Annotated in this window: 56 protein-coding genes (1 of these 56 running past the window's edge); 13 read left to right on the top strand and 43 right to left on the bottom strand. The window is 32.1% G+C overall.

Annotated features, from left to right (window positions below):
- The 3 genes from ybaK to norA all read right to left on the bottom strand — a co-directional run.
- Positions 1-463, bottom strand: partial view of a Cys-tRNA(Pro) deacylase gene (gene ybaK / locus F1592_RS05845; protein ID WP_053017225.1) — the 5' portion only. The gene continues 17 nt to the left of window position 1, outside the view; only the first 463 of its 480 coding nucleotides appear in the window; it begins with the start codon at positions 461-463; its stop codon lies beyond the left edge, outside the window.
- 96 nt (positions 464-559) lie between these two features.
- A complete protein-coding gene (locus tag F1592_RS05840; protein ID WP_011276458.1) occupies positions 560-1045 on the bottom strand; it encodes a hypothetical protein in 486 nt (161 codons plus the stop codon).
- Between the two features lie 260 nt (positions 1046-1305).
- On the bottom strand, positions 1306-2478 hold the full coding sequence (gene norA / locus F1592_RS05835) for a multidrug efflux MFS transporter NorA (RefSeq protein ID WP_149809654.1): 1173 nt from the start codon (positions 2476-2478) through the stop codon (positions 1306-1308).
- A 239-nt stretch (positions 2479-2717) separates the two neighbouring features.
- Here norA and F1592_RS05830 point away from each other — a divergent pair, with 239 nt between their 5' ends.
- The 3 genes from F1592_RS05830 (at position 2718) to F1592_RS05820 (ending at position 4261) form a co-directional block, all read left to right on the top strand.
- On the top strand, positions 2718-3137 hold the full coding sequence (locus F1592_RS05830; RefSeq protein ID WP_053017224.1) for a PPC domain-containing DNA-binding protein: 420 nt from the start codon (positions 2718-2720) through the stop codon (positions 3135-3137).
- A 231-nt stretch (positions 3138-3368) separates the two neighbouring features.
- Entirely contained in the window at positions 3369-3986 is a 618-nt protein-coding gene (locus F1592_RS05825) for a DUF1361 domain-containing protein (RefSeq protein WP_037536452.1), read from the top strand.
- The gene (locus tag F1592_RS05820) at positions 3983-4261 is read left to right on the top strand and encodes a hypothetical protein (RefSeq protein WP_053017223.1); all 279 of its coding nucleotides are present in this window, start codon (positions 3983-3985) and stop codon (positions 4259-4261) included. Before F1592_RS05825 ends, F1592_RS05820 begins: the two co-directional genes overlap by 4 nt.
- A gap of 302 nt (positions 4262-4563) precedes the next feature.
- Here the strand turns inward: F1592_RS05820 and F1592_RS05815 are convergent, their stop codons facing one another.
- The 4 genes from F1592_RS05815 to F1592_RS05800 form a co-directional block, all read right to left on the bottom strand.
- The gene (locus tag F1592_RS05815; RefSeq protein ID WP_053017222.1) at positions 4564-5937 is read right to left on the bottom strand and encodes a cryptochrome/photolyase family protein; all 1374 of its coding nucleotides are present in this window, start codon (positions 5935-5937) and stop codon (positions 4564-4566) included.
- 98 nt (positions 5938-6035) lie between these two features.
- Positions 6036-7601: an SLC13 family permease gene (locus F1592_RS05810; protein WP_016930918.1), complete on the bottom strand. Its 1566-nt coding sequence runs from the start codon at positions 7599-7601 to the stop codon at positions 6036-6038.
- 175 nt (positions 7602-7776) lie between these two features.
- Entirely contained in the window at positions 7777-8073 is a 297-nt protein-coding gene (locus F1592_RS05805; protein ID WP_037536459.1) for a hypothetical protein, read from the bottom strand.
- 73 nt (positions 8074-8146) lie between these two features.
- Positions 8147-9076 (bottom strand): CobW family GTP-binding protein, encoded by a 930-nt coding sequence (locus F1592_RS05800; protein WP_037536462.1) that lies wholly within the window; start codon positions 9074-9076, stop codon positions 8147-8149.
- A gap of 223 nt (positions 9077-9299) precedes the next feature.
- On the opposite strand from F1592_RS05800, the gene mgrA reads away from it, so the two are divergent.
- Entirely contained in the window at positions 9300-9737 is a 438-nt protein-coding gene (gene mgrA / locus F1592_RS05795) for a global transcriptional regulator MgrA (protein WP_037536464.1), read from the top strand.
- A gap of 148 nt (positions 9738-9885) precedes the next feature.
- On the opposite strand, the gene F1592_RS05790 is transcribed toward mgrA, so the two are convergent.
- Positions 9886-11547 (bottom strand): amino acid ABC transporter ATP-binding/permease protein, encoded by a 1662-nt coding sequence (locus tag F1592_RS05790; protein WP_053017221.1) that lies wholly within the window; start codon positions 11545-11547, stop codon positions 9886-9888.
- A complete protein-coding gene (locus F1592_RS05785) occupies positions 11544-13175 on the bottom strand; it encodes an ABC transporter ATP-binding protein/permease (RefSeq protein ID WP_107610046.1) in 1632 nt (543 codons plus the stop codon). Before F1592_RS05785 ends, F1592_RS05790 begins: the two co-directional genes overlap by 4 nt.
- Positions 13176-13478: 303 nt before the next feature.
- Here F1592_RS05785 and F1592_RS05780 point away from each other — a divergent pair, with 303 nt between their 5' ends.
- The 4 genes from F1592_RS05780 to F1592_RS05765 all read left to right on the top strand — a co-directional run bounded on the left by F1592_RS05780 (position 13479) and on the right by F1592_RS05765 (position 16273).
- Positions 13479-14354 carry an undecaprenyl-diphosphate phosphatase gene (locus F1592_RS05780; protein WP_037536471.1) on the top strand — a complete coding sequence of 292 codons (876 nt, stop codon included), beginning with the start codon at positions 13479-13481 and terminating at the stop codon, positions 14352-14354.
- A 213-nt stretch (positions 14355-14567) separates the two neighbouring features.
- Complete coding sequence (locus F1592_RS05775; RefSeq protein ID WP_011276471.1) at positions 14568-15242, top strand: hypothetical protein; 675 nt, start codon at positions 14568-14570, stop codon at positions 15240-15242.
- A 6-nt stretch (positions 15243-15248) separates the two neighbouring features.
- Positions 15249-15695, top strand: coding sequence for a YaiI/YqxD family protein (locus F1592_RS05770; RefSeq protein WP_037536472.1), 447 nt, complete (start codon positions 15249-15251; stop codon positions 15693-15695).
- A gap of 11 nt (positions 15696-15706) precedes the next feature.
- Entirely contained in the window at positions 15707-16273 is a 567-nt protein-coding gene (locus F1592_RS05765) for an LOG family protein (RefSeq protein WP_011276473.1), read from the top strand.
- Positions 16274-16363: 90 nt separating this feature from the next.
- Here the strand turns inward: F1592_RS05765 and F1592_RS05760 are convergent, their stop codons facing one another.
- The 4 genes from F1592_RS05760 to F1592_RS05745 form a co-directional block, all read right to left on the bottom strand.
- Positions 16364-16909, bottom strand: a complete 546-nt coding sequence (locus tag F1592_RS05760) for a GNAT family N-acetyltransferase (protein ID WP_037548391.1) — start codon at positions 16907-16909, stop codon at positions 16364-16366.
- 101 nt (positions 16910-17010) lie between these two features.
- Positions 17011-17307 carry a hypothetical protein gene (locus F1592_RS05755; protein ID WP_037536478.1) on the bottom strand — a complete coding sequence of 99 codons (297 nt, stop codon included), beginning with the start codon at positions 17305-17307 and terminating at the stop codon, positions 17011-17013.
- A gap of 180 nt (positions 17308-17487) precedes the next feature.
- Positions 17488-17976: an SA0632 family lipoprotein gene (locus F1592_RS05750; RefSeq protein ID WP_149809655.1), complete on the bottom strand. Its 489-nt coding sequence runs from the start codon at positions 17974-17976 to the stop codon at positions 17488-17490.
- 65 nt (positions 17977-18041) lie between these two features.
- The gene (locus F1592_RS05745) at positions 18042-18491 is read right to left on the bottom strand and encodes a GNAT family N-acetyltransferase (RefSeq protein ID WP_053041162.1); all 450 of its coding nucleotides are present in this window, start codon (positions 18489-18491) and stop codon (positions 18042-18044) included.
- Between the two features lie 125 nt (positions 18492-18616).
- Here F1592_RS05745 and F1592_RS05740 point away from each other — a divergent pair, with 125 nt between their 5' ends.
- Entirely contained in the window at positions 18617-19306 is a 690-nt protein-coding gene (locus tag F1592_RS05740; RefSeq protein WP_053017217.1) for a DUF1129 family protein, read from the top strand.
- A 152-nt stretch (positions 19307-19458) separates the two neighbouring features.
- Here F1592_RS05740 and F1592_RS05735 read toward each other — a convergent pair whose 3' ends face one another.
- The 4 genes from F1592_RS05735 to F1592_RS05720 form a co-directional block, all read right to left on the bottom strand.
- Positions 19459-19947: a DUF456 domain-containing protein gene (locus F1592_RS05735; protein WP_037536484.1), complete on the bottom strand. Its 489-nt coding sequence runs from the start codon at positions 19945-19947 to the stop codon at positions 19459-19461.
- Complete coding sequence (locus F1592_RS05730) at positions 19947-21167, bottom strand: MFS transporter (protein WP_053017216.1); 1221 nt, start codon at positions 21165-21167, stop codon at positions 19947-19949. Before F1592_RS05730 ends, F1592_RS05735 begins: the two co-directional genes overlap by 1 nt.
- 43 nt (positions 21168-21210) lie before the next feature.
- Positions 21211-22065: a LysR family transcriptional regulator gene (locus F1592_RS05725; RefSeq protein WP_037536488.1), complete on the bottom strand. Its 855-nt coding sequence runs from the start codon at positions 22063-22065 to the stop codon at positions 21211-21213.
- 141 nt (positions 22066-22206) lie between these two features.
- Positions 22207-22818 carry a ribonuclease FAU-1 family protein gene (locus tag F1592_RS05720; protein ID WP_016930913.1) on the bottom strand — a complete coding sequence of 204 codons (612 nt, stop codon included), beginning with the start codon at positions 22816-22818 and terminating at the stop codon, positions 22207-22209.
- A gap of 221 nt (positions 22819-23039) precedes the next feature.
- On the opposite strand from F1592_RS05720, the gene F1592_RS05715 reads away from it, so the two are divergent.
- Positions 23040-24143 (top strand): 5-methyltetrahydropteroyltriglutamate--homocysteine S-methyltransferase, encoded by a 1104-nt coding sequence (locus F1592_RS05715; protein WP_053017215.1) that lies wholly within the window; start codon positions 23040-23042, stop codon positions 24141-24143.
- 63 nt (positions 24144-24206) lie between these two features.
- Here the strand turns inward: F1592_RS05715 and F1592_RS05710 are convergent, their stop codons facing one another.
- From F1592_RS05710 to F1592_RS05690, 5 genes are all read right to left on the bottom strand, one after another.
- Complete coding sequence (locus F1592_RS05710; RefSeq protein WP_053017214.1) at positions 24207-24692, bottom strand: cupin domain-containing protein; 486 nt, start codon at positions 24690-24692, stop codon at positions 24207-24209.
- Positions 24692-25408 (bottom strand): YebC/PmpR family DNA-binding transcriptional regulator, encoded by a 717-nt coding sequence (locus F1592_RS05705; RefSeq protein ID WP_053017213.1) that lies wholly within the window; start codon positions 25406-25408, stop codon positions 24692-24694. The genes F1592_RS05710 and F1592_RS05705 overlap by 1 nt, the downstream gene beginning before the upstream one ends.
- Before the next feature lie 154 nt (positions 25409-25562).
- Positions 25563-25922: a transcriptional regulator, SarA/Rot family gene (locus tag F1592_RS05700; protein ID WP_053017212.1), complete on the bottom strand. Its 360-nt coding sequence runs from the start codon at positions 25920-25922 to the stop codon at positions 25563-25565.
- Between the two features lie 148 nt (positions 25923-26070).
- Positions 26071-28218: a helix-turn-helix transcriptional regulator gene (locus F1592_RS05695; RefSeq protein ID WP_149809656.1), complete on the bottom strand. Its 2148-nt coding sequence runs from the start codon at positions 28216-28218 to the stop codon at positions 26071-26073.
- A gap of 321 nt (positions 28219-28539) precedes the next feature.
- Complete coding sequence (locus tag F1592_RS05690; RefSeq protein WP_053017210.1) at positions 28540-29199, bottom strand: Bax inhibitor-1/YccA family protein; 660 nt, start codon at positions 29197-29199, stop codon at positions 28540-28542.
- A 499-nt stretch (positions 29200-29698) separates the two neighbouring features.
- Between F1592_RS05690 and F1592_RS05685 the strand changes: the two genes are divergently transcribed.
- The gene (locus F1592_RS05685; protein WP_053017209.1) at positions 29699-30517 is read left to right on the top strand and encodes a LysM peptidoglycan-binding domain-containing protein; all 819 of its coding nucleotides are present in this window, start codon (positions 29699-29701) and stop codon (positions 30515-30517) included.
- A gap of 201 nt (positions 30518-30718) precedes the next feature.
- Here F1592_RS05685 and F1592_RS05680 read toward each other — a convergent pair whose 3' ends face one another.
- The 7 genes from F1592_RS05680 to F1592_RS05650 form a co-directional block, all read right to left on the bottom strand.
- Complete coding sequence (locus F1592_RS05680; RefSeq protein WP_053017208.1) at positions 30719-31723, bottom strand: inorganic phosphate transporter; 1005 nt, start codon at positions 31721-31723, stop codon at positions 30719-30721.
- Positions 31724-31737: 14 nt separating this feature from the next.
- The gene (locus F1592_RS05675) at positions 31738-32355 is read right to left on the bottom strand and encodes a DUF47 domain-containing protein (protein WP_011276491.1); all 618 of its coding nucleotides are present in this window, start codon (positions 32353-32355) and stop codon (positions 31738-31740) included.
- A gap of 275 nt (positions 32356-32630) precedes the next feature.
- Positions 32631-34520 (bottom strand): ABC transporter permease, encoded by a 1890-nt coding sequence (locus tag F1592_RS05670; RefSeq protein WP_053017207.1) that lies wholly within the window; start codon positions 34518-34520, stop codon positions 32631-32633.
- Positions 34510-35271, bottom strand: a complete 762-nt coding sequence (locus F1592_RS05665; protein ID WP_053017206.1) for an ABC transporter ATP-binding protein — start codon at positions 35269-35271, stop codon at positions 34510-34512. Before F1592_RS05665 ends, F1592_RS05670 begins: the two co-directional genes overlap by 11 nt.
- 137 nt (positions 35272-35408) lie before the next feature.
- A complete protein-coding gene (locus tag F1592_RS05660; RefSeq protein ID WP_053017205.1) occupies positions 35409-36443 on the bottom strand; it encodes a HAMP domain-containing histidine kinase in 1035 nt (344 codons plus the stop codon).
- Complete coding sequence (gene graR / locus F1592_RS05655) at positions 36436-37110, bottom strand: response regulator transcription factor GraR/ApsR (protein ID WP_011276495.1); 675 nt, start codon at positions 37108-37110, stop codon at positions 36436-36438. The genes F1592_RS05660 and graR overlap by 8 nt, the downstream gene beginning before the upstream one ends.
- Positions 37111-37124: 14 nt before the next feature.
- Positions 37125-38048, bottom strand: a complete 924-nt coding sequence (locus tag F1592_RS05650; RefSeq protein ID WP_053017204.1) for an NAD(P)H-binding protein — start codon at positions 38046-38048, stop codon at positions 37125-37127.
- A 110-nt stretch (positions 38049-38158) separates the two neighbouring features.
- On the opposite strand from F1592_RS05650, the gene F1592_RS05645 reads away from it, so the two are divergent.
- The gene (locus F1592_RS05645; protein ID WP_149809657.1) at positions 38159-38665 is read left to right on the top strand and encodes a GNAT family N-acetyltransferase; all 507 of its coding nucleotides are present in this window, start codon (positions 38159-38161) and stop codon (positions 38663-38665) included.
- Positions 38666-38900: 235 nt separating this feature from the next.
- On the opposite strand, the gene F1592_RS05640 is transcribed toward F1592_RS05645, so the two are convergent.
- The 14 genes from F1592_RS05640 to F1592_RS05575 form a co-directional block, all read right to left on the bottom strand.
- On the bottom strand, positions 38901-39947 hold the full coding sequence (locus F1592_RS05640) for an alpha/beta hydrolase (protein ID WP_053017203.1): 1047 nt from the start codon (positions 39945-39947) through the stop codon (positions 38901-38903).
- A gap of 134 nt (positions 39948-40081) precedes the next feature.
- Positions 40082-41149, bottom strand: coding sequence for a YkvI family membrane protein (locus tag F1592_RS05635; protein WP_053017202.1), 1068 nt, complete (start codon positions 41147-41149; stop codon positions 40082-40084).
- Between the two features lie 587 nt (positions 41150-41736).
- On the bottom strand, positions 41737-42237 hold the full coding sequence (locus F1592_RS05630; RefSeq protein WP_053017201.1) for a hypothetical protein: 501 nt from the start codon (positions 42235-42237) through the stop codon (positions 41737-41739).
- 144 nt (positions 42238-42381) lie between these two features.
- On the bottom strand, positions 42382-42762 hold the full coding sequence (gene dhaM / locus F1592_RS05625) for a dihydroxyacetone kinase phosphoryl donor subunit DhaM (RefSeq protein WP_053017200.1): 381 nt from the start codon (positions 42760-42762) through the stop codon (positions 42382-42384).
- Positions 42759-43340: a dihydroxyacetone kinase subunit DhaL gene (gene dhaL, locus F1592_RS05620; protein ID WP_053017199.1), complete on the bottom strand. Its 582-nt coding sequence runs from the start codon at positions 43338-43340 to the stop codon at positions 42759-42761. The genes dhaM and dhaL overlap by 4 nt, the downstream gene beginning before the upstream one ends.
- 33 nt (positions 43341-43373) lie before the next feature.
- Positions 43374-44336, bottom strand: coding sequence for a dihydroxyacetone kinase subunit DhaK (gene dhaK / locus F1592_RS05615; RefSeq protein WP_053017198.1), 963 nt, complete (start codon positions 44334-44336; stop codon positions 43374-43376).
- Positions 44337-44611: 275 nt separating this feature from the next.
- Positions 44612-45628 (bottom strand): FecCD family ABC transporter permease, encoded by a 1017-nt coding sequence (locus tag F1592_RS05610; RefSeq protein WP_149809658.1) that lies wholly within the window; start codon positions 45626-45628, stop codon positions 44612-44614.
- Positions 45625-46629, bottom strand: coding sequence for a FecCD family ABC transporter permease (locus F1592_RS05605; protein ID WP_053017196.1), 1005 nt, complete (start codon positions 46627-46629; stop codon positions 45625-45627). The genes F1592_RS05610 and F1592_RS05605 overlap by 4 nt, the downstream gene beginning before the upstream one ends.
- A gap of 34 nt (positions 46630-46663) precedes the next feature.
- On the bottom strand, positions 46664-47461 hold the full coding sequence (locus F1592_RS05600; protein WP_053017195.1) for an ABC transporter ATP-binding protein: 798 nt from the start codon (positions 47459-47461) through the stop codon (positions 46664-46666).
- A 207-nt stretch (positions 47462-47668) separates the two neighbouring features.
- Entirely contained in the window at positions 47669-48502 is an 834-nt protein-coding gene (locus tag F1592_RS05595; protein ID WP_053017194.1) for a YitT family protein, read from the bottom strand.
- Between the two features lie 491 nt (positions 48503-48993).
- Positions 48994-50226 (bottom strand): NupC/NupG family nucleoside CNT transporter, encoded by a 1233-nt coding sequence (locus F1592_RS05590; RefSeq protein WP_011276509.1) that lies wholly within the window; start codon positions 50224-50226, stop codon positions 48994-48996.
- A gap of 220 nt (positions 50227-50446) precedes the next feature.
- Complete coding sequence (locus F1592_RS05585; protein ID WP_107609876.1) at positions 50447-52615, bottom strand: bifunctional glycosyltransferase/CDP-glycerol:glycerophosphate glycerophosphotransferase; 2169 nt, start codon at positions 52613-52615, stop codon at positions 50447-50449.
- Positions 52616-52634: 19 nt separating this feature from the next.
- Positions 52635-54134, bottom strand: a complete 1500-nt coding sequence (locus F1592_RS05580; protein ID WP_053017193.1) for a glycosyltransferase — start codon at positions 54132-54134, stop codon at positions 52635-52637.
- Between the two features lie 168 nt (positions 54135-54302).
- Complete coding sequence (locus F1592_RS05575) at positions 54303-56030, bottom strand: ABC transporter ATP-binding protein (protein WP_149809659.1); 1728 nt, start codon at positions 56028-56030, stop codon at positions 54303-54305.
- Between the two features lie 140 nt (positions 56031-56170).
- On the opposite strand from F1592_RS05575, the gene pbp4 reads away from it, so the two are divergent.
- Positions 56171-57463: a penicillin-binding protein PBP4 gene (pbp4, locus tag F1592_RS05570; protein WP_107609875.1), complete on the top strand. Its 1293-nt coding sequence runs from the start codon at positions 56171-56173 to the stop codon at positions 57461-57463.
- Positions 57464-57671: the final 208 nt, after the last annotated feature.

Genomic DNA, 57671 nt, shown 5'->3' with positions numbered 1-57671 from the left:
CTTCTACTTGTGCATTTGTCATTGAAACAAGATCCTGAAGTTGTAACACAATTTGAATTCCTCGTTGTCCACCGCTCACGATAATTTTTTCACGTAAAGAAGCAGATTGATCAATCGTAGTTGGAAATAAATGTTTCATGCCTACTGGAGAACAACCACCTCGTATATAACCTGTTACTTGTTTCAAATTATCTAATGGCATTAGCTGTAATTTCTTTTCATTAACGACACTTGCCGCTGCTTTCATATCTAATGACTCACTGACTGGAACTACAAATACGAAATGATCATGTTCAGCATTTTCTAATACAAGTGTTTTAAAAACATCATGGACATTTTCACCGACTAATTCTGCAACGCGTTCACCATCCATATGCCCATCTTCCACCTCAAATGTTTTGACTTCATAATCTATTTTAGCTCTGTCTAACATACGCATCGCATTTGTTTTCTTATGTTTCATACACGTTCACCTCAATTTCATCTTTATCTATAATCTTACTACGCTTTCTATGAAAAATAAAAAGAGCGCTCTTCTCTATTATAAGAAAAGGCGCGCTCATTGTGCGTTATTAGATAAGGCTTCTATTTTACCCGTTTTATTTACTGCAATATTACTACTTTGTGATTGATGGTTTGGATTCAATTGATACGTAATATCTTGATTCGTTTCACCACTACGTTCTAAATTGACCACTTTACCATATTGATGATTCGTATAATTTTGAGCAATTATTCTACATTCTTCAGAAGAATATTCATGCTTATTACTATTTGCATTGTCATGGGAAGTGGAATCTATTTTATTATAGTGTGTTTCCATTTTGCGTTCATCAGCATTTTTTTCTGATGCTTTAGCTGTGTGACTTGTAGTAATATCTAACATTTTCTCAGTTGCAGAGACACTACTCATCTTTGAAAATGTAGAAATAGTCTGATGCACTTTAGCTAAGGCATTTTGGTTTGTAGCTATAAATAATAAGAAAGCTAGACATAACGATAAAATTACAGCCACCATACCTAAAAGTATGTTTTTTAAATTCATCTCCTTACCCACATTTCTCTCTAAATTTTTATTTATCTTAACATATATAGAGAGTAAAAATAATTATGTAGACTGCAATTTAAAATAACTGTAATCTTTGTAATACTTCTATTAATAATCGACGCTATATTGTTACAATTTAACAACATAAATGTAAAAACAAGCAATGACATCGTCAATTTTTCAATTAAAAACGAATGATATCATTGCCTATTTCATTTAATATTCATATTGTCTCTTACTTATCCATTCTATGATCTTTACTTCGTTGTGTGTTTTCGACGTCTCGTTGCTTGCAGTGCTTTTTCAACAAAAATAATCACGATACCGAACAACATAACTATGATTGCCATATATAAAGGAAATTCCACGTTAACATCAAATAAAGCGCCTGCTACTAATGGACCTACAAAGTTCCCCATACTAGTAAATGTGGAGTTTAATCCACCCGCAAAACCTTGACAATTACCTGCAATGTTAGAGTAGTAGTTCGTAAGTGCTGGACGAATCAAATCGAATCCAATGAACACGATAAAACTAACAAACATGATCGTCCAATAGCTATGTGACAAGATTAATAAACCAAGTACAATCGCTGAATAGAGTAATGACCAGATAATAAAGGTTAATTCAGTCATGTATTTCATAAATTTGTCGAAGAAGAAGACTTGGAATACCGCTCCTGCTACGCCACCACCAACAATTGCGATTGAAATATCACGTGGTGTATAGTTGGCTTTCTCAGCTGTATAAAGCGAGAATAATGTTTCAAATGCTGATAGACCAAATGCCAGTACTAATGTCAAAATAATTGGCGTAATAAAGACTTTCCAGTTAATTTTTGTAAATACTTCCGGTTCAATTGAATGGAATCCTTCAGTTGTTTCTTTGCGTGGGTTATGAATTAATAATAAAGACATGATAAATGCTAATACACCTAAAGTTCCCGCAAAGTAAAATGGAGCTCGATGAGAGAATTCCGCTAAAAATCCGCCAATCCCTGGACCTAAAATAAAGCCTGAATTGATAATAGCTGACATATACCCAAAGTTCTTGGCTTTATCTTTAGCTGGTGAAATATCTGCAATCATACCAGTTACACCAGGCATTACCATCCCTGCACTAAAACCACCTAATATTCGCGAAGCGATTAATACAGGAAAATGATGACCGATAGCGAATAGAAACTCCGATATGGCAAATAGAACTAGACCAATGCAGATAATTAATTTTTTTCCAAGTTTATCAGCCATCGTACCACCGAATGGTGAAATAATCATTTGAGATAAGGCAAACACTGCTACCAATATGCCTAAGTCGCTACCTTTTAGACCTAAATCTTTCAAGTAAACGGGGAGTACAGGTATTACCAATCCGATACCTACAAAGATTAAGAAAATATTGAAGTACAATGTAAATAATTGTTTTTTCATGATGACACCTCATTTCATTTTTATTTGGTAAATTTCATCATTTCATTGAAGATCAATTTTAATCATGCTTCTGATTAAATATAAATGAGCTACGTCTAATAACATAGTTGAAAATTACATAATATTAGGACATTGTATACTATTTAACTTCTATATTACAATAGTAAGATTTAAATTCTAAGCAATAAAACTCACTGGCTAGTATAATGTAGGTAACTTATCAAATTGAGGTGACGATGATGAAATATAATAAAGATGGTCAAACGTTTCTTTTAGTGCTAGACAAAGGCGAAGATATTGTAGAAGTCCTAACACAATTTGCTGTGGAACAAGAAATGAAATTCGGTTCAGTTAGTGGTATAGGCGCATGTGACAATGTAACGTTGAATTTTTATAATTTAGACACTCAAAAATATGAAGCACGTGAAGTTAATGAAGCTTTAGAACTAACAAGTTTACTTGGCAATATTTCACATATTGACGATAAACCATTTGCGCATTTACATGGAACATTCGGAACACGTGATTTCCAAACATTGAGTGGTCATTTAACGAAAGCTGTTGTATCAGCTACGGCTGAAATAGTAATTCAAATGACTAACTTAGATGTTAATCGTACACATGATGAAGAAACTGGATTGAACTTATTAAGACCTTAATGCAATGTATAAATTAAATTAGCCCATAGATGACATATTTAGATATGCATCTATGGGTTATTATATGTATTCCTCATTTATTACATTAAAATAGCGTTTTATATCTTTAAATTTCTTTTAACTAGATAAACATAATGCTTAAATATTTGATTACCATTTAGGTAACCTTTATTATTAATCATTGACTAACTAAAATAAACTCTTATTTTTTTAAAGAAAGTAGTGTATAACATGACTTCGCGTTATATTGCCAGAATATATTTCATAATACTTTTCACATTCTCACTATTTGAAACACGTGTATTTAATTTTATGAGTTTAAACCTCTTTTTAGCTTATATACCATTTGAGTTATGTTTACTATTAAGATTATTTAAGCCAAGAAAAAAATATGAATGGCCACTATTTATAATATTTGGTTTAATTTTTGTATTGCTAGTGCCTAATACTTTTTATATGCTAACGGATTTAATTCATTTAAATCAATTTACATTTGATTTTTATGTTCAATTAAATATTATGGAATGGCTATATTTTACTTACCTATTATTAGGTGTCTTTTTAGCAATGTATTGTATGATTCTTATATTTATAAATTTGATGCATTTTACTTCAAAATTATGGCTAAATCGTACTCTAATTGTAGTACTTATGTTCTTAAATGGTTTAGGTATTTATATGGGACGTTTTTTAAGATTCCATACTGTTCATTTGATTACTGAACCTTTCACTATTATTCGTCAGGTGATTGCATCTTTAAATACACAATCCATAACATTTATTTTACTTATGGTATTACTACAAACCGTAATCGTTATATTCGTGAAAGGAGTGAGAGTGGCAAAATGATTTGGCACATTATAATTCTTCCAATTATTATTATTGCTTTACAACTCATTATTGGACATTTCTTTCATAAAAATGGTTTTAGTATGACACATAGTATTATCCTTATGTTATTACCACTTGGCATTGGTTTGTATCTCGTTCAAATTTTTTATTATGAACGCCGTTATCCTAAATGGGAAGTGCCATTAAATGTCAAACTACGATTAAAATATATGTATTTGGTTACTTTCTTAGAATACGTAGCCGTTTATATATGCTTATTTGCCTTAAAATAACACTTAAAACCTTGGTGAAGATAAGTGTTCACACACTTACGTAAGTAGTTCGAATATAGATAATGAATCGTAGTTGAGTACGGGGCCCCAGCAAAGAGATTTTCAACAAGAAATTCTACATGCTATGCAAGCTGGGGTACGGGGCCCAAGCAAAGAGATTTTCAACAAGAAAATCTACAAGCAAAGCAGGCTGGGGTAAAATAATTTTTGTAAAATATTATTTCTGCCCCACTCCCTTCCAACAAAAGTAAATTGGAGTGAGACAGCATTTAATTTGATTGCTATCTCACTCCAATTATTTTTTATATTTGTTTAAATACTGACATAACATGGTCTCTTGCTTCTTTATGATCGACTAGTGGTTTTGGATAATCCTGACCTAGTTTAATACCTTCTTGTTCTAACTCCGCTTCATGTTTAAAAGGTTCATGTAATAATTTAGGAGTAACATCATTTAATTGTGGTATAAACGTTTTAATGTACAAAGCATCTTTATCAAATCGTTCACTCTGACGACTTGGATTAAACATTCTAAAGTAAGGAACAGCATCTGTCCCTGTAGATGCAGACCATTGCCAACCATGTACATTTGATGCGGAATCAAAATCGATTAATTTTCTTCTAAAATAATCCTCACCCCATGTCCAATCAATGAACAAATCTTTCGTTAAAAACTGCGAAACAACCATTCTCATACGATTATGCATAAATCCAGTTTGATTTAGTTCAGTCATTGCTGCGTCAACTATTGGAAAACCAGTACGCCCTTCACACCAACTTTTAAATTCATCCTTATTATACTCCCATTTAATTTCACGATATTTTTCATTAAATGCCTCATGAGCTGTGTTTGGATATTGTGTCATTAACACATAATAGAACTCTCTGAACATCAATTCTCGTATAAACTGTTCAATATTATGTTCGTCCTCTTCATAACGCTCTAACAATTGAGTAACAATTTGTTTAATGTCTATTATGCCATAAGCTAAAATGATACTTAACTGACTCGTTAAGACTTCAGGCAAATATTCACGATTGGTTTCATAATTTTGTATGTCTTGATCTATGTAATCATTCCATTTTTTAATTGCTTTTGTTTCTGAAAGGCCAAACTTCGAATAATCTTGGATTAACTTTTGCTGAGATTTCACGAATAAATCTGACAAGTCCTTTAATTTATAGGCATAAGAGTCATGCTTTCTTAGTTTAGAACGATGTGCCTTATAAAAGCTGGTAAACACTTTGTATGGTTCCCCTTGTTTGTTCATCGTAGCGCTTGGTTTGAAATAGTGATTGGCACGCACTGTGGTAACTGTAATATTGTGCTTGTTGAAAGCCTTTTTTAAATGACGAATATCATAACTTTCTTGATGATAACTCATAATATCGCCAGCAACAATAACTTCACTGAGAGATTTATCCTCACAAAAATCTCCTAAATCACTATAGTCTAACAAGTAGGGTTCAATATCATACTGTCTTAAGTCATTTAGAAATGATTGCATTACACCATAATAATAATTTGCTTTCATGTCTGTGCCATCTTCTTCAAATATTTCCTGTGGAATAATGAGGTAGCATTTCTCAATATCCTCTTTATTCTGATGAATATATTCAAATAATGGATTATTATTAATTCGGAAAACGCGATTTAGTATTACACCTATAGTCATCATTTCACTCCTGTTATTAAAGGTTCATTAACTTTACCCTTTTTCCAATAATTAAAATCAGAAACTTTATGTTTCGACTTAATGAAATACCAAAGTCTTTAAACCAATCCTAACCATTTCCAATATGTCAAACTAAATATAATTACTAAGATATAGGCAATAATAGTTAGTGGTACTCCTGTCTTTAGGAAGTCTTTAACTGTGAATGTACCCGTACCATAAGCAAGCATATTTTGTGGTGCGCTAACGGGTAATAAGAAACCAAAGCTAATTACAAATTGTTGAATTAGCACAAATCCAATCGATTGATCACCTAAATGTAATGTAGCTGTAAGTGATATAAATACTGGTATAAGCGCGGAAGATAAACTTGTTGCACTCGCAAACCCAAGATGAATCAAGATATTAAATAGTGTTATAAGAGCAATAGTAGCTATGAGTGGCATATGTTGTAACCCCATAAGCCCGAAGGTTTGGTCACTCAGCCACTGTGCAGCGCCTGTTTTTAATAGTACATTCCCTAGTGAAATCCCTACTCCAAATACTATAATTGTTCCCCAAGGTATTGTTTTTTCTACACCTTTCCATGTAATAACACCAACTTTAGGTGTTAACATAATTGCCAAAGCAATTAAAGTAATTGACGCAGAGTCTATAGGATGTAGAATCTTTTCAGTAGACCAGAAGAAAAGTAATAACACAGATATAATTATCAGACGCCATTCTCTAAAAGAGACTGGTCCTAATTTATCTAATTCTTCTTTGATCAATTCTTTACCGCCTTCAATTTCTTTATGTTCAGGTGGCATCACTTTCATCATGATAAAGAATAATGCGATTGACATAAGGATAGACCATGGTGCAGCATATAAGAACCATTCTCCCCATGACACATCGTGTCCTAAGTTCTGATTAATAAAATTAGTAGCTACAATATTTTGAGCAGCCGCTGTTTTTATACCAATGTTCCAAATCGAAACGGCCTGGACTGCTGTAATAATTAAAAGTGATGCAAGTTTACTTTCTTTTGATACTTTGAATGCAGCAATCATACCTAATAAGATTGGTACAACTGCACCCGCTCTTGCAGTTGCTGAAGGAACAAAGAAAGCTAGTAAAATTGAAACTAAGATTGCACCGATAACAATATTACGTGTTTTATTACCTACAATTGATAGCACTAGTAAAGCCAAACGTTTATGTAATTGCGTCTCTTGCATCGCTGCTGCCAAAAATAATGCCGCAGCTACTAATGCAACTGCAGATGTAGAGAATCCACTAAAGGCATGCGTTAATGCATTTCCCGTGCCTAACCAATCTGCGCCAGATAATATTTTATCTCCCTCTTTTGGATTACCTAGTTTCTCTGACAGTTGTTGGACTGGACTAAATCCACAAATTAAAATGATTAAACCTAAAATCATTGTTGCTGATACTGGATACGTTACAGCTTCGGTTACCCACATAATAACGGCAAACGCTAAGATGGCAAGTGCTCCTTTTGCCATTATTGGTAACCCTGCTGGTGTTGGTAATAACAAGATAATTAATAAAATGGCAAAGCTTATAATAATCCAAATTGGCTTATAACCACTTTTACTCTTTTTTTCCTTTTTATTTTTTAATAGGTTGTTATTCTCCTGTGTAGCCTGCACTTTTTCCATAGTTACCACTCCCTTAATTTGTCAAATTCAGTATATCAAGAAAGCGCTTCATCGATGATGGAATGTGACAAAATACACAAAATATTCACTTTTCATATTATTTTAAGCATAAAAAAACTTTGTGATAACGTCTTACTGACTATCACAAAGTCTATGTCATTCTTTATAAAGTTATTTAACCAAAAATTTCACGATTCAAGCCAAACACATATAATAGCGTAAAGAATGTAGCCGCACTCAAAACAGTCAAAATTAAAGATAAAATGAGTGTTCGTTTGAAGCGATTAATAAAAGCTATGAATAAAATACCTAAATTGTATGCAAAAAAGAGTCCGAATAAAGCCATTGTCACTTTAATATTGGTATAAAATATATTAAACAGTAGTACGATAATAGCAAAAACTGTATAAGGAATCGTAATACATCTAAATTCAAAACGAATTTGCTTCGTACGTTTATCTTCGTTATTCATGGTCAAACCCTCCTATTTTTATTATAAAACATAAAAAAGTAAACGCCTATGTCATAACTGTGACAAAACGATATTATGTGAATTGAATCATATCAAGTTGATTACGTAATCTATCTGTATCCAATGACTCTCCAATGATAACGATAGTCATCGGTACGTCTTTATCGATAATGCCATAATCAGGTAAGCCCATTGCATATTGAAATTCATATGTTACTTCTGGTAGATCTCTAAACTTCACAAATCCTTTTAAGCGAAGTACACTATCTGGCAAACGCATAATAAATTGATAAAATAACTGACGGTCTATTGCTGCTGTAAATGTATACTGCATCGACTGAATCCCATGATGATGTGTATGTTTATGCTTAATTTCATTATGTTGAATCACTTTACCGTTGATTTGGTCATCATTAAATTGACTATAAGTGGTAATAATTATAGGCGCTTGTGGATTGAGTTTATTTAAATTTTCTTTAACGTCGTTAAGTGCTTCTTCACCTATTAAATCAGTTTTATTTAGTATTATCGTATCACTATAACGTAATTGTTCTTCTAATAACTGAGTTGTTGAAGGACTATAGACTTCTTTTTTAGTGAATCTTTGTGCATCTACAATACCAATAATTGTTGGTTCATGAACATTTTTTATTATTGTAGGGTCTTGGCAAGCCGAATAAATCTCAAGAGGATGCGCTAAACCAGTTGCTTCTATGAGAATATGACTCGTATCTGCTTGATCAATCAACTGTTTCAATTGGTTAACTAAATCGTTATTTAAATCACAGCATACGCAGCCATTAATTAATGAATGAATGGAAACATCATTTCCAAGTAATAAACTATCAACGTCAAATGATCCAAATTCATTCATTATAATTGTTATTTTCTCATCTTTTTTTAATAATTGCTCTATATAATGTTTTAGAAATGTAGTTTTACCACTTCCTAAAAAGCCATTTACGATTGTAATTGATATTTTTTCATTTTTATTATTTATCATTTTAAAATCTCTTTTCTTTTTAAAATTAATATGAATATGATAATATATGTATTTATTTTAGATTACACTTGATTAAAATAGAAATATCTTCTAGAATTTAAACATACTTTAATTTTAGCATGGCATTGAGACGAAGTGTGTTGCAAGTTATATTTTATACAACATAGACGAAATTTAATCCGAAACATAGAGAGACGGATAGAATGTCTGGAGGAGAACTTTAATGTCTGAACAACATAATTTGAAAGAGCAACTCTGCTTTAGTTTGTACAATGCACAAAGACAAGTTAATCGCTACTATTCAAATAAAGTCTTTAAAAAGTACAATCTTACGTACCCACAATTTTTAGTGCTAAGTATTTTATGGGATGAATCTCCTGTAAATGTTAAAAAGGTAGTTACAGAACTAGCTTTAGATACTGGTACTGTATCACCTTTATTAAAAAGAATGGAACAAGTTGACCTCATCAAACGCGAACGTTCTGAAGTTGATCAACGTGAAGTATTTATTCATCTTACTGAGAAAAGCGAAAAAATCAAACCTGAATTAAGCGATGCATCTCAAAAAGTCGCGAATGCTTCTTCTTTAAGTAATGATGAAGTACATGAACTCAATCGTCTATTAGGGAAAGTCATCGATGCTTTTACCGAGTCAAAGTAAAATGACATGCTAATACTAAGCCAATTAAAGTTATTCGTTTCGAATCAAATTACTATATATTTATCAATAACGAAAAGCCTGAGTTATCTATAACAGATACCTCAGGTTTTTCGTTTTAAGACAACGTATGCGTATATTTAAACATTGTCTAATTCATTTTTAATAAACGACTTAAATAATGGTTACCATGACTTAGTTCATCATAACTCCCTTGTTCTTTAATCTGTCCATCAATAAGAACAACTATCTTGTCGAAATATGGCAGTAATTTTAAATCATGCGTTGCAATAACCAATGTTTCAACTTGTTCATCAATCAATTGCATCACTTGTTTAGTATTATCCTCATCTAATGCAGTCGTTGGTTCATCTAATAACCATATTGAGGAACCTTTTAGAAAAAGTCGCCCTAATGCAATACGTTGCACCTCACCACCTGATAATGTGTTTCCATCTAAAGTGATTGTTTTTTCTAGATCTAGATAGCCTAAATTGAGGCTCGTTAAGACACGTTGAATGACATCATCATTTTTACTAGAGAACATATTGTAACGTAATGTACCATCAAATAATTGTTGTGATTGTAAAAGAACATTAAGCTTTTCAAAGCGAATGTCTTCATCTAGTTGTGATATGTTCTGACCATCGAGAGAAACTTGTCCTTTATCGATATCGTACAAACCACTCATAATTTGTAATAATGTACTTTTCCCTGAACCAGATGGTCCAACAATCGCTACTTTTTCCCCTTTTCCAACAGTTAAATTAATATTGGATAACGTTGGTATTTCTTGATGTTCGTAACTAAATGATACATTCCTAATATTGTATACGTTACTCTGTTTTGTTACCAATGATTGCTTAGATTGATTTACTGGATATGATAGAACATCATTTAAACTATTTAACGCTTCATCAGTATCTGCTTTGTAATATGCAAAGTTACTCATAGGCACTGTTTGTTCGAATAAAGTTAACATCATCAAAACAATACTCGTTAAATACACAACATTTAATTGCCCTTCTTTAACTTGAATAAATCCTAATGCTAAGGTAGCAAATATAGCGATCATTGCGATTATATTTAGCATATAATCATATAAAGTTAAAAATCGCGTTTCTTTCGATTGCATTTTGTCATACGATTCTAATGCATTCATTAAATCTTCACGATAGGCTTCTACATTGTTAAAACGATCTAACTCAGCATAGCCTTCTTTGTAATCGTAAAATTGGGTAATCGTAGTTTGTTGCTGTTGTGCAACTTGTTGCTTTAATTTGCCTACACGTTTAGCACTCAACCACGGTACAAGCCAAAGTGAACACAACATACTTATAATGATAACTATAGCATGCATAACACTAAAATATACCAACGTTACTGCTGCAATAATTGCTGTGAAACCAATGACAACCGGTGGATAATAGACTCTTAAATAGATGTTTTGTAAAGCTTCTACTTTGCTTATCATTTTAGTCAATAAATCAGCGGATGAATATTGACGATATAAATTAGGTACTCTAGGGATTAATTTTTCTAAAAATTGAACCCGAACATCTCGTAACATTGTAAATGTCGTTTTGTGAGATAGTAAACGCTCCCCGTATCTTGCAATCGCACGTATAAACCCGAACAACTTAACCGATACAACTAACACCATTAATGCATATAAAGGTGCGCCTAAAGCACTTTGAGTTACCATGTAACCACTTAAGAAGAACATTGCTAATGCAACGACACTCCCAATAACACCCGTCAATATTGCTAATATTAAATCTTTGTCAGGTCGAAATCGAATTTGTGGTTTCACACTAAGTCACCACCTTTTTCAAGTCTTACAGAAATCGTTTGATCATCTTCAACTAAGTAACCATCTTTTATAAATAATCGTCGCGTTGCTTGACGAATCGTTGAATCGCGATGGGCAATCATAATCATCGTTACCCCTTCAAAATGTTGTGCGATGACTTGTTGAATAACAGTTTCAGTCTCTAAATCCAGGCCAGTGGTAGGTTCATCAAAAACAACAATATCAGGATTCATTAATAACACCCTTGATAACTCAATACGACGCATTTGTCCGCCTGATAGCATTTCTCCACCTTCACCTATTCTGCTATGAATACCATTTTTTAGAGACATTACCTTTTCTTTTAGTCCAACCATCTCTAACACATGAAGAATTTGGTCGTCATCAACTTTTTTAAACATTGCTATGTTGTCTTTAATTGATGCTGAAAAAATATAAGGATTTTGACTTAGCATTCCAATTTGATTAACACATTTGTTAAAGAACACATGCCCACTCGTCGGACGTACTATTTGAGTAAGTAATTTGGCTAAAGTCGTTTTACCTGCACCACTTGGTCCAACAATCGCTACATTTTCACCCTTATCTATCTTGAGCGATATATCACGAATGGCATAAGAGGGACTATTAGGATACTGATAATTGACGTTGCGCATCTTAATAAGTGATTCTTGTTGCTCTTTTACTATTTCTTGATTAGTAAGCGGTGTGTTTTCAGAATCTAAAAATTCAAAAACTACATCACTAGCACCCTCACTTTGTTTACCCGTGTGGAAAGCTTGTCCTAAATCTTTAATAGCATTATAAAATTCAGGAGCTAATATAATTGCAATAGCTGCTGTTTTAAAATCAATATTATGAAAAACGACAAGACTTAATGCTGCTTCTAAAGCAACCAATCCAATACCAAGCATACTTATGAATTCGAGCATCAAACTCGATAAAAATGCACTCTTTAATATGCGCATCGTTAAATCTCGAAATTGTGTACTATCTTCGTATACTTGTTTTTTCGTGTGGGCTGTCTGTCTAAAAAGTTTAAGTGTAATCAGTCCCTTAGACACATTAAGAAAACGTTGGCTAAACTGATTTAGATACGTCATTTGATCTTTTGATTCATCACGTGTTTTAAGTCCAAAAATGATATAAAAAAGTGGAATAAACGGTGCTGTAACTATCATTATTAATGCAGTATTTAAATGAATAAAACACATTGCTATGATAATCATTAAAGGGATCATCATAGATTTAAAGACCTGTGGCAAATAATTTTTAAAAAACGGGGATAGTCCGTCTATTGTCTCTGTTAAAATATTAATTTGCGTTCCTGTAGCAATAGTTGATTCTTTCAAAACAACTTCTCGACGCAATTGATGTTTAACTTTGCCAGCTAACATATCACCTAATCTTAAGTTAATCATATTCAATGTTGCTCTAAGGATTAAAACGATTAAGATGATAATCAATAATGAATTTACAGAACTCAAATGATTGTAAAGCACTTGATCTAAAAAACTCGCAATACTTATATTCTGAACCACTACTGTTATTGCTAAGAACATACTTACAATTCCCATAGATAATGGAAATACTTTATATTTAAATACTAAATTCATTAGTTTTTTCACTTTATCTTCACCTAATTTATTATTATAAAAGGTTCTCAATTGTTTATCATTTAATATCTTTTAAAAAACAGTGACAATATAATGAACATAACATCTCAACCTTAAGTCCGTTGCGGTAAGTTAGTTATATCAGTAAATTAGTAAAGGTACTGCGATATATTGTATATAAAATTAATTATTAGTTATCTCATTATTATTAGCGTTGATTTGATGCGTTATGATATTATAGAAAAGTGAATTTTGACAACAATATATTTAAAGACAACAATATTTTAAATTTTTAATAAAAGAAAGAGGTTACTTATGATTATTATCGAGTTTATCAAGGGCCTTATCTTAGGTATTGTCGAAGGTTTAACTGAATTTGCTCCAGTTTCATCTACAGGTCATATGATTCTAGTGGATGATATGTGGTTAAAATCGACTGAATTTCTAGGTCCTCATTCAGCTTTTACATTTAAAGTTGTAATTCAATTAGGTTCTGTTTTTGCTGCGGCATGGGTATTCCGTGAGCGTTATTTCGAAATGTTACATATTGGCAAGTATAGAAACACTTCAATAAATGAAGAATTTCGTTCTAAACCACGTCGATTAAATTTACTACACGTATTAGTTGGTATGATTCCAGCTGGTATATTAGGTGTGTTATTCGACGATTTTATTGAAGCGCATTTATTTAGTGTTCCTACTGTAATGATTGGTTTATTCTTAGGTGCAATTTATATGATTATTGCAGACAAATATAGTAAAAAAGTTCAAAATCCTAAGTCAGTTGACCAAATCAATTATGTTCAAGCATTCGTAATTGGTATCTCTCAAGCGGTAGCAATGTGGCCTGGTTTCAGTAGATCTGGCTCTACGATTTCAACAGGCGTCTTGATGAAGTTAGATCATAAGTCTGCTTCTGACTTTACCTTCATTATGGCTGTACCTATTATGCTAGCTGCAAGTGCACTATCATTAGTTAAAAACTATCAATATATTGAACTTGCACATATTCCATTTTACTTAATTGGATTCTTGGCTGCCTTTATTGTTGGCTTGATTGCAATCAAAACATTCTTACACTTAATTAATAAAGTGAAGTTAGTACCATTTGCAATTTATCGAATCGTATTGGTAATAATTATAGCCATTCTTTACTTCGGCTTTGGAATTGGACAAGGCATTTCAGGTTAATTATAAATCAATCTAATAATGGCTTTACGCCACATAACATCGTCAAAGATTTAATCTTTGGCGATTTTTTTAGTCAATTAGCTGACTAAGACACTCTCTTAACCTACCTAGTTTTACTCAAGTTAATATAAGGGTTCTAGCTAGTTCCTTCGTTTAGTATGATGTATCATAGGGTAATGAAGATAAATAGTAAATCTAATGGAGGCAACGAGTATGGACAAAAAGAAAATCATTAAAACGGCGATTAATGTTTTACCAATCATTATTGTGCCACTAGTAGTAGAACGTAAGCGTATTAAATCTCATCCTGAGGTACAAAAAGCAACTCATGCAACGTCAAATGCAGGTCAAGCGATTGCGAATAAAGCAACAGGTGCAAAAGAGTATTTAGGAGATAAAAAACAAGAATTCGACAACAAACGTGAATTAAAGAAAATTGCAAAAGAAAATGATCCTGAATACATTCAGAAAAAGGGCGAAAAGTTAGCTAAGAAAAACTATAAAGAAGCTGACAAAATGAATAAAAAACTTCAAAAAAATATCGAACAACGTCATAAAGAAGAAGAAAAAGAGCGTGAAAAGAACGAAAAACAACGCATTAAAGACATGAAGAAAACTCAAAAATATCAAGAAAAAGTTGGTTTAACTCCTGGTAAACTTGATGATGAGACAGAGAAAAAAGGCGAAAAACTCGAGAAAGATAATAAAAAAGACGTTAATAAGCTAGATAAAAAGCTCCAAAAAAATATTGATAAACGTCATAAAGAAGAAGAGAAATTACAAAAGCAAGAAGAAAAAGCACGCATCAAAGAAATGAAAAAGTTCAAAGATCATGAAGCTGAAAGTGTTGTTACACAAAATAAAAATGAAGATAACAATAAGGCGTAACGCTTTATGACACGTGTAATCATTGATGGAGATGCTTGTCCAGTAGTTGATTCAGTAATTGAATTAACTACTGGGACAGGCATTTTTGTTACCATTTTACGCAGCTTTAGCCATTACTCAAATAAAGTGCTCCCAAGTCACGTTGAAACAATTTATATTGATGATGGACCTGATGCTGTTGACTATAAAATTGTAAAGCTAGCTAAACCAGAAGACATTGTAATAACTCAAGATTATGGACTTGCCAGTTTATTACTATCTAAAGTTAAGATTGTAATGCATCATAAAGGGCATTTGTATCGTTCAAGTAATATAGATATGTTATTACAACAACGTTATAATAATGCACAGATAAGAAAGCAAGGCGGTCGTCATAAAGGGCCTCCCCCTTTTTCAAAAGAAGATAAAAAACAATTTGAGCGTGCATTTAAATCTGTTATCAAACAACTATAGGAGGAAGAATAATGAAGCGAATTGCAGTATATTGCGGTGCTAGTAAAGGTAAAGACCCCATTTATGTTAAAGAAGCATACGAACTTGGTAAATATATGGCTGAGCAAGGCTATGAATTAGTTTTTGGTGCAGGTTCTGTAGGTATTATGGGTGCAATTCAAGATGGTGTATTAGATCACGGTGGACATGCTATTGGTGTAATGCCTAAGATGTTAGATGAAAAAGAAATCACTAGTCAAAAAGTGAGCGAACTTATTCTTGTAGATTCAATGCATGAACGCAAACAAAAAATGGCGGAACTTGCAGATGCTTTTGTAATGGCCCCTGGTGGCGCTGGATCTCTTGAGGAATTTTTCGAGACTTATAGTTGGGCGCAAATTGGCATTCATGAAAAACCAATTGCCGTTTATAATTTAAATGGTTTCTTCAATCCACTTCAACAACTTATAAATAGTATGATTGAAGAAGGATTTATTGATGAAAAATATAAACATTTAGCACCTTTATATAATTCTAAAGAAGATTTAATTAATGGGTTACTTAATTTTAAACCCCTAGGTATACGTACATACGATTAATTATAAAGCGACATATTTTGGACTATTATATTTATAAAAGTGATTATTTATCACATAATATAACCATCCAATCTCATGTCGCTTTTAATTTTATATTGATAATTGTTTATAATAACGTACTTGTCTTTTTAACATATGATATTTGCTTAACTCTGGTAATTCAAAATGGTCATATAATGTCATGCCAATTTTTTCCATTACTTTTCTAGAAGGCAAATTATTTTCTGCAGTAAAGCTATAAATAGCTTCAATCCCCTTTTCTTTGGCAAATGCTAACACAGCTGTTGCACCTTCAGTGGCAAGTCCGTTACCCCATACTTCTGGAATAAGACGCCATCCAATTTCATATAGTGGTAATTCCTCAAATGGGTATTGGCTATCTTGAGGTATATAATTAACCCCAATAAAACCAAGCCATTCGCCAGTTTCTTTAAGTTCAACTGCAAATAAGCCTATACCGTTTTCTTTAATAATGTCATCCATTTTTTTCATATCTAATTCAGAACGTCGATAACTTAATAAACTTGGAAAATAGCGTCGCACTTGAGGATTAGCATTCATCTTTTGAAATGGCAATAAATCTTCTTGCTTCCAGTCTCGTAATTTAAGTCTTTCTGTTTCTATATATGTAGCCATTTTCAACACCCCATTTTAAAGAAATACATGAGTAAAAAAGTGCGATATGGATATAGACCATAGCACACTTTATCCGTCTTTAAATTTGATTGAGTAACTAATTAACCTCTAGATATATAACTAACGAGTTCAATGTGTACTGGAATTTCTTTTAAACGATCACGTTGATTTTTAGGTGCAACAAAAGTCGCATCTACAAAGTCATTACGATGGTTAAGTTTAAATGTAGCTACAAATGTGTCGGTATCAGATTCAAAGTTTGGTAAGTGTGCAACCACACGTTTGATTTCACCAGTAGAATCAACAATTGTACGTCCAGTAATATTTTCAATTTCACGTCCTAATTCAGGTAATGTGATTTCGCGCCCTTCTAAAATGTGAAAATCTTGTTCATGCATATGTCATCTCTCCAATGTTATAGTTTATGATTAAACGTTGTATTATGTAGTTAAGCTTAATTTATAAAATGATTTAAATGTGAATTGTAAATGATTTAAATTTAGTTTACCCTACATCCGTACATGTCAAACTTGACGTATGAGGCCGGCTAAATTGCCTTCATTATTTAAGTAATTTTATTAACGACTACTTGATGATGTATCGTCTGAGCTACTTTGTTCACTTGTAGCATTTTCACCGCTATTCGATTGACCTTCTTGAGTATTACTAGATTGGTTAGATTGCTGTGAATCACTACCACCATTTGTCTTAGAAGTATTCGTTTCGTTACTTGACGTTCTATTTTCAGTGGTACTTTGGCTCTTAGACTGTTTGTATGTATCACTATCTGATGATTGATTTGAGTCACTACTATCACTTTCATCGCTTTCTGAATCATCTTTAGCTGATTCTGTCGCAACTGAATCATCCACTTCTTTTTGAAGCTTTTCACGTTGGTCGTTAAGTTTCTCTTTTTGCTTTTCTAAATCTTTCTTTTGATTTTTAAAATCATCATTTTCTTTTTGTAGTTCTTTAACATCTTTCTCTAATGATGCTCTTTCATCACTTTTACCGCAAGCAGACAACATAAGTGTCGCAGAAAGTAGAAGTATCAACCATTTTTTCATGCTTTTCTCCTTTATTACGAATGAGTAATATTATTTTAACATGAATTAAGAACCTATTCATTTGTTTACCTTAGGTCTTTACGCATTTTTACATGACTTATCGCATAACCATTCGCTTTATTGAACTCAATCATTGCATCATTTGTAGCATCAACCATACCTTCAATTGATTTAGCACCCATTTCAATCGCCCAATTTTCTAAAGCAATCTTTAGACGCTTAGCATGACCCAGTCCTCGAAAATGAGGGTCAGTGTATATCATCTCAGTGATCACTTTTTCTTGAACTGCCTCAAAATGACCCCAAATAAACGAAATTAAGCGCTGTGTGTCTTCGCTCAATTCAATTAAAATTATATCATTACTGTGCTTTAATCGTTGAATAATCATATCTTGACGTAATCCAATTGATAGATGTGTCGCGTTGTAATGTATTTCTCGCTTTTCAATATAATATTCTTGTATCTTTGCGATGGATTCAATCCATTCCATATCTTTAACAGTTAGTTTTCGCATAATGACTTCCTTTATGTTATACATTATATTCTATATTTATCTATGGTATGATTATCCATATTTAACATATAATAATCTATTATTTTTAAAAATAAAATAAGTTTAGACGTTAAGGAGCTTAGTCAATGAAATCCACTGCGAAATTAGCACGTGAAAATAATGTAAAATCATTGCGCCTAAATAATACAGATAGAGAAATCTTTGAAAATTATATGACATACATCCGCGCTGATTTACGCGTCAATCCGCATGACAGTGAGGTAATGCTAAGTCGTATATTAAAAAGATTATTAGAAGCTGAGAATGAAGGTACGTTAGCATTAGAGTTTTTCGAACATAATCCAAAAGCACATGCTAAAAAAGAAATTAAATCATTGCCTAATGAAACGTTTCAAAATATATTTAAGTATATTTTTAGGAATTTTATTTTTTTAATTGGTATTTTTTGTTTCTTTAAAGGCTTTATTGGCTTTTTTATTGGTGGAGATAATAATGAAGTTTACTTGTATACATTTCCGATTAGTGTCATAGCAGGTTTATTTATTATCTTTATGTTTATATTAGTCATATTTAAGACGGTTCAACTTCAAAGTTTCAATAATTCACATTGGGTGTGGTTATTTAATTACACTATTATCGCTTTACTGTTAGTCGCTCTATTTTATGTCTTTTTTATTCCGCAATCATTTTTAGCTTTTGGTCCTTACATTCTTATTAGTAATTGGTCATTTATTGTAATTTCAGCCATCATTACGCCAATCGCTTTTTATATACAACATCATTTTGTTAACAAGGATTCAAATACTATTTTATAGTACGTTGTCACAATGAACTAAGACTTGTAAAGTAGCATTTTATAAAAAATAAAAAGGTTAAGCATCTGTATCATACGTGTGCAATGATGTCCTCAAAAGACGAATTGAAAACTCAAAGCCACTTTGATATAAATGACTTAACCTTTTTTTAATTATCCTACTAAAAACACATCTATAAAGAACCAAATGACCATAATGAACATAATTAACGCTTGTGCAACCGAACTCGCTAAAAATGCTACTACAGATCCAATGCTTGCTTTAAGTGCCTTTCCAAAATCAAAATCTTGCACTAATTCTACAATGAGCACTGCTATAAAAGGTACGATGATAATACCGAACGGTGGAAGGACGAAGCATCCAACAATCACACCTATTAACGCTGCATACTCACCCAATTTAGAACCGCCAAAGCGATTTACAAAGTATTTATTCATTAAAAAGTCAGATACTAAAATAAATACAGTGAACAAAATCATAGCTACATAAAATATCCATGATAACCCATCTTGAGAGAATCCAAATTGATAAATTAAGAATCCTACCCATAACACAAGTACAGATGGAATAATAGGTTTAATTAAACCTACAAATGCTAAAACAAATGATAATAGTATTAATATCCATAAAACAACTTCCATTACTTAACTTTCACATCCGCTTCCGTATATTTTTGATCTTTCGTAAAGAATATCAATATCATTCCTATGAAAATAGATGTTGCTGAAACGAAGAAAACATTCTCCAATCCAACCCAATGGCTCATTGCACCACCTAATAAATTTCCTAACAACTGACCAATCACCATTGCATTCGCAAATAATGTTGAAGCATAACCTGGGAAATCAGGTAAAATATCTTGGAAATAGCTAATACCTAATCCGAGTAAGATAGCTAAAAATAGTGCTAAGAAGATTTGTCCGATCATCATAGCATAGATATTTTCAAAAACACCAATACTAAAATAGAAGGCACCACCACTAATAGCACCTATGATTAACAACGTTCGAGTAGCTAACTTAGCAGATAACATACCTAATATAACCATGAAGGGAACTTCTAAGCCGGCACATAAACTTGCTAGCGTTCCTACATATCCCTCTTGCTCCTTAAGATAATCTGTGACAAATAGCGGCATATTCATTGTGTACATCCATTGACCTATATGTAATAAAATAAATGCTATAAATGGAATAAATAGTGTTTTATCTTTAATCATATTAGGCGCAGTCTTCTCAATATTGGCTGTACCACCAACTTGCTCTTTTGCTGATAAATTTAAATCTTTATAGAAGAAGATTTGTAAAACAAGTGTGAATAATAAAATAAAGACGGTGCCACCAAAAAGTCCAGCATATCCCATAAATTGAATTAAATACGCTCCGATTAACGGACCAAATAAGAAACCAAAAGAAAACATAGAACGTAAAACAGTATTGGCAAATTTAGCATTATTTCTTGAAGATGAAACGTTAATGGATTCACGTGCAGATGCATATAATTGTGGCATTGCTGGAGCGAATAACCCTTGAAAAATAGCGTATACAATAATAAACAACCAAATATTATGAATATAAAAATAAATCGAGAAACTAATAGCCCCCATCATAAGTGCACTAATGATGAGTACTTTTCTATTAATGCTATGCGTATCTGAAAAGCGAGCGACAATAGAATTAACTGTAAATTGACTCACTGCTGCTAGGGCAAGTAGAATACCGAATTGGTTAGTTGTCATCCCTAGCTCTTTAGTCGCGAATAAGACGAAGTAAGGTACTGTGATGGCAATCCCCATACCTAAAAGCATCATATTCACAACGAATAATTTGTAGTTTTTTATATGCAACAATGCTGCAAACATTTTTCTACCTCTATTCTTTTTTTAATTACACGTGTTTCAATGATTAGCGAATAAAGTTAAGCATCAAAGTAACAAATGACTCAACTTGAGGGAGTTGTAACATGCTACTGTCATAACTCATAAACGTTGAGCGAATAAGTGGTTGATTGTCGATGTTTACCTTTTCAAATTCAAACATATTTTTATCTATATTTCTCATCATGATTTCCGGAAGAATCGTAACCCCTACACCACTTACTAACATTTCTTTGCATGTAGCAACTTGATCCACTGTTATCGTTGCGTGATAGTCTTGTCCAAGATTCTCATTATACCATTCTTTAATTTGATTAATATAGATAGGATCAGCTTGAAACTCTATGAAAGGTAATTTAGAAACCTCGCTCTTTCTTTCTTTTGGGTAGATAAAATAATGATCATCGTCAAAGAGGTGTGTATTAGTCAAGTTCATTACTTTATTTCCTCGAGTTATCATCACATGATAGTCTCTATGATTTGCTTTAATTTGTTCTGTAGAACCTACTTGAACTTGTATCTCAACATTTGGAAATTGTGAATTATATAAACTTAATACTTCTGGTAATAACGTTTGACCAATCAATGATGAACAGCCGATTGAAATGGTACCATTCACTTCTCCAATATGTGCTTGCATTTTATCAAAAAATACACGCTCTCGTTTTAACATGTCACGAGCATGCTCAATAATCATAGCACCCTCAGTGGTAGTGATTAATTGTTTCTTTGTACGGATAAATATGTCTACACCAAATGAATGCTCTATTGCTTTAAGTCGTTGTGTTACAGCTGGTTGAGAAATATATAATATTTCTGCTGCTTTACGTAACGTCTTGGTTTCATCTAATGTAATTAATAATCGATAGTCTTCTATTTTCATAGCTTCCCCCTACTAATGTTTATTCATGAACATGGCTATGAGCAACAAAAAATTTAAGACCGAAACGAAAACTATATAAACAATGCTTCACATTTACTTATCGTTCCGCTTCGCTCCTAATATTAAAGGCTTAGAGTTCCATCATTTCCCTTTATTTACATGTGGCTTATGATGTTGAATATGTTTTTTATACGTCTTATTATAATTTGGCTTTTTCAACTTACCAACCATCTTGTTATAGCAATACATAATTCGATTATTAACATCATCAAAATTTTCATTGATTTCAATCATCAATTGATGCGCAATCATATAAGCTTCATGATATTGCTTTTTAGTGATTTGTTCATTTTTTAATGCTAATTTCAAATCATTTTCATCAACGAGCTCATATTCTCCAGTTGATGGTAACACAAGCACATCCAAGAATAAATCGAGTGTTCTAGCATTGCCCTTTTGAGTAATATTCTTAATATTGATATCGAAGTAATACTCCAATGGATTTCCTTTATCATCAAACATTGCAGTAATACTATATCGTTTCTTTTCCGGCAAAATTTGCAACCATTGATAATTGTCATCAGCAACAATTATATTCTGGCCTACTACCGTCACCTCTAAAGGTTCACGAACCTTCTTCATCGTGACCAAGCCAATAATACCCTTAAATCTATTATTATTTACCTTAACTTCTATGTAATCACGTTCTAATAGGCGACGCCAGTGACGTTTATCTATATATTTAATTTTCATAAAGCCACCAACTCCTTGTCATTATTATATTAAACTAACTAATTGATGTCATCTTTGGTCGTTTTTAATTGAATTACGCACATAAACATATAAAAATTTTCAATTTTATTTTACTACAACTAATTAATTTTTAGGGAAAATTGACAAAAATACTCGTATTTGATAGTTTATGTTTATATTATCTGAAAATTCTAAATAAATTGATAAAAGAGGAACTGCTATTGACTTACAGACCTTTTAAAGCAGACCATGTTGGAAGTTTGTTACGACCTCAAAGATTAAAGGACGCTCGCGCTAAATATAATCAAAATGAAATCAGTGGTGCAGAGTTAAAACAAATAGAAGATGAGGAAATCGACCGTATAATAGAGAAGCAATTAGAAATAGGTTTACATAGTATTACTGATGGTGAATTTCGAAGAAGTTGGTGGCACTTTGATTTCTTAGAAAATCTAGATGGTGTCGAAGGTTACACTCCTGATCACGGGCTAGAATTTGAAGGGATAGAAACGCGTGCCCATAATGTAAGAGTAGTTGAAAAAGTTAGATATAATCCTAATCACCCCCATTTTGACCATTTCAAGTTCTTATACGACAGAGTTAATGGACGCGCTACCGCAAAAGTATCAATTCCGAGTCCAAACCAATTATTCCACCCTAACATATTGAATGAAGATATTTATCCAAATATTGAAGACTTTGCTCATGATATTTCTGAAGCTTATCGCCAATCATTGCAACATTTTTATGATTTAGGTGCAAGATACATACAAATAGACGATGTATATTGGGCTGGTCTGACTGACGGTACACATAAAGTTCGAGGACGTCAACGTACAGATGAAGAAAAAGTTCAAGCTCGTGAATTAGCATATAAGGTAATAAATGATGCTGTCGAAGGTCTTCCAAAAGATTTAATTTTAACTACACACATTTGTCGTGGTAATTATCAATCAACATGGGCAATTTCAGGTGGTTACGAAGCGATTGCTCCGTATTTATTTAAAGAGCACCTGCATGGATTTTTCTTAGAATATGATGATGAGCGTTCTGGCGACTTTGAGCCTTTACGCTATTTTGATAAGGATGCTTATGCCGTACTAGGTTTAATTACTTCTAAGACACCCGAACTTGAAGATAAAGAATTAATTAAACAACGTATTAAAGAGGCACAACAATACATCTCTCTAGATCAAATATGTTTGAGTCCTCAATGTGGATTCGCTTCAACTGAAGAAGGTAATCAGCTCACAGAAGAAGAACAATGGACTAAATTAAAATATGTCGTAGAGCTATCTAATGAGTTATTAGGCAGCGCTAATTAGTACCTTATTGAATTCTAAAAAAACACAAAGTTAGATGAATCTAACTTTGTGTTTTTAAGTCTATTAGTCTCTGTTTAATAAGGCATACTGTTTAATAATTGCCTCGTGTTGAGGATACATACTGTACAACTCATCTTGTGTGAATAATTCAAAATGATTAAAATCAAATGCTGGTTGGCACATACATCCAACCAAACTATAGCCTTCTCTGTCTGTTAAACTCGATGCAAAAATAGTACCTTTAGGCACTAAATACTGCAATACGTCGCCATTTTCAATTGAAGCACCTAATTGTACTGATTGATAGTTCCCCTGAGGTGTAATCATATGAATGGTCAAAGATTCACCTGCATGATAATACCATACTTCATCCGCATCGATACGATGAAAATGAGAAATATCACCAGTATTTAACAAGAAGTATATACTACTGAATGGTGCACGTTGTGCCTCATTTGTTGTTTCTCGAATTGTTTCTTTATAATAGCCACCTTCTGGATGAGGTGTTAGATCAAGTTGTTTAATCCAATAATCTGCATTTTTCTTCATTATTTTAAATCCACATTATGGAAAACATTTTGAACATCTTCAAGGTCTTCGAGTGCATCAATTAATTTCTCAAATGTTGCTTGGTCATCCTCTGATAATTCAATATCAGTTTGAGGTAACATTTCAAACTCAGCAACTTTAAATTCTTGTACACCTGTTTGGCGTAATGCATCTTGTACATGAGCAAATTGGTCTGGTTCGGCATAAACGATTGTAAGATCTCCATCTTCAATTACATCTCTAACATCAACATCTTGTTCCATTAATGCCTCTAAAATGTCATCAGCTGATTTACCTTCAATGCCGAAAGTAGCCGTGTGATCAAACATGTAAGCTACAGAACCTGATACACCCATATTTCCGCCATTTTTACCGAAAGCAGCTCTCACATCTGAAGCCGTACGGTTTACATTATTAGTTAATGCATCTACGATAAGCATTGAACCACTTGGTCCAAAGCCTTCGTAACGTAGGTGGTCATAATTTTCATCACCAGCACCTTTAGCTTTGTCAATTGCTCTATCAATAATATGATTAGGTACTGAATACGTCTTCGCTCTTTCAAGTACTAATCTTAATGCTTGGTTAGATTCAGGATCTGGTTCACCAGATTTGGCTGCTACATATATTTCTTTACCAAATTTCGCATATATTCTACTTGTATTTTTATCTTTTTGGGCCTTTTTCTCTTTAATATTATTCCATTTACGTCCCATAATGTCATCTCACTTTCATACTCAATAATCCTTATTATATAGCATTAATAAAGCATTGTCTAAAAAGGAAATAAACGCATTGTACGAAGTAAAAATAAGCATAAAAAAATACTGACAGAATGTCTTTGTCAGTATTCTCGTTCAACATATTAAATTAAATATCTAAGAATTCTTCAACATCATTGAATAAAGCATCGAATTTTTTAACATTCTTCTCATCCATATAGATAAAAATTTTTCTCTCATCTTCAGTTGATCGAACCTTACTTAGTCTTTCTTTTTCTATAAGTCGTCGAATTGAGACTAATAATTTAGTTCTACTTAACTCTAACTCACTAATTGCTATTTTCAGAAATTTTTGCATTAACATTTGATCTTTAGCAATATGTTCATGAGCAAGTTTGAGCAAAGCCAAATCATTTAATGTCAACTTATATTGTTTATCTATGTACTCTGACAATGCTTTATATTGTTTATAGAATTCTAGTAATCTATTTAATTTGTCATTATTCAATGATTTTTGCACCTCCAAATATAAGCAGACAACTTAATTACTATTATCCTTTATATTTTTAGGTATGTCCTATAACTTTGTTTAGAAATTTTTGTCGAATTTACTAACAATGTTAAATATAGTTGCGCAAAACACAATTGAGTAGATTTTATTTTTTTAAAATTTTAACGATATACAACGCATTGTAATTAAGTTTAATTTGAAGAGGTGCATTATTAAAGTTATGTTCTATCATTTGAAATGTTGGATGGATTAAATAATCTAGTTTTCTTAAAAATCGTTTTGACCATTTATGTTTTTTTCTAATACGCTGAGAAATAAGATGATTAATATTACCGTTATAGTCATCGATGAGTTGAATTTGAACTAAATAGGTATCTTTTAATACATCATCTGCAAAATCAATAAATATATCTGTCTGATCATAATTGACTTGCAATGATTCACTTTCTAAAACACGCCAATCGTAAATTAGAACAGTATATTGGTCTTCATCGTCAATTAAGATGTAATTTTCATTAAATAATTTGGGTTTCATACTAATTTCAATGAGTTGCTCTAAAATTGCTCCTAATATCGACTTAAACCCGCTTTCATCGAATATGTGAAGTGCATTAAACAGATTACCACTATGCTTGAAGTTAAAGCCAATTCCGTTAAAATATGACGCTGTTCTCACAAATGTCTCAATTAGTAAAGGTGCACTATTATTCAAATCATTATATTTACTATTTAAAAATTTGTGGTTTTCAAAATTTAAAAATATTATTTTCTGATCTTCTAGATCAAATTGCTTTAATATTTGTCTAATATTTTGGTATCGTAATATATTTTTCACCAGTAAATGTTCATTCTGTTCAATTAGGTAAGGCATTTTTAGTTGTGCATTATCAATATATAAAAATTCAAAATTAATGCGTTTGATTTGTGATTCTAATGTTTTAAACAATACAGGGTCGTTTAGTAGCTTACTTATTTCTAACCCAAAAGAAAATTGTTGCGTTTTATGCTGTATTTTTAAAATAATTCGATAAATGGATTTCAAATTTACTTCATCTAAATCAAATACAAGACCTAATTTATGATTACCACTCGTAGGAAGTTGATGTTCTCTGAAGTAGTTTGCTACATCCTCAAAATTAGACTCTAAAAAATCCGTTAACGTTAAATCTTCCAGTCTAAATACTACATTTAATTCATTAATAATGATGTATTCAAACAATCGTTGTCTCTCATACTTTGTCATTTGATCTTTAATATCACGCATATCTACATTTAGATAAAACTTCAATGTTGAGTGTTCGTAATACAAAGGTCGTGCAAAATCTTGAAAAAATAATAATCTTATTTCTTCTATAGTATTAATTTGAAGCACTAAATAATACGGATTCACAGTAGAACCAATTGTTGAATCTGCGTAGATTATATGATCATCGTGTTGGTTATAATATTGTTGTTTAATCTTGATTAATTGTTTAATGTAGTCAATATTTCCTTCGCTTATAATTTCATAATCCATATCAATAGATTTTTCATATCTATCACAGTATCGGTACTCGTTGGGAGTCATGCCAACATAATTTTTAAATGTTTTAGAATAACTTGAAGCATTGCTAAATCCTACTTTTTCGCTTATTAAACTTATCGTGTATTCCGTTGTTAATAGCCATTCAAATGAATTTGCAATTTTTAAAGTATCTACATATGTCTTGAAACCCATATTTAGCAATTGATTAAACTGTGCCGAAAGATTAGATTTAGAAGTAAATAATTTTGATGCTATACCCGTTAGCGTTAATTTCTTAGTAATATTTTGATTGATATATTCTAATATTTCGCTTAATTCACCGTAAAAAGAGAAGTTATATTGATGATTTGCGATTGATTTCTCAATGGCGCCTTCTTTCCCAATAATATCAACAACAGAAGTAATATATGTAGTATCTTCAGAAACTGAGTCTGCGTTTAAATGGTTTAGGGCAAGTTGCAATAATACGCGTTTAATGGAGTTAATGGACTTAACTAGATTAGTTGAGTATTTATAATTGAAGAAATCAAAATGGCGATCTCTAAACCAATCACTAGCGATATAAAGCATGATGGTTTTTTTATTTTTTAGAATTGAAAAAATATCTGTATTATTAATAACGTAAATGTCATTTTCGACGTTAACAGTTTTAGTAAAGTGCTGAAGTTTAAGTTGACCTTCTATCGGAAACAACAGAATAATACCGTCTTGGCAACGTGTCATTTTGTATTCATTCTTAGTCAATATATGAATATTGGTATTAGACATTGATTAACCTCTTTCTAATTCATGATAGTCTTTCTAAATGTTGTACTAATTTCCTTTTTGTTTCTTAGCACTATCATGGTGATTAAATATAAATTTACCACAACATGATAAACAAATCAAAAATACAATTTTTTATAAATTAATTTCTTGTTATTATTAATTTAAGTTATGAATTTGTTAAAAAAATGTCCCGTTATTGCTTCAAATTCAATCATGTATATAGTAATACGATCAATCATACAATTACTAAACAAAATAAAATCATTGAATGCAACACGTAGACATCTCAAAGGTATAGTTTCTCATTATATTCTTTCTTATTTAATTTTTTAAGCGATTTGCAAGTCTTAATACATCTTTTATAATATTCAACAAATTAATAAATAGATTAAAACCCATTTCACGTGGTGAAAAATTCCCCCGCTTCATACGATTGAAATCATACAATGTATATAATAGAAAAAGTATTAAACCTACAACCGTAATGGCAGTATGATATATAGGATTATGAATGAACATTCCAATCAATCCGGCAATAATTAATGCAATTAATGTTACAAATAAATATTTACCAATACTAGAAGCATCATTAATAATGAAAAAACCTAAAATACCGAAAACTATAAATGCGCCAATTGCTAATAAGACATTCTTATAGAAGACCTCTGGTCCTAAATTTTGCATATAAGTTGTAAAAGTAGCGTATGATAAAAGGCCTACAATAATGGCGTAAATATGCGAAATAACCAAACCATACTTACGCGCACGTTGAATAAATAATGTTGCCAAAATAAGTACTAATAATGCTATAGATAAAGGACGTCTCCATTCCATAGGTAAGTATTGTCCGAAGTAACATCCAATTCCAAATATAATCCAATAATACATAAAAAATAGCCATACCTTGGCGTAATCACGCGTTCTATCTTTATCTCGATGTTTTGTCTTCATGTGGTGTGTATTGTTATACGACTGAGACATACAATGAATCTCTCCTTATCAGATATCACTTTTTCAACATGATTGTATCGCATTCTAACTACTTTTCAAAAAATAAAAGATTAACGAATGATATGTTTTCTACAATTACATTTACATTAGTTATTAATACTAGACCGCAAAATATGCACTGCAATTAAATTTAACACAACCTTAAAGCCTATTGTTAAGCCATTTTGAGCTTAAATTTTTCCACTCACCTCATCTTTATTTCTAATAGAAATATTACAAATCGCTTAATTTTTTTACTAAAATGTGCAGTCAAAAATTTAATGAACGCTATCATATCAATAGATTAGACTCTTTTACATAATAAGAGATAAATATTAACAATATTACAAGATAATAACAACGCCCAAATTGTGTCTTTTTTTTGATAGTATGAATACGTGATATATGTAAATGAATATATAAGATAAATTAATAGTTTAGGAATTTATTAATTATAAATAAAATCAATTTTCTCAAGGAGGACATTTAGTTGAAAAAGTTAGCAGTCGCAGCTTCTGTCGCAACCGGAGCAGTTGCAGTATTATCAAACCATAATGCTGAAGCATCAACACAACATACTGTAAAATCCGGCGAGTCGCTTTGGAGCATCGCTAGTAAATATAATACATCTGTAGATAGTATTAAGAAGAGCAACAATCTTTCAAACAATATGATTTTCCCTGGTCAAGTTATTACTATTGGGGGCAACAGTAATAACTCTAACAATGCCAGTTCAAATGCAACAACTTCTTCATCAACATATACTGTAAAAGCTGGCGATTCTTTATATGCAATTGCTAGTAAAAATGGTGTAACTGTCAATGCATTAATGAAAGCCAATAATTTATCAGGTTACTTAATTACACCAAATCAAAAATTAAAAATACCTAATGGTTCAACTACAACACCTAGTAAAACAAATCCTAGTACAAACAATAATGTAGGCGGAAGTGGCGGTTATTCTAGTCCAACATTTAGTCACCAAAACCTATATACTGCTGGTCAATGTACATGGTACGTATTCGACCGACGTGCTCAAGCTGGTAAACCAATTAGTACTTATTGGTCAGATGCAAAATATTGGGCAGGTAACGCAGCAGCAGATGGTTATACAGTAGATCATAACGCAACTGTAGGTTCAATCATGCAAACAACTACTGGCTATTATGGACATGTAGCTTATGTTGAACGTGTTAATGCTGATGGTAGTATCTTAATTTCAGAAATGAATTATGCTAACGGACCATATAACACTAATACTAGAACAATTCCTGCATCTGTAGTTTCAAGCTACAACTTCATTCACTAAGAAATTAAATATAGAGTATAAGAGCAGCTAATTAAGTTAAATTGGATTGCTCTTTTTTTCTGCATTAAAATAATACATTTTAATAAATCATCCCACTGTTTCAACTTGAATTCAAAAGATGATTTAAATTCTATTATGTCTTACTTCATATCTAACAAAGAAGGGCTAGCGACAATGTATCGCTAGCCCTTCTTTAATATATTATAAGAAAATGTTCATAACATAGAATATCAATGCTGCTAAAATCGCAGAGATTGGTAATGTAATAACCCATGTAATTATCATACGTTGTGCAGTGTTCCATTTAACACCTTTAGCTCTGTTAGAAGCACCTACACCAAGAATTGATGATGATACAACGTGTGTAGTAGATAATGGGAAGTGTAATGATGAAGCTACAAATATTGTTAATGCTGATGATAAGTCAGCAGCAGCACCATTTGCTGGGCGAATTTTCATAATGTTTCCGCCTACTGTTTTAATAATTTTCCATCCACCAATTGCAGTACCTAGACCCATTGCAGTTGCACAGGCAACTTTCACCCATAATGCCGGCTCAACGTTTGTAGGATCTTGAATATTAGCAACGATTAAAGCTAATGTAATGATACCCATTGATTTTTGTGCATCGTTCGTACCATGTGAGAATGATTGTAATGCTGCTGTAAATACTTGGAAGAATCGGAAATTACGATTCGCTCGAGTAAGGTTAGCATTTTTAAAGACAATTTTAACAATTGTGTACATAATGAATCCGACACAAAATGCAATAATTGGTGAAATGATTAAAACAATAATAATCTTAGTAAAACCTTGATAGTGAAGTACACCAAATCCTTGTGCTGCAATCGCTGCACCAGCGATTGAACCTATTAATGCGTGAGATGATGAACTTGGAATACCATAAAACCATGTTAATAAATTCCAAATGATTGCTGCTAAAATAGCGGCTAATACAACTACTAACCCATTATGTAACTTAAATGGATCAACAATGTCTTTAGTGATTGTACCGGCAACACCAGTAAATGTTAAAGCACCGATAAAGTTCATAATTGCCGCTAAAAATATTGCAGTTCTAGGCGTCAAGGCACGTGTCGATACTGCTGTAGCAATCGCGTTGGCTGTATCATGGAATCCATTGATAAAGTCAAAGATTAAAGAAAATATAACGATAGCTATAGTGATAATTAATACATATTCCATAAATTAAAACTCCCTTAGCTATTTTTCATAATAATCGTTTCGAAATTATTTGCTACAACTTGACATTTATCTGCGATTTCTTCCATGCTTTCATAAATATCTTTTATTTTAATTAGTGTGATTGGATCTGTTTCACTGTTGAAAATGTGTTTAATAGATTGACGTAAAATGCCATCACAATTTGTTTCAAATTCTTTAATATTAATAGAATGTATGCGCATGTGAGATAATTTCTTCTCAACTAATAAACCAACAGCTAATTTCATTTCCGCTACTGCTTTTTGGATATTTTCTACGAATTCTGCCATGTATTCATCTGTATATTCAATTGAATACATTTCAAACATTGCTGAAGTTTCTTCCATTGCGTCAAGAACGTCATCAATTGCATTACATAAAGATAGAATGTCTTCACGTTCAATTGGTGTAATAAATGTTTGATTTAAATCCGTAATAACTTGATGCATTAATTCGTCACCATGTGACTCATATGTCTTGATATTGTCAGAATAAGCTTTTAAATCTAAGTGCGTATTGAAATCCATTTTCCCGAATTCAACTGCAGCACGGTCCAAATTAAATACCATTTCCTCTAATTGAACCATGAACTTATCCTTTTTCTTAGTAAACATTATAAAGCCTCCATTATAGCGATCGTTTCCAATCACATTTGTAAATTTTTATTATTGTAAGACAACTTTAGATAAAGAATACATTTACAATAAGAACATTCAAAGAGTCTATTTTCTGACTATTTGTAAATTTTATGTAAATATAATGTTTTACTGTTATTCACGTAATACTCCATTACTGAATTTGTCCCTATTTGAAAATATCACAAAATTTACATAACCACAATTACATTTACAAATTCTTTACAAATACGAAATATTAGATAAATATTGACTTAAATTGAGTGGTTTATCGTTCTTTTAGAGTGATTATAGGCGATAACTGCAAAAATACTATAAATGATTGTATAAATAGCCATTACAACGAAAATAGGAACTTTATTATCAAAGCCTATAACCTTCATAAAGACCACTGCCGCAAAGTATGAATGTAATAAGGCAATAATCAGTGGTATACCAAAATTAAATGCCACTTTGAGTTTTAACCCTTTTGCCATGTCTTTTTGAATAAAACCTAATTTACGTAATACAGAATAACTTTCTAACTCATCTTCTGTTTCATCAATTTGTTTAATGTAAATAATACACCCTGTAGCGATTAAAAATGCAATTCCTAAAAATGATGTTACAAATAACAATATTCCAGTCAAACTTGATACTTCGCTCATTACTTCACTACGCGTTTGAGCATTACCATCAAGATCCTTTGTTATACTCTCAAGTTTTGGTATATCTCTGTTGTGTTTTAAATCAAAACCATATTGTGAAACGATATATTTATTTTTCGCATGTGCTTTCAAATAGTTATAATCTGTATCATTTAAAACTAAAGTAGGACCTCCTAAGTCAATACTCTGTTTAAAATAAATTTTATCCATCACTTTATTCAATTTAATATTTACATGATGCTTTTTAGTTCCTATAGAAGCCGTACCATGCGGTGTATGTTTCGATAAATCATGAATTAACCCTTCAGGCATAATTAAATTAGCCTCACCCTTCTCTATAGAAACATTAGGGAAATATTTTTCACTCGTTACAGTAATCGCGTATGGTTGCACCTGATTTTTATCAAATAAATGATCTTTGTATAGTTGAGAATAAACAACTTGTTTAAAATCGTAATGGTAAGGAATATGATGTCGATTTAATTCAAAACCTAATTCATTAGCTACTTTCTCTTCTTTAAGTGTAACCTCATGAGGAGATTCTAATAGAACTTCATTTGTCAAAGAGCCCCTACTAATCGCAGCGAAGCACAGTACAGATACAGTTATTGCTGAAATGATTGCCATTACAGTTAATGAAAATGCATTTTTTCTAATTCGAAACATGAGTGATGATGTAAAAATAACATCATTTACAGAAACATTACCACCTTTAAAGTATCTAATCGTCTTTAAAATGAGAGAAATCGTACTTCGAAAGAAAAAGTAAGTTCCTAAAACAGTAAGAATTAGAATAACAAACGGTAGTATCACATCATCTACAATCTCGACAAAACGCGTCGATAAATAATAACCTGTTAATATCAATACAATACCTAAAACACCTAATATAACTTCACCTAATGTTAGTGTAATATGACTATCTTCTTTACTGTCTTGAGAGGCCATTAAACTTTTAATTGAAGATTTGCTTAAATAAATAGATGCTTGAATAATGATAAGTATATAAGCAATGACAAGTATAAATAATGTTTGCGCAATCGCTTGAAAACTAAAAATGATTGATACAGAAGTATGTATACCTAATAATTTTAAAACAATCATTAATAGTATTTTTGATCCTAAAATACCGATAATCATACCTAATAACGCGGTTATAATAAAAATAAATAATTGTTCAAGCATTAGCATATAAATAATACTTTTTTTACCTAAACCAATCGTTTGCAATAATCCGAATTCATAGCTACGTCGTTTGATAAACAACATATTCGTATACATAATAAATACAACAATAATGATAAATAAAAAATAACTTCCCACTTGTGTTCCTTGTTGTATCATTGACAACGATTGATGCACATTTAAGTGGTGCACATACTTAATTGTTATAAAACTAAAAAACAACACGATACTTAATACAAGTGAAAAGATATAAATCGCGTAATGAATTATATTCTGTTGAAAGTTCTTCCATATAATTTGACTAAAACTCATACATCATGCCACCTAATATACTTTGCGCACGTAAGATCTCTTTGTGAAAGACATTTTTATCATCTTCACCTTGATAAATTTCAGTAAATACCTGCCCGTCTTTTAACATAATCACACGCTCTGAGAAGCTTGCTGCCAAAGGATCATGCGTTACCATTACTATCGTTGCGTTATAAAGTTCATTGATTTTTTGAAAACGTTGTAATAAATCGCGAGTATTTTTAGTATCAAGTGCCCCTGTTGGCTCATCCGCGAAAATAATCTTAGGATACGTAATAAATGCACGCGCTGCGGATGTTCTTTGTCGCTGTCCACCAGAAATGTCTGATGGATATTTATCACTAATTTCAAAAATATTTAAAGCCTGCGTAATACGTTGATAGCGTTCATTCATTTCTTTTTTATCTAACTTTTGAACTGATAAAGGTAACATGATGTTTTCTTTAACTGTTAACGTATGTAATAAATTATATTCTTGAAAAATAAAACCAATATCTTTTTTTCTAATTTCAGACAACGCTTTATTAGATAATTTCTCTAATTGTTGACCATCTAAAATAATAGAGCCATATGTTAAATAGTCAATTGAACTTAACACGTTTAATAACGTTGTCTTGCCTGATCCCGATGGCCCCATGATAGCTACAAACTCTCCCGCTTCAATTGACAGATCTATATCTTTTAAAACTTCTTGTTCAGTTTGTTTATTTCCATAAGTTTTGGCAATTTGCTTTGCCTGTAATATTGCCACGGTTTTGTTCACCTCGCCATTCATTTTATCTACATGTGCGTTTACTTTAGAAATACCGCACTACTTTAATCAGTTTAATTATAAAAGTTATCGTTTTTGATGAAATGAAGATGGAGTAACAAATCTAAGTTTTAAGGTTACATTGTTGTCACTTGGGTCATACGGGCCATCAATTCATTCTGTTTTGGAAAAGTTAATACAAAAGTAGTCCCTTGTCCTACTGTAGATTCTACTCGAACATTAATACCTAATTGATCTTTTACACTGTTAACCAGATATAGCCCTATTCCTGAAGAAGTTGTTTCATTACGATTCGCAGTCGAAGTGAAACCACGCTCAAATATACGTGGTAAATCTTTGTGACTGATACCTCTACCAAAATCTTTAATTTCCAATGTTACATGACCATCATTTGTATAAGAACGAATAATAATATCTTGTCCTTGAGAATATTTTAATGAGTTAGATAAAATTTGGCGAATCATCATGCGACACCATTTCACATCCGTGTATACATCTAAGTTTGTTCCTAAATCCAAATCATAGCCTATACCTTTGGCTTGGCTAATGTGACGTGTTAATTGAATCTCATCAATCACAAGACGCTTCAGTGATGTCTCTTCAAAATACATGTCTCTATTTTTAGATTCTAAACGCGTTAAATAAAGTTGCTTATCTAACAACTCATTAATACGTGCCCATTCATACAATAATGACTTTTTACGTTTTCCCTCTTCTTCTTGATCGATTAACAACTTCATCGCTGTCACAGGTGTTTTAATATCATGAACAAATTCTGTTAGAGATTGTTCTGTCGATTGTATGTGTAATTGTTGTTCAACAACACGTTCCTTTTGACTCGTTAATTTGCGATAAAGATAATTAACAACTTCCTTTTGAAACGGATCTTCTGCTAAATCTTTATGCTTAATTTCTTCAATTTCTTTATTATTATATAAATGTTGATATAGCTTTACTTCTTTTAAAAAAGTAAAAATTAAAAACATCGCTGTAAGACCGAGATTTAACGTTACTATAAATCCTATACTCTCGATGGAAATATCATAATCAATGTAAGCCATACCTAATAAAATCAGATGTAGAAACACAATCCAAAAAATCCAGTTACTTCGCGTTTTGAGGAATAACCAAAACCATTTCAAGTTACTCATGTGCCATGTAACCTTTACCTACTTTAGTTTCGATCTGTGTATCCATACCGATATCAGACAATTTTTTACGCAAACGGTTAACGTTAACAGTTAACGTATTATCACTTACAAACGCTTCATCATCCCATAGCGCAGTAATTAAGGTATCTCTAGTAACAATTTGATTTTGCTTTTGAATTAACATTTCTAAAATAATCATTTCAGTCTTCGATAAATAGATAACTGAATCACCTTTTTGAATACTATCTTTTGATAAATCCACAAGTGCATCTTGCCAATTCAATGTTCTCTTTTCTTCTGCTCCAAATTCATAAACACGTCGATAAATGGCTTGCAATTTAGCTATTAAGACGTTTGTATGGAATGGTTTTTGCATATAATCATCGGCTCCCAATTCCATGCTCATGACTTGGTCCATTGGATTATCACGTGATGATAAGAATAAGATGGGGACATTAGATACTTGTCTAATCTTTCTACACCAATAAAATCCATCGTATTTAGGTAATTGAACATCCATAATAACAATTTCAGGATTTGTTTCTTCATAAATATCCATTACTGCACTAAAATCATCTATACCTGTCACAAAGAAATCCCAATGTTCTAATTCTTTTTTCAGTTCTTGGAAGAGTGTTTGATCATCTTCTACTAATAATACTTGCATCACTTTATCACCTATTATTTTGTATATTTCATTTTTTCCCCTGATTGAACCCGTCCGTTAAAATGTTTAATTCGGCAATCAATTTCAAACCCTCGCATAATCAAACCTTGTAATGGTGATTGAACGAAGTAGTAAATTGGCCATAGTAATTTCGGAATATAATCATATAAATGAACAATGACTAATCTTGTCCCTTTAATTTGCCTAAATTCTAATTTACCTTGTTTCTTTTGATTAGATTTTATCATTGAACCTGAAATCAAGTGTAACGTTATAAGTCCCGAGTCGTTTTCAACTTTTTCCATAATTAATAATGGTTTAGACTTTTTTCGTGCATAAACAATGTATCTATCATTATCTTGATATGTGTGCATGAATGTACCACGTGTATCATTAAGCCATTTCATAAAGTAGTCTACTAGATAGGATAATGTCCATTTTCTAGGTAATATCATTCGCATCGCTGTTCTTATATCATCATATTTAGACATCTGTAATTCAGCATTTATATGTGGTCGTTTAATTTGTGTGTTTGTCTTTTCCACAGGAACGCCGTAATTCTCTAGCCTTTGTACTGTCTCACTATCAAATCGACTACCACTTATATATACTATTTTAGACACACCTTGTTGAGCTGCTGCTCTGGCAAAGTTATCTGCGGCGATCAAATTTAAATCTCGTGCCGTTGCTTGGGTTAATTTTGCTGAATTCTTATTAGGATCTAAATAAAAAACAGCAATATCCATACCTTCCATAGCTTTTACAACATCATTATAATTATAAATATCTCTTTTCAACCAAATAATTCGATCATTATCTTCTTTTTTAGTATTTGGATACTTTGATAGGGCATATATGTTTGCATCTTTTTCAATAACACTACTTATATACTTACCAATATAACCACTACCACCTGCTAATAGTACATTCGGTTTCATATTTAAGATTACCCCTTTAGTTTAAAAGTTTTTTATTTTATGTATATCTAAGATTTATTGCTATAATACCATGTAAGACACAATAGTTTATTAATTTGGGAGGAAGCCTTATGGCTCATATTATTCGTGAAATTAGTATAAAAGACGTTGAAGACTTTATTAAATTATTAAGCAAAATTTATGATGAATCTGAATATACATTATATAACCCGGGTGAATATACGCCCAGCATCTCAAGTGTTAGCGATCGTTTAGAACGCATTATCACTTCTCCAAGAAATACTGTTTATGTTGCAGAGCAAGATGATCAACTGGTTGGTTACGCATTCATTACAACTGAAGATTTTGAGCGCAAACGTCACGAAGCAGTTATCACAATTGGTGTTAGACAACTATATCAGAAACATGGCATAGGTATGGCATTAGTAAATGCGACTGAAGCTTGGTCAATCAATCATGATATTAGACGTATCGAAGCTTCCGTTGTCCCTGAAAACGCGCGCGCAGTTGAACTCTTTAAAGCTGCTGGATTTAATATTGAGGGCGAATTAAAGGATAAGCTATATATTAATGGTCAATACTTCAATAAATATGTCATGGTCAAACTGCTTATTTAATATTTAAATTTACTATCATTATATTATACTCTAGTCTCAATAATATTAAACAACATTACTAAAATGTTAGATTAAATAACAATACACCTATAGTATTTAAATAGCACTATCATAGAATAATAAAAATTAAAAAGGCTTACTTCCTTAATGATTTAACATTTAGGAAATAAGCCTTTTATTCTTAGCTATAGTGTTGTAACCAATAAAGTTTGATAATTATATCATTTTATCGTGGTTAGTAAGGTGATAATGAGAAACTTTTATCCGAACTCGTAGAACCATCAAATGGAGATTGCTGATTTCGTTCTACACCAGATGATGAAGTATTTCTGCTTAAGAATGCGAGTACACGTTTCATATTCTCTTTAGATTCTGGCTTCTCTAAATGAAATTGATATTGATGATGTAAATGATGTGAACCATCATAGAACAATGTACTAACAGGAATGCCTTCTTCCTTCAACTTACGGTAAAATTCAATATTTTGACTGTAGAAAGGATCAGCATCACCTACTGATAGATACGTTGAAGGATAATCTTTAGTCACTTGATTGATTGTTGACATTTGAGAAATATTTTTAAATTCTGATTCCCATTTTGTTGCACCAGTATAACTATGCATAAACATTTGAATTCTTGGGAATTCCGTTTCTCTAACTGTCTTCATATCATAAAAACCACCGAAAAAGATAGCGCCTTTTATTTGTGATGGTGTAAAACGCTGTTCAAATCCCATTTCACTTCGTAGTGAACTATTTGTTTGCATAGCAACATATTGACTTGTAAGTTGTGCACCGGCAGAGTCACCGCCTATAACAACTTGATCTAAATCAATTGGGAAGCGGTCTTTATTATGCTTAATAAATTGAATTGCATCATCAAATTGAATAAGTGGTGTAGGATATTTATAATTAGGTGCTAAAGCATAGTTAACATTGACTACTACATAGCCTTGTTCCACAATTTGCGATAGCAATGGATTTTTATATTGTTTATCACCTGCAACATAACCCCCTCCATGCATCCAGAAGATAACTGGCAATTTAGTATCCTTATCTACATCGTCAGGCATCATAATATCAAGTTGGCTTTCAGGAAGATGATTATTATAGGTAATATTTTGAAATAATTTGACGTTAGGATTATTAATTTGAACTTTTTCACGTTGTTGTTTTTTCTTCTCACTCTCTTGTTGATGGTGGTATAGCCCCCAAGCAACTACAACACTCACAATCACGATAATGACACCTGTGATAATCGTCCATTTTTTCTGAGTATTCATTCCCTACGTTCCTTTCAATTGATTATAGAAAGTTTGCTTATTCATTTAATAGAAAAAGCAACCCGTATAATCATACGAATTGCTTTTAAGATTAAAACATTCACTTTCAATTGTAAAGTATTGCTATTTTAAATCTATGCTATATGATCTTTATTATCACTCTTACGTACATAGTATTTAATTAATACTGCAACTACGATAAACAGACCAACAACACCCATAATGTTATATAAGAAGTTAATTAAGTCTGCAAAACCTACAAAGCTTAAAATAAATGCAGCAATCATCATAATAATGATAAAGATGTGATACTTTTTACTATATGGTTCTGTAAAACGTGCTGCGAATGAATAGCATAGTCCTAAGATTGTATTGTACATAACTGCTAACATGATGACAGTTAGAACAAGACCAATCCATGGATGAATAGCATTAGCTAATGTTAATGTTGGAATTTCAACATCTTTAATTTTAGGATATTCAGATTGTAGTGCAAAGTTAATTAGAGCAAGTAAGATAGTGTAAATCACACCGCCAAACATTGCACCTCCACCTGAAATTTTACGTTTAGAAGCGTCGCCTCCAATTGCAACAACTGTACTAAAGCCCACTGCAAAAGCTAGACCACCGTACATTAATCCTCTAACTATACCCCAAAATACACTTGTTTTATCAACAGTACTGTTAACTTCATTTAAAGGAACGCTACCTGCAAATAAGTAGTAAACGGCAATAAGTATTACCATAATTATTAAGAATGGTGTGACGATACCAAGTGCGCTCACAATTTTGTTAAAGTCTAATAATAATGTTAAATAAATGACAATAGTCATAATTAAGGCACCTAACCACGTAGGTATGCCAAAACTCTCTTGGAATGTTGAACCAGACCCTGCAATCATAGTGACTGCTATACCAAATAAGAAGAATACTAATATATAATCGAAGATTTTACTAAACTTTTCTCCGAATAAATATTTTAATGTTGACTCATGATTCGTAGCTTCAAATGCTGTACCTATTTTAGCAACTTGTCTACCTATAAAACCAAGAATCAAACCTGAAATAAGTACACCAATATAAGACCATAAACCATATGGTGTAAAGAATTGCATAACTTCTTGTCCAGTTGAGAATCCGGCACCTACTACAATGCCGACATAGGCGAAACCAATTTTTACAGCTTCTTTATTTAATCCCATGCGAAAATATAACCTCCTTAAATTTGACACATTGTGCATTATAACGCACTTCAAATAATATGCAACAGTGCATAAAGGTTACGAACCGGCGTTTATCGGCTATAAACACTATGCTATATACACTTGTTAAGGATTTAAAATTCTTTAAAAATTATTATAATTATCTTATTTTTCATAAATAAGTAACTAGTAAATCATATTTAATTTTATATTAATGATGAACATCATATCTACATTTTAAAACAGTTAATAGCGATCATTATAGCGGAGGTAAAAAATGAATTCAGGGTAACTGCAAGTTTAATATTGGCTATTATCGCACTAGTCATTAGTTTTTAAATTAAAAATAAATAATTAAATTTAAAAATGACGTGAAATAAAAAAGGCTGAGACAAAATAAAATGTCTCAGCCTACTTTACCAATTTGGCAATAGCTGACTGATTTAAAATTGACCTTGAATCAAGCTTTTTTCAAACCTAGTCATCCTTGCCTGGGGATATTTTGAAAAATACTATTTCTGTCCTACTCCCATATCAAAAATCTAGAAAGTAATTATTTGCTTAATGATACAATATTCACACGCTTATTAATTAGAATTTCCATATTGTTGTAATTCATTAATATCAACAACAACATTATCCATACGTTTAGCTGTTTCTTTAAGTGCGTTTCTTGCAACATGATTACTTGGATCTAATTTCAAAATTTGTTTAGCAACTTTGAAAGCTTCAGAATCAGTAATAACAGGTTCTGGAATGGCATGTAATAATAACATTTGTAATAGACTCTTAATTTCTTTACCATTCGTCAACTGAATGGACGCTTGCGCATGGTAATAAGCAGAATCTAATGCGCCTTCTATCTCACTTAGGGGATAGACAAGCAATAGAAATGCTAAATCATGCAATTCAGACGTTTCTTCAAATTTAATCATATCCAAAATACAAGTATAAAACATCATGCTTTCATTTTCATGTGCACATGAAATGTAGGCTTCTTCAAAATCTAAAAAGTCTGCTTTGGCCATTAGTTGTCTAACTTGTTCAAATTCTCCACTTAAAACGTATTCCTTGATGCTGCTTTGCATGACCTTGCCCACCTACTCTTTCGCTTTACTATAATAATCTATTTTATCACAATCATTTGTCATTTTCATTTTATAAATTACTTAATTATAAAATTTATTTTGCGCATTTATTTGATTATTATATTTACGCACATTATTTAAACATTAGTCAAATGTATTTTCTTTAAATGAAGTTTGAGCGACTTCTTGTATCGCTTCATCAGTTGTTCCGCCAACTGAGAGTTTCACTGCGGCAGTAAAACTACCTTCTACTATTGGTGCATCTATCTTCTTAATATGATGTGGTCCTTCATACATCTCAATTGCTAAATCTAAATTCATTTCGGAAGAACCTAGATCATAAAAGCACAATGCGTCATCATCTAAGTTATTAATAATATTTTGAATATCATCAAATGATGTACCTATGCCTCCATCGACACCGCCGTGAGCTATGACGTTAACAGCTTGCGCCATCTGATTAAGCAAAGCTTTAGTACCATTCGCAATGTCTTCACTATGGCTAATAATTATAATTGTTGTCATTCAATCTCATCTCCAATCAGTGCACTTAATACGTAAACCATACTTTGAGCACCAGGGTCGATATAACCTATTGAATCCTTTTTAAAGTATGCTGCACGTCCTTTTGTAGCTTCTATCTCTTTCGTATCAGTAGCAAATTGTTGTAGTATCTCTAACGTGATTGTTTCATCATTTTCTAAAGCTTCACGCGCTCGATCTACAACATCAAACATCGTCTTCTCATCTCGTTGTACTTTACCTCTCTGCGCAATCGCATTAGCAAATTCAGTAACAACAGCTTTTAAATTTTCTTTGTCCATTTCTTCATTAACAACATTAGCCATTTTAACAAAGCTAAATCCATATAATGGACCAGATGCACCACCAATATTTGACATTAATGCCATACCAGTAGATTTAAATAGCGATGACATACTACTATCATCTATCTTGTCTTTCAAACTTTTAAATCCACGCAACATATTGACACCATGATCGCCATCACCAATTGCTCTATCTAAATCCGTTAATAATGTTTCTTTCTCTGAAAACACTGCCTCTAAATTTAATAATCGTTGTTTCATATCTTTAACATCCATTTTTAATCACCTCATTTGAATATAGTTTTCTTTTTAAAAGTAGCGAGACGTAGTAGGTGCTTGTAAAGCTTTGAGTAGTTCTTCATTATTAGGAAGTAGTGTGATTGAAAAACCTTGCATATCTAATGAAGTCATATAGTCACCAACAAACCATTGCGCTACATCTCTATTTTGCTTTTCTAAATAAAGTGAACAATATTTAGTCACAATATTTAACTCTGATAGTGGTGTACCACCCATTCCATTAACCATAACGATTAATGATTGCTCTTGAATTTCTTTAAGTAATCGGCTTAATAACCGTTCAACGATACTATCGATTTCTTCATAGTGTATTCGTTCAATTCCTTTTTCGCCATGAATACCTATCCCAATTTCTATATCCTCATCATTAATATCAAATCCATATTTGCCTGTTGTCGGAACCATTGGTGGTGTCAGTGCCATACCAATACTTTTAATTTGTGAAGCTATTGTTTCCGCTTTTTCTTTAATATCCTGTAGAGCTAAACCTTGTTCAGCTAAATAGCCTACATATTTATGAACGCATACTGTACCTGCAACACCACGTCTTTGCGTTTCTTCAGACACTGATATGTCATCTTTAACGACAACCATCTCTACTTGAATATCTTCCATTTCAGCCATTTCTTGCGCCATTTCAAAGTTCATTACATCGCCAGCATAATTTTTAACAATTAATAAAACACCATCACCAGTATCGACAGCCTTAATTGCTTCTAACACTTTATCGGGTGTTGGTGAAGTAAATACTTCTCCGCAAACCGCCGCATCAAGCATCCCTTGCGCAACATAACCTGCATGAGCCGGTTCATGTCCACTACCACCACCTGAAACAATCGCTACGCCTTTAGATTTCTTTTTACGTCGCACGACAACAGTTTCTGCAATGATTTCGATATCATTATTTGCTATTTTTAAACCGTCTAACATATCTTTTAAAAAGTCTTCTTTTTGTTTTATTAGCTTTTTCATATGCAACTTCCTCCTTTGGCCTATCAATTTAATTATAAATCAAGCACAATGTATGCGCTATCATTTACATATAAATCGACTTTAATAAAAAAGTGGAAATGGAACAGAATTTATCCTTACTCAAACACAGAGAATTTCATCGTAAAATTCACTACTAAGGTCTGTCCACTCCCACGAAGATTACTACAATCGTAAAAAGTTTAATATTTAACTAATTAGAAACGATGTCTTACATATATTTTATCTTTAAGTATTACTATTTATTTCACCAATTTTTAAATACTTTTAGATTTATACATTAAATAGATGAAATAAGGTGCGCCTATAATAGCAACTACAATACCAGCAGGTACCCCTGTCGGTTCAAGAATAACCTTGCCAATGGTATCTGATAAAACAAGTAAGAAGGCACCTACAATAATTGAAATTGGTAAAAATAGTTGATGACGCGGTCCAATAATTGATTTTGCAATGTGTGGCCCCATTAAACCAATAAATGCAATAGCACCTGCAACAGCCACGGCAATTGATGATAAAACAACAGCAATAAAGAATAAAACTACACGTTCACGTTCAATCTTAACACCAAGTCCTTTTGCAATATGCTCATGTGTATTAATTAAGTTTAACACATTAGATTTATATAAAAGAAATGGAATAATAATGATAAGCCACGGAATAGTTGCAATTACAAATGTCCAGTCATCGCCCCAGATATTACCAGCAAACCAAGTAGCAATAAATTCTGACTGATCTTCATTAAATTTAGACATAAGCGTAATAGAACCACCATATAAGGCTGTCTGCATGCCTACGCCAATTAGCACCATACTTGAAGGTGTAATGCCCTCTCTCTTGTTCACACTAAATAAAAAGATAACAATTGCAGTAGCTACACCGCCAATGACACTAATCGCTGGTAACACATACACAAAATTATCAGGGTTAATTTGTCCTATTGAAATAAATAATGCTATTGCGAATCCACCACCAGCATTAATACCTAAAATACCTGGCTCCGCAATTGGATTCTTAGTGACACTTTGAATAATAGCGCCACTTAAACTTAACGCAGCACCTGCTAAAATAGTAATTAACATTCGTGGAAAACGAAATTCCATTAAGATTAATTGATCATAATATTCACCTTGACCTATGAGCGTCTTTAAAAAATGATCAACCGGAATTTTATATTCTCCTGAAGACACACTCCATGTACATGCGGCTAATAATAATATTGAAAAAATCACTAAAGTAACGATTTGTTTCCGTCTTAGTTTAGGATGAATCATATTGTGCGCCCCCCTCTTTTAACTAAGTATAAGAAGTAAGGCACACCGATAAATGAAATAATCGCTCCCACTGGCGCTTCACCTAACATTCGTGCTACAGTATCAGCTAAAATCATAAGTAAACCGCCTGTTAAAGCTGTTAATGGTAATACCTTTGCGTAGTCTGTACCTACTAAGAATCTGACAATGTGAGGTACCATCAAGCCAACAAAGGCAATTTGTCCTACCATTGAAACGGCTACCCCCGCTAATATCATTGTTAAGAACAAACTTACTCCACGAATCAACGTGATATTTTGTCCCAAGCCTTTAGCAAGTGTCTCTCCTAAATTTAAAATCGTTAATTGTTTACTCATTGCTATGATGATAACAATAGCAATGATAATAACAGGTCCGCTCCACATAAGTTGTTTCCAAGTCGTACCTGAAACACCACCAGCAGTCCAGAAAGTAAGTGTTTGATTCAGCTTAAATGTTAAAGCAATACCTTGACTCAAAGCCGTTAAAAGTGCACTTACAGCAGCACCTGCTAAAATGATTCTCATAGGATTGAAGCCATCGCGTCTAGATCGACCTATTGTTAAGACAATAAAGCCACCCAACATCGCACCTAAAAACCCTGCACACATGAGCAATAGGAATGGTGCTGCCGGATAAAAAGCAAATGTTAACGCCAATGCAAATGAAGCCCCAGAGTTTAAACCTATTAAACTTGGATCTGCAAGTCCGTTTTTAGTTACGCCTTGAATAACAGCACCAGCAACTGATAATGCCATTCCAACTAATACCGCACCTAAATCACGCGGTATACGTATCTCACTAATAATATTATGTTGTTGATTTTTAGGATTATAATGAAAAATAGCATCCATAATAGTTGAAAAACTAATTTTCGCTTCACCTATCAAGATAGATACAAGCAATGCGCCTATTAACAACACAAAGACTAAAATAATATAGCCAATAAAACCTATGTTTACTTTTTTATCTTTCTCCATCATGATAAAAATTCCCTTTTCTTAGTTTATCTATATATTATGAATAATTACGTTCGAATAAGTCATATGTCACTAACAATGGTTTGCCTGTACGAGGGTCCGTACTAAGTACGACATCGATATTAAACACTTTTTCTAGAATATCTTTAGTCAACACGTCTTCAGTAGCGCCACAAGCAATGATTTCACCTTTCTTCATTGCGATAAGATGATCAGAAAAACGAATAGCCTGGTTAATGTCGTGTAAGACCATAATGATGGTACAACCTTGTTCTTTATTTAATTGTTGAACTAATTCTAAAATTTCTAATTGATGTGAGATATCTAAATATGTTGTGGGTTCATCTAGGAAAATAATGTCTGTTTTTTGAGCCAATGCCATCGCAATCCAAACTCGTTGACGCTGACCACCACTTAAATCATTAATAGAACGATGTCTAAATTCAGATGTGCCAGTAACATTTAAAGCCCAATCAATCTCTTTTTTATCTTCAGCAGATAAACGGCCGAACCCTTTTTGATGTGGAAAACGACCATAAGATACTAATTCTCCAACTGTAAGGCCATCTGCTACTTCTGGTGTTTGTGGTAATATAGCAATTTTTTTAGCAATTTCTTTAGTTGATTGCGTATGAATATTTTCACCATCTAATTGAATTTCGCCATTTTTAATTGTTAATAAGCGTGACAATGCTTTTAATAAAGTAGATTTCCCACAACCATTAGGCCCAATGATAGACGTAACCTTGCCATCTGGTATTTCTACATCTAAATTGTTAATAATCGTATGATCCCCATATCCAATTTCCACTTGTTGCGCTTTTAAACGATTCATGCTTTCCCTACTTTCATAATAAATAACTTTATGTACGATTGATTTTGTCAATTGATAATAATTATCATAGTCAATAGATGTATTATAACATCTTTGTAAATAACTGACTATTTGTAATCGACAAAGCAAAGGTTAGGTATTTCATTAATTGATGTCGTCATATCACCTTCACCAATATATTGAAACACCTAACCTTATTCATTCTCATTATTCATCTGCTAAAAAGCCATTACCATATACATCTCTCACATCATGCACAACTAAAAAGGCTTGATTATCAATCTTACGTATAATTTTCTTAGCTCGAGACACTTGTGTTTTTGCAACGACAACATATAATACGTCTTTTTCTTCACGACTATAATAGCCTCGACCATCTAATATTGTGAGACCTCGTCCGACTTGTTCATCTATCGCTTTCGCTACTTGGTCAGGCTTACTTGAAATAATCGTCATTGCTTTTTTAGTATTTAAACCTTCTATAACATATTCCATAACTTTGGTACCTATATATAATGAGATAACTGTTACTAAGGCCATCTGCAATGGTAATACAGTTAATGATATGAGTACTACAATCAAATCAAAAAACAATAACGCATATGCAGTACTTACATCTAAATATTTATTAGCAATTTGTGCTAGTATCGTTGTCCCTGCAGTTGTACCACCAGCTAAAACAATAATACCAATGCCCAACCCAACACAAGAGCCACCAAATATAGCGTTAATGATGACATTTCCAGTTTCGACGTGCCAAGACTCAGTTAAACTTAAAAACAATGAGATAAGTACAGTCGCCACAATAGTTAATAACATACTTTTTTTACTCAAAAATTTATACCCTACAATGATCAGTAGTGCATTCGCTACAAAGTTCGTGATGGCTGGAGAAATGTGAAACGCATAATATAATACAATGGCTATACCTGTTACGCCACCTTCTCCTAAATTACCTGAGATAATGAATGCATTAACTCCAGCTGAAAATATGAAAGAGCCTAGTATAACTAAAAGTAAATCTTTAATATTTTTATTCACATACACCAACCCCTTTTAATGTAATATCATTAAAAAGGTTATCACAATCACTAGTAAAGCTACAATATGCATTTTAGAAATAGTCTATATCTATATTATTTTCAAGGTATATTTCTATTTCATCATGTTTATGTGAACTAATTTAAAAACAAATATAAATTTTCTGAATTTTTTGTTTACTTTGTCAATTACATTTGCTATAATGTGTATAACTTCTTAATAAGAGAAGTTATCTCCTTTGTGTTGTTTATAGTAACAAAACAAATTTTGCTCGAAGTACTGTGACAGTACCTAGTCCTTACCGTTACAAGTACATTAATATTCATTTCCCATAAAAACCAAGTATATAGAGTGTCTCCTCACCCTACATACTTGGTTTTTATCATGTTAACTAAAATCTACTGAAATAATTCAAAAAAATCGTGGAACGAAATTCAAATTGAATGATGTTCCACGATCCTTTTTAATTGTTAAACATGTTATGTATCTTCTTACCAAGCGAATAATCCGACAAACGCTGCTGTAAGTAATGATACTAATATACCTGCTAATAACATCATTGGTACGTATTTAGATACAAAATCTGATGTTTTTTGATCGACAATCCCTTTTAATGTTCCGACAATCATTCCGATTGTAGAGAAGTTAGCAAATGAAACTAGGAATGTTGAAATAACTGCTCTTCTGTGAGGGCTATATGAATCAACGACTTTACTAATTTCACCCATAACTACAAATTCATTAGTAACAATCTTCTTAGCCATTTGTTGAGCAACAATCCATGCTTCTCCCCATGGCAAACCAAGTAAAAGTGCAAATGGATACATGAATAAACCTAAAATTTGATTTAAACCGAAACTACCTTTTACGCCTATCCATCCACCAACTAGACCTGTAATTAAGTTTATAAAGCGATCAATTAAGTCTGCTAAAGCGACAAAACTAATTACAAATGCAATAATGATTAATACTAATTTACCTGCATTAAGTACAGAATCACCTAAAAATGAGAAGAAAGGTTGACGTTCTACCGTTTCATTATTTTTGATGCTATAAATGATGTCTTCTTGTTCTTCAACACTTACCGGATTCAAAATTGAAGAAACAATTATCGCATTAATAATATTTAGCGGTATCGCTGTTAATACGAGATCACCCGGTATCATTTGAACGTATGCACCAACAATAGCTCCAGAGATTGAACTCATTGACATCATAGCCACTGTTAATACACGCATTTCATTCATACGTTTCAATTGTTCGTTTGATACAGCTAAAGCTTCAGTATTACCTAAGAACATCATTTCGATGCCAAAGAATGATTCAAATTTAGGCTGACGCGTAATTTTCGCTAGCACCCAACCAATACCACCTATAATTTTAGGTAAAATATTGAAATACATTAATACGTCAAATAATGGTACTACAAGTAGAATTGGGAAGAGTGCGCTAATCGCCATATCCATCTGTTTACCGCTAGTGAAACTGCTGAATGCAAATCCTGTTCCAGTATGTGCTGATTGAATTACCCATGCGATTGCTGAAGCTAATCCTTCTACAATCGTTCTCCCAATTTGGAAATAGACGAAGAACCATGCTAAAAACAAGTTTAATACAACAAGAATTAAAATAGATTTCCATTGGATGTTTTTGCGATCTCTTGAAAATAAAACTGCAATTCCCAAAAACGCAAGTAACCCAATGATGTTAACCAATAAAAACATAAGGCACCTACCTGATTAATTTTTTATGACATTAATGTCATAGCATGTCTATACAACAGAACCGTACTTTATTCACTAATTAACCCCAAAAGTTCCGTTAATAATATATTTTTAATTATACCATGAGGTAATGTTCGAGAAAATAAAGATTTTTTTAATAGTACAATAGAAAGCACTAGAGTTAAACTTACTGCTCTAGTGCTTTCTACTTTCATTTTAATTATGATTTTTTCTCAATATCATTATAAATATAATCACCAATATATTGAGATGCTTTTCCATTTTCTATAGAACAAAAATCATTATAAAATGCTTCTATCTTATCTTGATATTTCACTTTATGTTGATCAATTTGTTTTAACTCTTCAGCTAATTTAAACTCGTCTGTAATAATTTCACCTGGTAGGTCGTTCATGTAATCCATGTAGAAACCACGAAGTCCTTTATCATATTTTTCTATATCGTATGCAAAGAAAAATTGTGGACGCTTCAAGATACCAAAGTCAAACATAACAGAAGAATAATCAGTAATTAATGCATCAGAAATTAAGTATAATTCCGAAATGTCATTATAATTTGATACATCAATTGCAAAGTCATCATATCCATGTAAATCTAAAGCATTCGCAATTAGATAATGCATTCTTAATAAGATGACATACTCATCTCCTATTTCTTTTTGAAGATTAGCTAAATTAATTTTCAAATCAAATAAGTATTGTCCCTTTTTCACAAACTCATCGTCTCTCCAAGTTGGAGCATACATGATAACTTTCTTATCTGCAGGTAAATTCAAGTCACGCTTAATTTGTTCAATATATTCAGTGTCATTTTGACGGTTAACTAATACATCATTTCTCGGATAACCAATCTCCCAAATACGGTCTTCATCCATCCAAAATGCTGATTTAAAAATATCAGAAGAGTATCTATTTGGTGATACTAAACGATCCCAACGTGATGCTTCAGCATAGAAGTTCTTCTTATAGTTTGCAGTTGTCGTGCCAGGCATTCTAACCACTTTCATATCATTAGCTAAACGTTTTAATGGTGTTCCGTGCCAAGTTTGGATATACATTTGATTCTCTTTTTTATTTAAATATAAAGGTAATCTAGCATTTGTAACCCAATATTTTGCTTTAGCATAGGCATCATAATAAGCTTGAGATCCTTTTTTCACTTTAGTAGCATTACCTGGAATATTGTTATTTTCTGGTTTTGAAAAGACCCAAATATAATTTAAATGAGGATAATGTTTTTGCATGTATTCATAAATATATTTAGGACTATCGCTATAATTTTTACCACCAAACGCTTCAAATACAATTGTGTTCGGGTCAACTAAGTCTTCATTATCAATCAGTTGATATTTTGAGCGTTCTTTCATCTTGCTATTTAACACAATATTTTTAACTAAACGCGTTTTATTTCGTAAGTCATTAACATATTTGGCATTTTCAACATCATCCATTGATAAGAATAATATTTCTAAATTGTATAATACTTTCCCATCTTTTAGGATGTTCCATTTTAAAGCTTTAACAATTTTAATAAGCGCATCTTCAAGTGACACATATCGAGATTTTATATCTCTAAGTGCAGGATCAAACCCACTTTTAATTTCATTTTTCATTCGTTGAATTAGGAAATTTTTAATTCGCTTATCATTCGTTCTTTGCATAGCATCAAAGAAACTATTAACATGATCTTCAAATTTATTTGTAAAATCTTGATCACTTAATGTATTACCATAAAATGGATCATATACCTCACCACGATAATAGAATGGGAAGTTGGTAATTCTAACAAAACGCTCCGCATATTTTAAATACTCAAGCACAAATGACGTATCAGCATAAATATCTAATGATTCATTAAATTGGATCTGATGCGCTTTAATAATGGCATTTTTAAATAAAATATTACATGCTGATTCTTTTCTCAAAATTGCATTTGGACTTTTTTGATGAGAAGCATATTGCAAACGTACTTTATCTTTATCTACATACTGTGGTCGTTGACTTCTAAATTTATGAATTGGTGCAATCAGTGTATCTAAACCATTCACATGTTGCAGATAGTAATCAACAGCATATGAGGCCAATTGATCATCGGCATCTAGGAATAGTACGTATTGACCATGTGCTTGTTCCAAAGCTACATTTCGTGCATGTGCATGTCCAGTATTCTCTTGCAATTGAATGAAGTGAACGTCTTTATCATATGATTTTAATGCTTCTTGTAAGATTTCTGTTGAGCGATCAGTTGAACCATCATCGACAACAATAATGTCAAAGTCTTGATTTCTCTGGCTTTTTAAACTGTGAATACACTCACTAATATAATCTTCATTATTAAAATACGTAATGATAATCGATAATTTATTCAATATATTTCTCTCCAATTTTCTATTTATTCTCCACATGTGTTACGTCATCGATGAGTGATTGATAATTGTTTGACGCTTGTTCTACACTAAATTTTTCACTTAATTTTACATCTTTGAAATGAATATTTCTAGCCATTTCCATTGCATCCGCAAACCCTTCGATGTCATCTTTTTTCACAAGTATACCATTTTCATGATTAGTAATTAACTCACTCGGTCCATAACGTACGTTATATGAGATAACAGGGCAACCATAGTTAATACTTTCCATAATCGATAACCCAAAGCCTTCATAGCGACTTGTCAATAGTGAAGCTATCACTTTTGAAAAGACTTCTTTAGGATGATTAGTGTGTCCTTTGAAAATTACTTTATCTTCAAGTTGAAGTGTTTTAACCAATTGCTTCAATTTGTTTAAATTACCCTCTTTATCTTTTCCATATACAAGCAACTTAGATGAATAACCTTTTTTCAAATAAATATCAAACGCTTTGATAATATGATCAATTTGTTTTTCTTGAGCCAATCTACCAATAAAGCAAAATTGATCTTCTACATCATCTCGACTATACGATTGCGCTATACTAACAAAATGAGGTATGACATCTATTTTATTATCATCTATACCAAATTGTGATTGAATATCATGTTTTTGGTATTCTGTTAAAACTATATATTTATCGATTATTTCTTGTTTATCTAGTGCTAATTTATATGAATGACGAACTTTATTCCCTTGTAAATGATTGCTATGAAACATTAATATGCGCTTAATGTCATTTTCACAATCAATCAATGGTCTGTCGAGTAAGCGTGCATCATTAAATACAACACTTCCATTAGGTAAAACATGGTTATAATAATAAGTAAATAAAGCTTTTTCATTATTAAAGGTGTGCGGCTCACCGTGCATTGATAGATGTTGAATATCAATCAATTTGTTCTCTTCATCGTTCGTAAAATGTTTCTTTAAGTACACGTTACCCTTTTTATCATAATATTCTTCCATTGTTTTGATTGCCGTTACATCATCAAAGTAATCAATTTTATGTAATCTGCCATTTAGCGTGAATGCCTTACGTTTAGATACCTTTTGTGAATTAGGATTGATTGTATCTTCAAACTTCATAACCTGTCTATTCGCATAGTATTTGCGAAATAACACATAAACATTATCTTTATAGTATTTTACGTTATCGCCTTCTTGAATGGCCTCTAACCCACGTATTTTAACTTTAGTTTGAATTGGTAACTTTCTAAATAATCTGGGTTCAACTGGTTCCTCTAATAAATTATAATTCGCAAGCCAATCGTATATGTTGTCTAATTTTGTATTCTCAGTTATTAATTCTTTATTCCTAAAAATTTTATATATATTTTTATAATTAGCGTTATAGTTCGTCGTTAGAATTGTAGAAGTTTCTCCCAAATGAGTTTCTAAAAACTTTACTCTATGTAACAATGATTTAGTTCTTCCACCATGTGTAGGAGGTAAAGTGGAAGTTATTGTATATAACATAATTATGCTCCAATCTTAAGTTTTAAAGTGTGAGACTGTACACTCACATACGTCATTTAATTATTGATGATTATTTCACAGTTAACTACATAAGACAAAACATATCCTTCATTTTTCTTATTAAAAAAGTAGTTGGAACTAGTATAAGTCCCAACTACCTAATATTCATTACTCGGTTAAATTTTGAGTAGTAACAAACTGATGGTATTTTTCGTGATTTTGCATTAATTCAGCATGTGTTCCTTCACCTGTTACCTTACCTTGATCTAGGAATATGATTTTGCCTGCTTTTTTTATAGTTGAGAGACGATGTGCAATAACAATAGTTGTTCTTCCTTCCATAAGAATTTCTAATGCCTCTTGAATTTTTTGTTCGCTCTCACTATCTAAGTTTGCGGTAGCTTCATCTAATAATAAAATATCAGGATTTTTCACAAAACTGCGTGCAATATCGATACGTTGTCTTTGACCGCCAGATAACTTCAGACCACGTTCACCTACTAACGTGTCATAGCCATCATCAAACTGCATAATAAAGTCGTGACAATTCGCTAACTTAGCATACTTAACCAATTCTTCATCCGACACTTCACGGTTTATACCATATAAAATATTGTCACGTATCGTACCACTCATCATAGAATTCGATTGCATTACATAACCAATCTTGTTTCGCCAATTTGTAATTGGAACATCATAAATACTTTGCGTTCCATATTTAATATCTCCAGATTCAATATCATACATACGTTCAATCAAATTAAAAATTGTACTTTTTCCTGAACCCGACGGACCAACAAATGCGCTCACCTCTCCTTGAGGTATACGGAAAGATACGTTGCTAAGAATCGTTTTAATATCATATTTAAAATCAACATTTTCAAATGACAATTCGCCATCGTTAATTGAGATATCTTCTATAGGTTGTAAATCTTCCATTGGTTCAATAGGTTCTTGCATGATTTCAAAGATTCTACTACTTGCACCAACTGCTTTTTTATAATCTGTAACTAAGGTTGAAAGATTCATTAATGGCATCGATAACTGCATCACATAAAAAATCATCGCAATTAACGCACCAGCTGTTATCGCACCTGTAGCTATTCTTATCGCACCGAAACCTAATATAACTGCGATCATTAATAACATAATCACACTTGAAATAGGTTGAATGACAGCTGTAATTTTTGCTTGTCGCAGACCTAAATTATAAATCTCACGTAAATTACTGTGCGCGTTATTTAATTCTTGTCTTTCTGTATTCGATACTTTTACTAAACGCATCTCAGTTAACACACGACCTAGCAAACCACTAAAGTTAGCAATTTCAGTTTGTGTGTTCATTGATATCTTTTGTATTTTGCGACCTAATGGAATCATTATTGCCATAAATATCGGAATTGCAATAAATGTTAATAATGTCATTTGCCAGTCCATAATAAACAACATAACTATGGATCCAATGAGTGTAATTACTGCGGGAAGTAATTGTGGCAATTTCTGTGAAATAAATTCATTTATAACCTTAGTATCGTCTGTCAAACGACTCATTAACTGCCCACTTTCATTCTTGTCGAAAAAAGGCATTTTTAATTTAATGATATGTTCCCAAAGTATTGATCGAATATCGTAAATCATTTTTTCACCAATTTTACTTAGTAGATAAATACCAATACCACTTAGTAGTGCATTAGCTATAAATATTCCTGCAAATAAAAGAACGATATTCCAGTTGATACTACTTGTTGAGAATTTATCAACTAATCGTCCGGTAAATAGCGGAATTAACAGACCACTAATACTCCCTAGCGAAGAAATAATGATTGCCGCAATAATCAGTCCATATGGCCACGACAATCGTTTAAATAAGAAAAATAACGGATTTTGTCCTTTCATAAATTAGCCCTCTTTTTATATTCATTTTAAAAATTTAATTATCTTATTTTCCAAGTATAAAGCTTTAACAAATAAATTCATATTATCAAATTTATATGATAAAATATTTTAGTTGAAATTTTGAAAAAGGAAAGATAAGAATGAAACGAAGCTTAATAATTACCTTTGCTCTACTTTTAACCATTGTTATTATAGCACCTAACTCCTACGCTTCCGAATATGAACCAACACCTACTGAAATTGCTAGACAATATGGTTACCCGAATGTAACAGATGCCTATCAACCTGAAGGTAGCATAAATGTAAGTCAAACCGGGCAAATTTTGTACGACTATCAATCTAACCAAAAATGGTACCCCGCTTCAATGACGAAGCTAATGACAATGTATCTTACACTTGAAGCCGTGAATAAAGGTGAGCTTTCTTTAAATGACAAAGTACATATTACGGACAAGCATTATCGCATGTCAACTTTACCAGAATTAAGTAATACGAAATTATATGCTGGTGAAACATATACAATTAGCGAGCTACTCCAAATTACAGTTTCTAACTCAAGTAACGCTGCAGCTTTAATTTTAGCTGATGAGGTTTCGGGAAATGTGAATGATTTTACTGATTTAATGAATAAGAAAGCTAAAGCATTAGGCATGTCAAACACACATTTCGTAAACCCAACAGGTGCTGAAAACAAGCAATTAAAAGAATTTGCGCCATCAAAATATAAAAACCAAGACAATACTACTTCCACTGCGAAAGACTTTGCAATTCTAGATCACCATGTTATCAAAGAGACTCCTAAGATATTACATTTCACTAAACAACTTGCTCCTACACAACACGGTGTCACATATTATACATTCAATCATTCATTAGAAGGAGCCAAAATGAGTTTGCCAGGTACAGATGGTTTAAAGACTGGCTCAAGTGATGTTGCAGATTATAATCACACGATTACAACTAAACGTAACAACTTCCGCATTAACCAAGTTATTATGGGAGCAGGAGATTACGTGAATTTAGGTGGAGAAAAGCAACGTAATATGATGGGAAATGCCATGATGAATCGTTCTTTCGATCAATACAGTTATAAAAAGGTACTTTCAAAAGGCACACATAAAATCAATGACAAAAAATACTATGTCAAAGATAACTTATATGATGTAGTACCTGAAGGTATGAATAAAAAAGATTATAAATTTATCGTTAAAGATGGTTCAATTCATCTTGACTACAATCGCCAATTTCTTACAAAAGATGATGGACCTCCAAAAGTTGAAGTAACGAAACCTCTATTGCACAAAGCAAATACCATTGCTCAAACGACGTGGAAAGAGCATCCAGTGGTTACCTTTGTCGCATTAGCATTATTAGCAATTGCATTTATACTTATTGTACGTTCAATTATTCATTTATTATTTAAACGTAAATAAAGTGATTGATAACTCTTTAGCTATGTAGTAACAATATCTTTTACTTTCAGTATTAATATAAAGAGGGAGTAGGACAGAAATAATATTTTCTCACAATTTATTTCGTTGTCCTACCCCGGCAAGGATGACTAGGTTTGAAAAAAGCTTGAATCAAGCGCATTTTCAAATCAGTCAGCTACTGACAAAATGATAAAGTAGGCTGAGACAT

The sequence above is a fragment of the Staphylococcus sp. GDX7P312P genome, from assembly GCF_008385775.1.
Lineage (GTDB): Bacteria > Bacillota > Bacilli > Staphylococcales > Staphylococcaceae > Staphylococcus > Staphylococcus haemolyticus.
The sequence above is the reverse complement of the archived record's forward strand: the minus strand, read 5'-3'. Positions and strand labels throughout refer to the sequence as shown.

What these genes read in the sequence shown, in the direction of transcription:
- F1592_RS05690 (WP_053017210.1), bottom strand. Translation starts at nt 29,199, where the DNA reads ATGTCTCAGTCGTATAACAATACACACCACATGAAGACAAAACATCGA.
- F1592_RS05735 (WP_037536484.1), bottom strand. Translation starts at nt 19,947, where the DNA reads ATGGAAGTTGTTTTATGGATATTAATACTATTATCATTTGTTTTAGCA.
- F1592_RS05580 (WP_053017193.1), bottom strand. Translation starts at nt 54,134, where the DNA reads ATGTTATATACAATAACTTCCACTTTACCTCCTACACATGGTGGAAGA.
- F1592_RS05635 (WP_053017202.1), bottom strand. Translation starts at nt 41,149, where the DNA reads ATGGGATTAAATAAAGAAGCTGTAAAAATTGGTTTCGCCTATGTCGGC.
- F1592_RS05705 (WP_053017213.1), bottom strand. Translation starts at nt 25,408, where the DNA reads ATGGGACGTAAATGGAATAATATTAAAGAGAAAAAGGCCCAAAAAGAT.
- F1592_RS05840 (WP_011276458.1), bottom strand. Translation starts at nt 1,045, where the DNA reads ATGAATTTAAAAAACATACTTTTAGGTATGGTGGCTGTAATTTTATCG.
- F1592_RS05825 (WP_037536452.1), top strand. Translation starts at nt 3,369, where the DNA reads ATGACTTCGCGTTATATTGCCAGAATATATTTCATAATACTTTTCACA.
- F1592_RS05760 (WP_037548391.1), bottom strand. Translation starts at nt 16,909, where the DNA reads ATGGCTACATATATAGAAACAGAAAGACTTAAATTACGAGACTGGAAG.
- dhaL (WP_053017199.1), bottom strand. Translation starts at nt 43,340, where the DNA reads ATGGATGTTAAAGATATGAAACAACGATTATTAAATTTAGAGGCAGTG.
- F1592_RS05765 (WP_011276473.1), top strand. Translation starts at nt 15,707, where the DNA reads ATGAAGCGAATTGCAGTATATTGCGGTGCTAGTAAAGGTAAAGACCCC.
- mgrA (WP_037536464.1), top strand. Translation starts at nt 9,300, where the DNA reads ATGTCTGAACAACATAATTTGAAAGAGCAACTCTGCTTTAGTTTGTAC.
- F1592_RS05815 (WP_053017222.1), bottom strand. Translation starts at nt 5,937, where the DNA reads ATGACTATAGGTGTAATACTAAATCGCGTTTTCCGAATTAATAATAAT.
- F1592_RS05740 (WP_053017217.1), top strand. Translation starts at nt 18,617, where the DNA reads ATGAAATCCACTGCGAAATTAGCACGTGAAAATAATGTAAAATCATTG.
- F1592_RS05670 (WP_053017207.1), bottom strand. Translation starts at nt 34,520, where the DNA reads ATGAGTTTTAGTCAAATTATATGGAAGAACTTTCAACAGAATATAATT.
- F1592_RS05730 (WP_053017216.1), bottom strand. Translation starts at nt 21,167, where the DNA reads ATGTTTGCAGCATTGTTGCATATAAAAAACTACAAATTATTCGTTGTG.
- F1592_RS05640 (WP_053017203.1), bottom strand. Translation starts at nt 39,947, where the DNA reads ATGAATACTCAGAAAAAATGGACGATTATCACAGGTGTCATTATCGTG.
- F1592_RS05755 (WP_037536478.1), bottom strand. Translation starts at nt 17,307, where the DNA reads ATGCATGAACAAGATTTTCACATTTTAGAAGGGCGCGAAATCACATTA.
- norA (WP_149809654.1), bottom strand. Translation starts at nt 2,478, where the DNA reads ATGAAAAAACAATTATTTACATTGTACTTCAATATTTTCTTAATCTTT.
- F1592_RS05710 (WP_053017214.1), bottom strand. Translation starts at nt 24,692, where the DNA reads ATGAAGAAAAATGCAGATTATTGGATTAAACAACTTGATCTAACACCT.
- F1592_RS05630 (WP_053017201.1), bottom strand. Translation starts at nt 42,237, where the DNA reads ATGCAAAGCAGCATCAAGGAATACGTTTTAAGTGGAGAATTTGAACAA.
- dhaM (WP_053017200.1), bottom strand. Translation starts at nt 42,762, where the DNA reads ATGACAACAATTATAATTATTAGCCATAGTGAAGACATTGCGAATGGT.
- F1592_RS05720 (WP_016930913.1), bottom strand. Translation starts at nt 22,818, where the DNA reads ATGAAAATTAAATATATAGATAAACGTCACTGGCGTCGCCTATTAGAA.
- F1592_RS05660 (WP_053017205.1), bottom strand. Translation starts at nt 36,443, where the DNA reads ATGAGTAACTTGAAATGGTTTTGGTTATTCCTCAAAACGCGAAGTAAC.
- F1592_RS05650 (WP_053017204.1), bottom strand. Translation starts at nt 38,048, where the DNA reads ATGAAACCGAATGTACTATTAGCAGGTGGTAGTGGTTATATTGGTAAG.
- F1592_RS05770 (WP_037536472.1), top strand. Translation starts at nt 15,249, where the DNA reads ATGACACGTGTAATCATTGATGGAGATGCTTGTCCAGTAGTTGATTCA.
- F1592_RS05780 (WP_037536471.1), top strand. Translation starts at nt 13,479, where the DNA reads ATGATTATTATCGAGTTTATCAAGGGCCTTATCTTAGGTATTGTCGAA.
- F1592_RS05820 (WP_053017223.1), top strand. Translation starts at nt 3,983, where the DNA reads ATGATTTGGCACATTATAATTCTTCCAATTATTATTATTGCTTTACAA.
- F1592_RS05675 (WP_011276491.1), bottom strand. Translation starts at nt 32,355, where the DNA reads ATGTTTACTAAGAAAAAGGATAAGTTCATGGTTCAATTAGAGGAAATG.
- F1592_RS05745 (WP_053041162.1), bottom strand. Translation starts at nt 18,491, where the DNA reads ATGCGAAAACTAACTGTTAAAGATATGGAATGGATTGAATCCATCGCA.
- F1592_RS05600 (WP_053017195.1), bottom strand. Translation starts at nt 47,461, where the DNA reads ATGAATCGTTTAAAAGCGCAACAAGTGGAAATTGGATATGGGGATCAT.
- F1592_RS05680 (WP_053017208.1), bottom strand. Translation starts at nt 31,723, where the DNA reads ATGGAATATGTATTAATTATCACTATAGCTATCGTTATATTTTCTTTA.
- graR (WP_011276495.1), bottom strand. Translation starts at nt 37,110, where the DNA reads ATGCAAGTATTATTAGTAGAAGATGATCAAACACTCTTCCAAGAACTG.
- dhaK (WP_053017198.1), bottom strand. Translation starts at nt 44,336, where the DNA reads ATGAAAAAGCTAATAAAACAAAAAGAAGACTTTTTAAAAGATATGTTA.
- F1592_RS05605 (WP_053017196.1), bottom strand. Translation starts at nt 46,629, where the DNA reads ATGATGGAGAAAGATAAAAAAGTAAACATAGGTTTTATTGGCTATATT.
- F1592_RS05590 (WP_011276509.1), bottom strand. Translation starts at nt 50,226, where the DNA reads ATGTTTTTATTGGTTAACATCATTGGGTTACTTGCGTTTTTGGGAATT.
- F1592_RS05810 (WP_016930918.1), bottom strand. Translation starts at nt 7,601, where the DNA reads ATGGAAAAAGTGCAGGCTACACAGGAGAATAACAACCTATTAAAAAAT.
- pbp4 (WP_107609875.1), top strand. Translation starts at nt 56,171, where the DNA reads ATGAAACGAAGCTTAATAATTACCTTTGCTCTACTTTTAACCATTGTT.
- F1592_RS05610 (WP_149809658.1), bottom strand. Translation starts at nt 45,628, where the DNA reads ATGATTCATCCTAAACTAAGACGGAAACAAATCGTTACTTTAGTGATT.
- F1592_RS05575 (WP_149809659.1), bottom strand. Translation starts at nt 56,030, where the DNA reads ATGAAAGGACAAAATCCGTTATTTTTCTTATTTAAACGATTGTCGTGG.
- F1592_RS05725 (WP_037536488.1), bottom strand. Translation starts at nt 22,065, where the DNA reads ATGAAAATAGAAGACTATCGATTATTAATTACATTAGATGAAACCAAG.
- F1592_RS05775 (WP_011276471.1), top strand. Translation starts at nt 14,568, where the DNA reads ATGGACAAAAAGAAAATCATTAAAACGGCGATTAATGTTTTACCAATC.
- F1592_RS05805 (WP_037536459.1), bottom strand. Translation starts at nt 8,073, where the DNA reads ATGAATAACGAAGATAAACGTACGAAGCAAATTCGTTTTGAATTTAGA.
- F1592_RS05695 (WP_149809656.1), bottom strand. Translation starts at nt 28,218, where the DNA reads ATGTCTAATACCAATATTCATATATTGACTAAGAATGAATACAAAATG.
- F1592_RS05800 (WP_037536462.1), bottom strand. Translation starts at nt 9,076, where the DNA reads ATGATAAATAATAAAAATGAAAAAATATCAATTACAATCGTAAATGGC.
- F1592_RS05645 (WP_149809657.1), top strand. Translation starts at nt 38,159, where the DNA reads ATGGCTCATATTATTCGTGAAATTAGTATAAAAGACGTTGAAGACTTT.
- F1592_RS05750 (WP_149809655.1), bottom strand. Translation starts at nt 17,976, where the DNA reads ATGAAAAAATGGTTGATACTTCTACTTTCTGCGACACTTATGTTGTCT.
- F1592_RS05830 (WP_053017224.1), top strand. Translation starts at nt 2,718, where the DNA reads ATGAAATATAATAAAGATGGTCAAACGTTTCTTTTAGTGCTAGACAAA.